Genomic DNA, 56,327 nt, shown 5'->3' with positions numbered 1-56,327 from the left:
CTTTCGCGGCGCTGTGGGGACTCGGGGCGCACTGGCTCGGCTTCGGCCTGCTCGACGAGCGGTTGCCGGTCGCGCTCGGGGCGGCCTTCGCCGGCGGTGCGGTGGTGTACCGCGTGAGCCCGGGCGAGGTGCGCTGGTGGCCCGCCGCGCTCGTCGAACCCCGCCGCGGGGTGGAGCTGGCGGCCCGGATCACGGTCCCGCTGTGCGCGGCCTACGTGCTGATCCTCGCCCTCGGCGGCGCCCTGTCGGACCTCGCGGCCCGGCGGCGCTTCCGCCGGCACATGCTGTCGTAGCCGGATCAGGTCCCGATGCGCGTGACGTCGCCGTGCGGGGTGTTCTGCCACCACATGCAGTCGACCAGCCAGGCCGCGTTGCCGTGGGACGAGATGAACTGGACCACCAGCCGGGTCGGCTCGGTCTGCGACTGCGCCACCGAGTAGCCGTCGCGCGGGGTGGCGGTGACGACCGAGACGACGCCGCCGCGGATGCGGATCACCGCGTCGCCGCCGTCGGTGCGGAAGGACTTGAGGTACACGTCGACGCCGTCGGAGCCGGTGGTCACCGTCCAGCCGTCGACGTAGCGGGCGGGGGCGGCGCTGGTGGGCCGGGCGCCCGCCGTGGTCGGGGCGGCGCCGCTGGTGCGCGGGGCCGGCGGCGGGCTGGCGGGCGGGCTGAACGCCGAGCCGGGGTCGGAGATGATGGTCGGCGACGGGCCGGGCGGGTCGAGGCTCGGCGGCGGCAGGGTCTGGGTCACCACCTCGCGGCCGCCGGCCTGCTCATCGGTGGCGACGGGCACGGAGTCCTGGGGCACGGCGGTACGCAGCACGGGGCGCAGCGCCAGCGACGCCACCCCGATACTCGCGGTGGTGGCCAGGCACCACAGCAGTACCGGCACGGCGCCTCGACGAACCCGCATTCCGGCAGTCTCTCATGCGGGTCCGAACGGAGGAGCCGAGCTGCGACCGATAGCGTGTTGCCATGCCGCTCATCCTGCTCGTCGAGGACGACGTCGCCGTGTCCGGCGCCCTGTCCCGGGCATTGACCGACGCCGGTCACGTGGTGCGCCCGGTCGGCAACGCCGGGTCAGCGCTGCGGGTCATCGCCACCGACCCGCCGGACCTGGTCATCCTCGATCTCGGCCTGCCCGACATGGACGGCCTCGACGTGCTGCGGATGCTGCGCGGCATCTCCAACGCGCCGGTCATCGTGGCCACCGCCCGCCGCTCCGAGCGCGACATCATCCGGCTGCTCGACGCCGGCGCCGACGACTACGTCACCAAGCCGTTCTCCAGCGCCCAGATGTCGGCCCGGATCAACGCGGTGCTGCGCCGCGGGCAGGGCACGCCGGGCCCGGCCGCACCCCCGGCCGGCGTGACCGTCGGCGCGCTGCACGTGAACCCGCAGCAGCGCTCGGCCTCGATCAACGGCCGGCCGTTGCAGCTGACGAAGAAGGAGTTCGACCTCCTGGCGTACCTCGCCCAGCGCGCCGGCCGCGTGGTGAGCCGCCGGGAGCTGCTCACCGAGGTGTGGCAGCGCCCGGACAGCTCGGGCGAGGACCAGACGATCGACGTGCACGTGTCGTGGCTGCGCCGCAAGCTGGGCGAGAGCGCCACCCAGCCCCGCTACCTGCGCACGTTCCGCGGCGTCGGCGTGATGCTGGCGGACCCGGAACAGGCACCCGCATGAGATCCGCGCTGATGCGCCTGTCGTTCGCGATCACGTCGATGATCGCGCTGGCGTTTCTCGTGCCCCTGGCGTACGTCACCAAGCAGATCGCCCACGACCGCGCCCTGGCCGAGGCCCGCTACCAGGCCGACGCCATGGTCGCCGCGCTCGCCTCCGTCCCCGGCAACGGCTCGGGCTCCCTGGACCGCGCCGTGGCCACGGTGCCGGCGGGGCAGTCGGGGCGGCTCGCGGTACACCTGGTGGGCGAACCGACGGTCGGCACCAGCCACGCGTTGTCGGCGGACGTCGACCGGGCCGCCCGCCAGCGCCGGTCGCTCACCACCACCGCCCCCGGCGGCCTCGCCTACCTGCAGACCGTCGTCCTCGACGGCGACCGCACCGCGGTCGTGGAGGTGTACGTCTCCGACGGCGACCTGAGCCGCGGCGTCGGCGCCGCCTGGCTTGCCCTCGCCGGCCTGGCCGTGGTCCTGGTCGCCGGCTCGACCCTCGTCGCCGACCGGCTCGGCGCCCAGATCGTGCGGGCCACCCGCAAGCTCGCCGAGGGCGCCCGCGCGTTCGGCGACGGCGACCTCAAGGCCCGCGTCGAGCCGGACGGCCCGCCGGAGCTGCGCGACGCCGCCCGCAGCTTCAACCGCATGGCGGAGCAGATGGTCGCCTTCGCCGACGCCGAGCGCGAGCTGGCCGCCGACCTCTCCCACCGCCTGCGCACCCCGCTGACCGCCCTGCGCCTCGACGCCGACGCGATGCCCCCGGGCCCGATCGGCGAGCGCATGCGCCAGGCGTTCGACGCCCTGGACGACGAGATCGAGCAGATCATCACCGCCGCCCGCCGGTCCGCGGCCGACCGTACCCCCGAGACGACCGACCTCGTGGAGGTCGTCGCCGACCGCCTGGCCTTCTGGTCGGTGCTGGCCGAGGACCAGAACCGCCCGTGGCGCGTGACGGGCGGCCACGAGCCCGTGTACGTCCCGGTCTCCGAGTCGGATCTGGTGTCGGCCGTCGACTGCCTGCTCGGCAACGTCTTCCAGCACACCCAGGAGGGCACCGCCTTCGAGGTGCACGTCTCCGCCCGCGGCCTCATCGTCGACGACGCCGGCCCCGGCATCACCGACCCCGACAAGGCCCTCCGTCGGGGCGCCAGCGGCGCCGGCTCCACCGGCCTGGGCCTGGACATCGTCCGCCGCGTCGCCGAGACGGCCGGCGGCCGCCTGGTCATCGAACGCTCCCCCTTGCGCGGCGCGAGGATCGCCATCGAGCTCGACCCGTTCGCCCCGGAGGTCGCCAGCCACCGCCCGGCGAGAAAGATCGTCCGCTGACCCCCTTGGCCACGCTCCTCGAATCGACCCTGGGCGGCGCCCTGGAGGGGGCGTACCTGGTCGGCTCGGCGTCAGCGACCTGGACTTCGTCGCCGTGCTGCGCACCGCCCCCACCCCGGCCCAGCTGACCGCCCTGGCCTCCGTGCACCACGGCCTGCGCCGCACCCGCCCCCTGCTGGACGGCTGCTACCTGACCGGATCCGACCTGTCCGCGGGCCCGTCGGCCACCCCGCCCCGCCCGTGCGTCCACGCGCACCGCTTCAACCCGGCCGGCACCTTCGCCCACGACCCGGTCACGTGGCACACCCTGGCCGCCCACGGCGCCCCGCTGCCGGGCCCGCCACCGTCCACGCTGGACATCTGGCAGGACACCGCGGCCCTGCGCGCCTGAACCCGGGCGAACGCCGCCGGCTACTGGGCCCGCTGGCTGCGCACCCGCACCCCGCTGCTGCTGACCGACCGGGGCGTCGCGTGGGGCGTGCTGGGCCTGGCCCGGCTGCGGTACACCATGCAGACCGGCGCCATCACCTCGAAGACGGCCGCCGCCGGGCACGCGCTGCAGGTCTCCCCGGCGTCGCACCACCGCATCCTGGAGGAGGCCCTGCGCCTGCGCCGCGCCGACGGCCCGCCCCGCTCCCGCTCCCGCCCGGCCCGCGCCAGAGACGCGGCTGCATACATGCGCGCCGCCGCCACGGACCTGACCTGACCGAGCACAATCGATCCATGCCGAAGGGCCTCAGCTACGCCGACGCCGTGAAGCTCCTCACCGGTGGCGAGCCAGCCGCGATCCTCGATCTGGAGTCGCTGCTCGCGATGGCGGCGCCGCGGCCGGCGGCGTCCACTCTGGACCGGGTCCGCCGGCTCCAGGCCGCGAACGCCGTCCTCGTGATGACCGCGCTCGTCGAGGTCGTGCCAGCCGAGCTGCACGACATCGATCCCCCCGCCCTCGGGCCCGCGGTGCCGTTCGGGGAGTACCTCGCCCGCCTTCATCAGTGGTACGTCGTGTGGGCGACGATCCTGGCCGAATCCCGGAGCGACCCGGCGGCCGTCATGGCGGACCGGGCGGTCGGGCGTTACGAGGCAGGCTATCGGCGTCTCGCCGCGGCCTTCCCCGAGGTCGGGATGTGGGCCGGGCGGGTCGGCCCGGGCACCGGGGACGCCCCGCTCGCCGAGATCCTCGCCGCCCTCGACCCGGCCCGCGAGCGCGCCGAGTGGCGCCGGCTGCTCGACGCCGCGCACCAGGCGGACGTACGACGGCCGGTGGCCGGCGACGAGCAGGACACGACCGGCTGCGTCGTGCCGTCGCTCGACGCCAGCTACGTCACCGCGCGGTTCCGGGCCCGGGCCGGCGGCCGTGCCGACAACCCCGCCGACGAGGGCTGGTGGGAGAAGGCGCCGGTCCGCGCCGACCTGCTGTGGTTCGTCGCCGCGCACCTGAGCACGCCGGAGGCGGCCGCCGGGCCGCTGGTGGTGCTGGGCCAGCCGGGCTCCGGCAAATCGGCGCTGACCCGGATCCTCGCCGCCCGCCTCGGCGTCGGCGACTTCATGCCCATCCGGGTGCCGCTGCGGGATGTGCCGGCCGATGCGGATGTGCAGGAGCAGATCGAGCACGCCGTACGGCTGGCCGTCAACGAGCGCACCACCTGGCCCGAGCTGGCCCGGGCGGCCGCGGGGGCGCTGCCGGTCGTCCTGCTGGACGGGTTCGATGAGCTGCTGCAGGCGACCGGCGTCGGCCAGTCGGACTACCTGCTCAAGGTCGCCCGGTTCCAGCAGCAGCAGGAGGAGCTGGGGCGGCCGGTCGCCGTCGTGGTGACCAGCCGCATCGCCGTGGCGAACCGGTCGCCGCTGCCCGACGGGGCGATCGTCGTGCGCCTCGAACCCTTCGACGAGCCGCAGGTCGAGGCCTGGCTGTCGGTCTGGAACGGGATCAACGCGGAGGTCTTCGCGCGGCGCGGCGTCCGGCGCCTCGGCGCCGCCACCGCGCTGTGCTGGCCGGAGCTCGCCGTCCAGCCGCTGCTGCTTTTCATGCTGGCGCTGTATGACGCCCAGGACAACGCGCTGTCCAGCGGCGTCGACGACGGCCTGACCCGGGCGGCGCTCTACGAGCGGCTGGTGGTCAGTTTCGCCGAGCGTGAGGTGCGCAAGGACCGGCCCGGCCCGCTCGCCGCGGCGGTCGAGCGGGAGCTGCTCCTGCTGTCGGTGGTCGCCTTCGCGATGCTCAACCGGGACCGGCAGTGGGTCACGACCACCGAGCTGGACGCCGACCTGGCCCAGCTGGACCTGGCCGGGGCCGCGGCGGACACCGGCTTCGCCGATCCGCAGACCGCGGGTGAACGGGCGCTGGCCCGGTTCTTCTTCGTCCACCGGGCCCAGGCCGTGGTCCAGGAACGCAAGCGGTACACCTACGAGTTCCTGCACGCCACGTTCGGCGACTTCCTCGCGGCGCGGCTCGTCGCGCGGGTCGTCGGTGACGCGGTGGCCCGCGACGCGGCCGGCGCCTCGGCACTGCGGCCGGCGGCGCCGCACGACGACCTGCTCTACGCGCTGCTGAGCTTCGCGCCGCTGAGCGGGCAGGACGCGACGACGCTCGACACGCTGTCGGCGCTGCTCGGCCCGGACGCCTACGACTGGCTGTGCCGCGCGTTCCGGCTGGCGGTGACCCGGCCCGACGTGCCGGCACACCGGTATGCGCCCGCGCCGCTGCCCGCCGGGCACCGGCTGCTGCGCTACGGCCTGAACCTGGTGCTGCTCGCCTGCTGCGCCAAGGGCGAGGTCTCGGCGGCCGATCTCTTCCCCGACGACCCGGACCCTGCCGGCCGCCTCGGCCGCGCCGCGCACGGCTGGCAGTGCACCCTGACCCGGTGGCAGTGGTCGGGGATCGCCGACAACCTGCGGGTCGAGCGGCTCTGGCTCGCAGACCGGCGCGAGACCCGGCTGCGCTGGAACGCCGGCGCCGCCCCGGTCTTCGACGCCTACTGGAACCACGGGTTCGGCCCGGACTCCAACGTCTGGGAGTTCGACGCTGGCGGCGGGTTCAGCGGGCTCGCCAAGGCCAACCGGGCGGCGAACGCGATGGCGCTGCGGGCGGACCGGGACGAGGAGGTGCTCGCCCACGCCCTCGAACCACTGCGGCGGGTGCTGCAGCCGGCCATCATCAGCTTCGCCGTGCACGAGCGGCAGCAGGCGGAGTCCGTGGCGCACAGCCTGATCCGGGCGTGGGTGACGGCCGCGGGCTCGGCCGGGGCGCAGGAGCTGCACGCCGCTGGCGAGCGCCTGGTCCACGCCGTGACCAGCTACGCGTGGGGCCTGGAACGGTGCGAGGAGGGGGGACGGGCGATCGACTTCACGCTGGCGTGGCTGGCCGCGAACGCCAAGCTCCTGCCGCCCGCGGCCATGGAGTCATGGCTGACGGCGATCGTCCAGTGCATCCAGTTCACCCCGGCCCACAAGCCCGGCGTCCTCATGTGCGCGCACCGCCACAATCCCGGCGGATTCCCCGCGGTCTCCGCCGCGCTCCGGCACACCTAAGGGAGCAGGCGTTGGAGTAGGGCGTCCAGGGTGGACAGTTCGGCGGGGGTCAGGGCGGAGAAGGACTTCGTCAGGACCTGTTCCACCACGCGCTGGCCCTCCTCGCGCAGGGTGTCGCCCTTCTCCGTCAGGCGGTGGCGGATGGCGCGGCCCTTGGTGGGGACGCGTTCGATCAGGCCCCGGTCCAGCATTCTCGCGGCGAGGGTGCCGAAGGACTGGTCGGTCTGGAAGGTCAGCTGGGCCAGGTCGTGCAGGGAGGCGTCCGGGTTGCGGTGCAGGTGGCGCAGGGCGTCCCACTGGACCCCCGCAGATCGCGCAGCTGTGCTACTACGAGCCCGGCAAGTACCTCATCGATCCGTCCGCGATGTCCGAGGAGGCGCGGGCGGTCATGGCCGGGAACCGCGCCGCGCTCGCGGGCTATGCCGGGGACATGGTGGACCCGACGCTGGCGAAGCGGCTGCGCGACGTACAGGTGCCGGTCCTTGTGGTTTGGGGCGACAGCGACGGGATCGTCGATCCCGACTATGGGCGGGCGTATGCCGCCGCGATTCCGGGGGCGGAGTTCCTGCTGTTGGAGCGGACCGGGCACCTGCCGCAGATCGAGCGCCCGGACGCGCTCCTCGAGGCGGTTACCCGCGGCTAGACCGGCCGGCCCGGCGCTTGGCCCACACGTCGAAGGCCACGGCGGCGAGCAGGACGATGCCCTTGACGAGCATCACGCGCTCCGGGGGCTCGCCGTTGAGGGACATGCCGTTGTTGATGACGGCCATGATGAGGCCGCCGGTGATGGCGCCGACGACCTTGCCCACGCCGCCCTGCACCGCCGCGCCGCCGATGAACGAGGCGGCGATTGCGTCGAGCTCGAAGTTCTGCCCGGCGGTCGGGCCGGCCAGGTTGAGCCGGCCGGCGAAGATGATGCCGGCGATCGCCGACAGGATGCCCATGTTGACGAAGATCCAGAACGTGACCTGCTTGACCTTGACGCCGGAGAGGCTCGCGGCCTGCAGGTTCCCGCCGACGGCGTAGATGTGCCGGCCGAAGACGGTGCGCTGGGAGATGAGGGTGTACGCCAGCACGAGCACCGCCAGCAGGACGAGCACCCACGGCAGGTTCTTGAACCGGGCCAGCTGCACGATGACGAACATGAGCACGAGCGAGGCGCCGGCGAGCTTGGCCACGAAGACCAGCATCGAGTCGACCTGCTGGCCGTAGCCGATGCGGCCGCGGCGGGCGCGCCACTGCACCGCGGCGATGCCGGCGACCGCGGCGATGCCGACGAGCAGGGTGAACAGGTCGGCCCCGCCGAGCGGGCCGAGGCCGACGTTGTCGAGGAAGCCCGGGATGAAACCGTTCGACAGCGTGCGCACGTCCTCGGCGAAGGGGCCGATGCCCTGGTTGCCCAGGGTCGTCATGGTGAGGGCGCGGAAGATGAGCATGCCGGCGAGCGTGACGATGAAGGCCGGGATCCCGAAGTACGCGACCCAGAAACCCTGCCACGCACCGATCGCCGCGCCCGCCAGGAGGGTGACCACGATGGCCAGCGGCCACGGCATGTGCGACTTCACCATGAGCACCGCGGCGAACGCGCCGGTGGCGGCCACGACCGAGCCGGCGGACAGGTCGATGTGCCCGGCGATGATGATCAGGATCATCCCGATCGCGAGGATCAGGATGTACGAGTTCTGGATGACGATGTTGGAGATGTTCTGCGGCTCCAGCAGCGAGCCGTCGGTCAGGATCGCGAAGAACACGACGATCGCGGCGAAGGCGATGTAGATGCCGCTCTGGCGCAGGTTCACCGAGAACCGCGTCGGCGGCGTGACGGTCTGCTCGACCGCTGGTTCGACCACGGTGGTCATACGGAACTACTCCTTGATCCTGGTCATGAGATGCATCAGCCGCTCGGGCGAGAACTCGGCCCGCGGCACCTCGCCGGTGATGCGGCCGGCCGACAGGGCGTAGATCCGGTCGCAGATGCCGAGCAGCTCGGGCAGCTCGGAGGAGATGACGAGGACCGCCTTGCCCTGATCGGCGAGCTGGTTGATGATCGTGTAGATCTCGTACTTGGCGCCGACGTCGATGCCGCGGGTCGGCTCGTCGAGGATGAGCACGTCCGGATCGGCGAAGATCCATTTGGCCAGGACGACCTTCTGCTGGTTGCCGCCGCTGAGCGTGCCGGCGACGGTGCCGACGCCGGGCGCCTTGATGTTGAGGCTGCCGCGGAAGGTGTCGGCGACGTGGTACTCGCGGTTGTCGTCGACCCAGCCGCGCGTCGCCAGCTTGTCCAGCGCCGCGCCGGAGACGTTGCGCTGGATGTCCTCGATGAGGTTGAGGCCGTAGCGCTTGCGGTCCTCGGTGGCGTAGGCGATGCCGTGCCCGATCGCCTCCCCGACGCTGCGCAGGTGGATCGGCTCGCCCCGCTTGAACAACCGGCCGCTGATGCCGACGCCGTAGCTGCGCCCGAAGACGCTCATCGCCAGCTCCGTGCGCCCGGCCCCCATCAGCCCGGCCAGGCCGACGATCTCGCCGGCCCGCAGCGTCAGCGACGCGCCGGCCACGACCGTGCGGCCGTGCTGGGTCGGGGAGTGCACGGTCCAGTCCTCGATGCGCAGCACCTCCTCGCCGATGCGCGGGGTGTGCGGCGGGAAGCGGTGCTCGAGGTCGCGCCCGACCATGCCGGAGATGATCCGGTCCTCGCTCACCCCGCCGGGGGCGTGCATGTCGAGGGTCTCGATGGTCCGCCCGTCGCGCAGGATCGTGGTCGAGTCGGCGATCGCCTCGATCTCGTTGAGCTTGTGCGAGATGATCACGCAGGTGATGCCCTGGTCGCGCAGGCCGCGCAGCAGGTCGAGCAGGTGCGCGGAGTCCTCGTCGTTGAGCGCGGCGGTCGGCTCGTCGAGGATGAGCAGCCGCACCTCCTTGGACAGCGCCTTGGCGATCTCGACCAGCTGCTGCTTGCCGACGCCGATGTCCATCGCGGGGGTGACCGGGTTCTCCCGCAGGCCGACGCGGGCGAGCAGGGCGCCCGCGTCGGCGTTCGTGCGGTTCCAGTCGATCAGGCCGCGGTGCACCCGCTCGTTGCCGAGGAAGATGTTCTCGGCGATCGACAGGTGCGGGATGAGCGCGAGCTCCTGGTGGATGATGACGATCCCGCGCCGCTCCGAGTCGCGGACCCCGCCGAAGGCGCAGGGCTCGCCGTCGAAGAGGATTTCCCCGGTGTACGTCCCGTGCCCGTACACCCCGGAAAGGACCTTCATCAGCGTCGACTTACCGGCGCCGTTCTCGCCGCAGATCGCGTGGATCTCGCCGCGGCGGACGGTGAGGTTGACGTCGTCGAGCGCGGTGACGCCGGGGAACGTCTTGGTGATGCCCCGCATCTGCAGGAGCGAGTCGCTCATCGGGCGCGCCTACTTGAGCTTGTCTTCGGTGTAGTAGCCGGAGTCGACGAGCACGGACTTGTAGTTGGACTTGTAGACCACGACCGGCTCCAGGAGGTACGACGGCACGACCTTCTTGCCGTTGTCGTAGTCCTTCGTGTTGTTGACCTCGGGCTGGCCGCCCTTGAGCACGGCGTCGGTCATCTTCACGGTGACGTCGGCGAGCTTGCGGGTGTCCTTGTAGATCGTCGCGTACTGCTCCCCCGCGATGATCGACTTGACCGAGGCGACCTCGGCGTCCTGGCCGGTCACGATCGGGTACGCCTGGCCGGCGGTGCCGTAGCCGGCGGACTTGAGCGCGGAGAGGATGCCGATCGACAGCCCGTCGTACGGCGAGAGCACGCCCTGCACCTTCGTGCCGCCGTTGTACGTCTTCGTGATGAGGTCCTCCATGCGCTTCTGGGCCGTCGCCGGGTCCCAGCGCAGGATCGCCACCGTCTTGAAGTCGGTCTGGCCGCTCTTCACCACGAGCGTGCCCTTGTCGATGTACGGCTTGAGGGTGTCCATGGCGCCGTTGAAGAAGAACGTGGCGTTGTTGTCGTCCGGTGAGCCGGCGAACAGTTCGATGTTGAACGGTCCGGTGGCGGTGCCGTCGGAGCCGTCCTCCTTCTTCAGCCCCAGCCCGACCAGCAGCGAGGTCGCCTGCTGCACGCCGACCTTGTAGTTGTCGAAGGTGGCGTAGTAGTCGACGTTGGGCGAGTTGCGGATGAGCCGGTCGTAGGCGATGACCGGGATGTGCTTGTCGGCCGCCTCCTGCAGCTGGGTGGTGATGGCGGTGCCGTCGATGGAGGCGATGATGAGGACCTTCGCCCCCTTGGTGATCTGGTTCTCGATCTGGTTGACCTGCGTCGGGATGTCGTTCTCGGCGTACTGCAGGTCGACCTTGTAGCCGAGCTTCTCCAGCGCCGCCTTGACGTTGTTGCCGTCGGCGATCCAGCGCTCGGAGGACTTCGTCGGCATCGTGACGCCGATGAGGGAACCGGCGCCGCCGGAGGCGCCCGCCTCCTTGTCGGCGGTCTTCTCGCTCGAGCCGCAGGCGGTGACGCCGAAGGCCACCGCCAGGCCCACGGTCGCCGCGGCGATGCGTGCGAACTTCATCGTGCTCCCCTCGAAGACAGCGTGTTAGCGCTGCCACCGCTCTGTTTCTGGAAGGTTGCCGGGGTGTTGTGGGCACAGTGTTAACGCTCACAATGACGAGTGTCAAGACGTCCGGCGCGCGTGTGAGGATTGGGCCCATGCGACTGCTCGAGGGCCTGCTGACCCACTCACCGTCCGTGTCCGTCGCCGGTCGCGCGCTGTCGGCCGAGGCGTTACGCAACGCCGCCGGGGCGGTCGCCGCCGACGTGCGCGGGGCGGGCACCGTGGCCGTGGACGCCACGCCGTCGCTGGAGACGGTGGTGGCGGTGACCGGCGCGCTGCTGGCCGGCGCGGCGGTCGTGCCGGTGCCGGCCGACGCCGGGCCGGCCGAGCGGGAGCACATCCTGCGCGACAGCGGCGCTGCGCTGACGCTGGGCAACCGGCCCGACCGGTTCGCCGGCGCGGTGCCGGTCGACGTGACCCGCGCGGCCGACCCGTCGCTGCCGGCGCCGGGCGGGGACGACGTGGCGCTCGTGATGTACACCAGCGGTACCACCGGGGCCCCGAAAGGCGTCGAGCTCACCCACGCCGCCGTCGAGGCCGGCCTGGACGCCCTCGGCGAGGCGTGGGCCTGGACCGCGCAGGACACGCTGGTGCACGGCCTGCCGCTGTTCCACGTGCACGGCCTGATCCTCGGCGTGCTCGGCGCGCTGCGGCGCGGCTCGCCGCTGGTCCACACCGGACGGCCGACCCCCGCCGCCTACGCCGCCGCCCGCGGCACCCTCTACTTCGGGGTGCCGACGGTGTGGTCGCGGGTGTGCGGCGAGCCGGCCGCGGCCCGCGCGCTGCGCCCGGCCCGGCTGCTGGTCTCCGGCAGCGCGCCGCTGCCCGCGCCGGTCTTCGAGCGGCTCCACGCGCTCACCGGGCACCGCCCGGTCGAGCGCTACGGCATGACCGAAACGCTCATCACCATCAGCAGCCGGGCCGACGGGGACCGCCGCCCCGGGCAGGTCGGCCTGCCGGTGGCGGGCGTGCGGACCCGGCTGGTGGCCGAGGACGGCTCCGAGGCGCCCCGCGACGGCGAGGCCATCGGCGAGCTGTGGGTCGACGGGCCGATGCTGCTGCGGCGGTACCGCGGGCAGCCCGGCACCCCCGTGCGCACCGAGGACGGCTGGTTCCGCACCGGCGACCTGGCCCGCATCGGCCCCGACGGCTGGCACCGCATCGTCGGGCGGGCCTCCACCGACCTCATCAAGTGCGGCGGCTACCGCATCGGCGCCGGCGAGGTCGAGGACGCCCTGCTCGCCCACCCGGCCGTGCGGGAGGCCGCGGTGGTCGGGGTGCCGCACGCCGACCTCGGCGAGGCGGTCACGGCCTTCGTCGTGACGACGGAAGGCGGCGTCGAGGAACGCGAGCTCATCGATTTCGTGGCCGCCCACCTCTCCGTCCACAAACGGCCACGCACCGTGCACTTCGTGGAGGTGCTGCCACGCAACGCCATGGGCAAGGTGCAGAAGAAGCGGCTGGTGGGGCCTATGCTGTAGGGCAGTCTTCTTGGTTGGTTCTCCCTTTGTGGGTTGGTGGTCGCGGTGGAGACGGGCAGGATTCTGCGCTTCGACGAGGTTCGCGGGTACGGGTTCATCGCGCCGAACGCCGGCGGTGAGGACGTGTTCGTCCACGCCAACGACTTCGGCGAGCAGCGGCATCTCGTGCATCCGGGGATGCGGGTGGAGTACGAGGTCGAGGAGGGCGAGCGCGGGCTGAAGGTGTCCAGCGTGCGCATCCTCGACGCGCCGTCCTCCCGGCGCTCCGCCACCGCCTCGCCGTTCGCCCCCCAGGCCGGCTCCGGCACCGGCTCCCCCGACGACGACGGGCTGTGCGACGTGCTGTCCAGCCGCGAGTTCACCGCCGAGGTGACGGAGCTGCTCATCCAGCACGTGCCGTCGCTGACCGGCAGCCAGATCACGCAGGCGCGCCAGCACCTGGTGACGTTCGCACGTAGCCACGGTTGGGTGGAGAGCTGAGCATGAAGGTCCTGTTCATCGGCGGTAGCGGCATCATCTCCTCGGCCTGCTCCCGCCTCGCGGTCGAGCGCGGCATCGACCTCTACGTGCTCAACCGGGGCGAGTCGGCAACCCGCCCGCTGCCGTCGCAGGCGACGGTGCTGCGGGCCGACATCCGCGACAACGCCGCCGTCCGCGAGGCGATCGCCGGCCACACCTTCGACGCCGTCGTGGACTGGGTCGCGTTCACCACCGACCACGTGCACGCCGACATCGAGCTGTTCCGGGGCCGCACCGGCCAGTACGTCTTCATCAGCTCCGCCTCGGCCTACCAGACCCCGCCGGCCCGGCTGCCCGTGGTCGAGTCCTCGCCCCTGCGCAACCCCTTCTGGCAGTACAGCCGCGACAAGATCGCCTGCGAGGACCTCCTCGTGCAGGTGTACCGCGACAAGGGCTTCCCGGCCACGATCGTGCGCCCGTCGCACACCTACGACCGCACCCTCGTGCCCTTCGACGGCGGCTGGACGGTCCCGGCCCGGATGCGCGCCGGCAAGGAGATCGTGGTCCACGGCGACGGCACCTCGCTGTGGACCCTCACCCACCACGAGGACTTCGCCAAAGCCTTCGTCCCGCTGCTCGGCCACCCGCGCGCCATCGGCGACACCTTCCAGATCACCTCCGACGACGCGCTGACCTGGAACCAGATCGCCGAACACATGGCGGCCGCGCTGGGCGTGCCCCCGAAGATCGTGCACGTCCCGTCCGACGCGATCGCCGCCGCCGACCCGGAGTGGGGCGCCGGCCTGCTCGGCGACAAGGCCCACTCGATGGTCTTCGACAACTCCAAGGTGCGCGCGCTCGTGCCCGACTACGTGGCCACGATCCCCTTCCACCGCGGCGCGCGCGAGATCGTCGCCTGGTTCGACGAGGACCCGGCCCGGCAGGTCGTCGACGAGCGCCTCGACAAGGTGATGGACGACCTGGCCGACCGCTGGCGCGTGGGATGAGCGCCGGGCTCAAGACGGTCCTGAAGGACGCCCTGCAGGCCGGCCGCGAGAACCTCCTGTGGAAGCTCGACGGCCTCGCGGAGTACGACGTCCGCCGCCCCATGGTCGCGACCGGGACCAACCTCCTCGGGCTGGTGAAGCACCTGATCGGGGTCGAGGTCGGCTACTTCGGTGACACGTTCGGCCGGCCCTTCCCGGAGCCGCTGCCCTGGCTGGCCGACGGCGCCGAGCCCGACGCCGACATGTGGGCGACGGCGCAGGAGTCCCGGTCCGAGATCGTGGAGCGCTACCGGCGGGTGTGGGTGCACTCCGACTTTACGATCGACGCGCTCGAGCTCGACGCCGCCGGCCGGGTGCCGTGGTGGAAGCCGGAGCGGGCCGACGTGACCCTGCAGCTGGTGCTGGTCCGGGTCATCTCCGACACCGACCGGCACACCGGCCAGGCCGACATCATCCGCGAGCTCATCGACGGCGCCGCGGGCTGGCGCCCGTCGCAGAGCAACCTGCCGGACACCGACTTCGCCGTCCACCGCGCCCGCCTGGAGGAGATAGCCCTGCGCGCTACCGAGGGGTGACGCTGCGCAACCCTGTTCGACGTCCATGGATGGAATCTGGCCGGGATTTTTTGGCGTGGGCTAAGCTAAGGGACAAGAAAAAGGAAGCGCACCGGCCCGGCTGTACCGCATTTCTTTGCGTTGGCGGCCTCGGGCTCGAGCCGGGCGATCAGGGGGTTCTGCACCGTCTAGTGCGACCGGGACTGCTGCACCGCCCGCGCTTGCGACCGGGCTTCAGCGGGCCGGGGTTCTGCGCCGTCGCTCGCGGCCGGACTGGCTGCACCGCCCGCGCTTGCGACGGCGTTCCCGCGACCGGGGTTCTGCGCCGTCGCTCGCGACCGGGGCTGCGGCACCGCCCACGGGAGGTCGTCCGGTGCCGCCGCGGGCCTGCACCCGGCATGCGAATCGCGGCGCGTTCGGCGTGACGGGGTGGTGGTCGCAGCGGCTGCGCCGGGACGCGCTCGCACTGTTGAGGCGGGGCGCTGCTCGCTGGAGTCAGTCCGCGAGGGCGCCGTGGTCGACCGGCTTGCCGTCCTCGAAGAGCACACCGGTCGGCCCGCCGGCAGGCAGCATGGCCGCCCAGGCCACCCAGCGTGCGCTCTCCACCGTCGGCCGCCCGTCGTTGTCGTCGCCGAGCTCGGGATGGCTGGCGAACTGCCCGGGGTCGACGGAGTTGGCCAGGATCCCGGCGTCGCGCAGTTCGACGGCCAGCGAGGCGGTCAGGGCGTCGGCGGTGAACTTGGCCATGGAGTAGCCCGGTGCACCGACAGGGCGGGGCAGTGCGGTGCCGGCGCGGACCTGCATGGCGGCGCCGCTGGACACGGTGACGATCCGGGCCGCCGGCGCCGCCTCCAGCAGGGGCAGGCAGGCCTGGGTGAGTGCCCACGGGCCGAAGACGGTCACTTCGAAGGCGGCATGCACGGCGCCGGCATCGGCCTCCAGGAGCCGGAACGTGTCCCAGTCGGGCATCAGAGCGGCGTTGTGGATCAGCGCGTCGAGCCGGCCGAACTCGGCGTCAAGCCGTGCCGCGGCCTCGGTGAAGGTTGCCGGATCGCTCAGGTCGATGCGTACTGCGGTGGCCGCGAAGCCGTCGGCGGACATCTCCTCGGCCCGCCGCCGGGTCTCGTCGAGGTCGCGGCCGGCCAGCACGGCGTGAAAGCCGTGTGCCGCAAGCTCGCGGGCGACGGCGACCCCGAGGCCGTGCGGGCGGCTGGCCCCGGTGACGAGGGCTACCCTGCCGGCGGCGTAGGCGTCGGAGCTGGAGGCGGTGGGCATGGAGATCCTCTCCTGGTGCGGGCTGTCGCCTGACCTCTCGGCCGGCTGGAGCGCGCACGAGGCCCACGCCGGGTCCGCAGTTTGGCCTGGCTGATCGCACCGGCGACAACGAACACGTGTGGCACGACGTGGGCGACGCCAGCATACAGCGCGCGCCGACGACGATCGGTGCGAGCGTCTGCCCGGGGACGTCCAGCACCGCCGCAGGCCCGCGCCCGGGCACCGAACGGCCGGTCCAAGGACGCCCAGCGTGGGAAGGGCTAAGCGGCGAGCTGCACGATGTGGCCGGCCTGGGCGGTGCACAGGCGGATCTCCACCCGGCCCGATCGCGTCGGGTCGCTCGCACCGGCGTCGTAGGCGAAGCAGATCCGATCCGGCCGGTCCGCGGAGATCTCGATGTCCGCCCGGTCCGGATGGCTCAAGGGTACGTCGATGTGCTTCCGGCCGCCCGCCCACACCAGCAGCCGCGTGGCGGTGATGGCGATCGCGCCGTACGTGCCCTGCTTCCGCAACGAGCTGAACTGATGCGGCGTGCGGTAGTCGCGGTAGGTGACCGATCCGCGCAGCCCGTTCTCGAGCAGCACGGCCGGCTCACCGGCGAGCTCGGCGCGCAGCTGTTCGGGGACGCGGCCGGACCCGAACAACACCGCGCCCGGGAGCCGCCAACAAGGCCTCCACAAGGCCTTCAGATGCCGACCCGGGCGCGGATGACGGCGATGAGCGAATCCTGCACCGACTCCAGGCTGCGGTCGGGCTCGAAGACCAGCCAGTCGACGGCCACGACGAGGCACACGCCGAACAGCGCGGCGGAGGCCATCCGCACGTCGAGGTCCGCGTCGAAGTGCCCCTCGGCCACCCCGCGCTCGAGCACCTCGGCGATGACGCCCACGGCCTCGTCGCGCAGCAGGTGCAGGGTCTGGTGCCACTCCCGGTTGGTCCGCCACATCTCCGACAGCAGCAGCTGCGCGAACGAGCGGTGCCGCTGGATGTAGGCCAGCTCCGCCCGGATCAGCGCGACCGCCTGCTCCGGCGGTGTGCCCGCACCCGCCACCGCGGCCCGGAAGTCGGTGGTGAGCAGGCCGACCCCGTGCCGCAGCAGCGCCTCGAAGAGCGCGTTCTTCGACGGGAAGTTGTAGTAGACGGTCCCCTTCGCGACCCCGGCCGCGACCGCGATGTCGTCGACGGTGGTGCTGGAGAAGCCGTGCTCGGCGATCAGCTCCATCGCGGCGTCGTAGAGGCGCTGCTTGGTGTCGTCGCGCCGGCGGGTCCGGCCGTCAGTCACAGCGCTCCTCACATCACCAGGTCCGGGTGCAGCTTGGACGGGGTGAGGCGGCGGCCCCGCCACGCGGCGACGGTGGTGAGCGCGAACGCGGCGGCGGCGAAGCCGGCCAGCACGACCGCTCCGGTGAGCACCGTACCGCCCGGGCCGCCGTTGACGAGGTGCCGCAGGCCCGACACGACGTACGTCATCGGCAGGAACGGGTGGACGGCCTGCAGGAACCCCGGCGTGGTCTGGATCGGGTACGTCCCGCCCGACGACGTCAGCTGCAGCATCAGCACCGCGAGCGCGACGAGCCGCCCGGCGGGTCCGAGCCGCGCGCCGAGCCACTGCACGAGCGCGGTGAACGCGACCGCGGCGAGGCAGAGGTACCCGAACATCCCCAGCGGATGCGCCGGGCGCAGCCCCAGCGCGAAGCGCACGACCAGGAACAGCGCGGCCGCCTGGACGACGCCGATGAGCAGCGCCGGCAGCCAGCCCGCGAGCGCCGCCCGGTACGGCCGCGCGCCGGAGACCAGGTGGCGGCGGGCGAGCGGGCGCAGCACCATGTAGCTGATCATCGCGCCGACCCACAGTGCCAGGCCGAGGAAGTACGGCGCGAAGCCCGCCCCGTAGGTCGCGGCCGGGTGCTCGGTGTCGCGCTGCAGGGCCACCGGGTCGCCGAGGACGCCGGCCCGCGCGGCGCGGGTGTCGGGGTCGTAGCCCGGGATTCGCGCGGCGCCGTCGGTCAGGCCGTCGGCGAGCCGGTTGGCGCCGTCGCCGAGGTCGGCGAGGCCGGCCGCGAGCCGGTGCCCGCCGTCGGAGAGCGCCCCGAGGCCGTCGTCGAGCTGCCGCGCGCCGCTGGCCAGCCGGTAGATGCCGCCGTTGAGGTCGCGCGCCCCGCTGACCGCGTCCCCGGTCCCGGCGTGCAGCCGCGACGCCCCGCCGGCGAGGGCGTCGAGCCCGTCGGCCAGCGTGTCGACCTGCTTCCGCGCGGCGGCCACGTCGTCGGCGAGGTGCGGCGCCGCCTGGGCGACCTGCCGGGCGGTCGCGGCGACGGCGGCTATCTGCTCGCGCAGCGCGGAGAGGTCTCCGGTGTCGAGGCGGGCCTGCAGCTGCTGCGCCGCCTCGGCCGCCGACAGCGCCGCCTGGTACTCGGCGCTGGAGGTGATGTCCGGGTACCGCTTCCCCAGCGCGATCAGGTCCGCGTGTGCCTGAGCGGCCTGGCGGGCGAGGGCCGGCAGCGCGTCGAGGTGCTGGAGGATGAGGTCGGCCCCGTCGGCGATGGCGTTCGCGGCGGCCGCGATCTGCTCGGCGTTCTCGCGCAGCGCCGGCTCGGCCTTGTCCGCCGCGGCGTCGACCTTCCCGGCCAGCAGCCGCCCGCCGGCCGCGGCCTGGGCGGTGCCGTCGGCGAGCTGCGCGGCGCCCGCGTCGAGGGCGACGAGCCCGTCGTAGAGCTGCTTGGACCCCTGTGCCGCCTGCGCGAGCCCGTGGTCGAGCTGCCCGGCCCCGGCGTGGGCCTGGTCGGTGCCGGAGGCGAGGCTCCCGGCGCCGCCCTGCGCGTCGGCCGCCCCGCCGGCCAGCTGCGAGGCCCCGGCCGCGGCCTGCTGGGTCTGGGTCTTGAGGTCGGTGAACCCGATGAGCATGCGGTCGAAGTACCGCCGCGCCGCCGTGCTCGACGCCCCGGCCCGCACCTCGGTGAAGACGCTGCGGGACAGCTGCCCGGCGAGGTAGTTGGAGGCGTCGTCGCTGACCACGGTGAGCCGTCCCCGCTGCGGGTCCTTGCCCGGGTCGGGCGGGGTGACGAGCGAGGCCGAGAAGTCGGCCGGGATCTCGAAGACGAGCTGGTACCGCCCGTCCCGCAGCCCCTGCTTCGCCTGCTGCGCGGTGGCCGGCTGCCAGCCGAAGACGTCGCGGTGCTGCAGCTCGCCGGCGAGGTCCTTGCCGGCTTCGAGGGTGCCGCCGTCCGGGGCCTTGGCGGGCCGGTCCTCGTTGACGAGGGCGACGGGGATGTGGCGCATGTTGCCGTACGGATCCCAGAACGCCCACAGATAGAGCGCGCCGTAGAGCAGCGGGATGAGGGCCAGCACGACCAGCGCGGCGATGGTGATCGGCGCCCGGAAGAATCGGCGCAGCTCGAACAGGTTCACGCGGCCACCTCCTCGCGCGCGGTGACGACCACGGCCGCCCCGGAGTCCTTGAGCGCCTCGACGAGCGTGCGCTGCTCCACTTCGGGCAGTCCACTGTCGACGTCGTCGGCGAAGATGATGCCCGGCTCGCCGACCCGCGCGAGGGCCAGGCACAGCAGGTGCGCGCCGAGCGGGTCGAGGTCCCTGCCGAGGGTTTCGGGCTTCAGCGGTACGTCCACCAGCCGATCGAGCGCCTGCCGCCGACGCTTGCGAAGCGACCAGGAGGCCCGCCCGAGCAGCACGAGCCGCTCCTCGACGTGCTCGGCCACGGTGAGCCCCGGCTCGGGCTCGTTGACCCCGGCGACGAACCCGAGCGCCGAGGGCGCACTGCGCCGCACGCTCCCCGCGCTGGTCCTGAAGTGCCCGGCGAGGGCGAGCAGCAGCGAGGTACGCCCGCTGCCGGCCGCCCCGGACAGCGTCACGAACTCCCCCGCCTCCACGGCGAGGTCGACATCCCGGAACACCCACCCGCGCCGCGTGCGGGCCCCGAGCCCCTCGGCGACGAGCACCTGATCGGCCACAACAGCCTCCCACATTTGAACTGACCAGTCAGTCTAAAAACATGGGCGGCCGTCATGGCTATGGCTCAACCGCTGCTGTGTCCGGCCTCACGCCCGCCGCCTAGGACGGCGGGTCGCCCGCGGCCGCCGAGCGGTCCCGCTTCCGGTACGCCAGCACCAGGTACTCCGCCACGAGCGCCAGGGCGTCGAGCCCGAGGATGATCCCCAGCACGACGAGGTGACGCAGGGCCCGCCCGGCCCCGAACACGGCCCAGACGCAGCCGAAGAGGCCGATCGCCACCACGGACAGCGCGACGTGCCCCAGGCGACCGGGCCCCATCCACGGCGGCCGTCTCGGCACGCCGGCACGCACATCACTCATCAGAGGGGGCGGGGAACAAGGGCCGAACGATGATGAGCGACCCGATCACCGCAGCGACCAGGGCAGTGAAGGTGAACGGGCCACCGATCCAATCCGGCACGCCGAGCCACCGACGGACCGGAAGGGATCCCACCACGATCACCAGGCCAACCGCCAGCCAAGCAACGGCGGCCGCAATGCGAGTCCCCGGTCGTTCCAACCGTCGCCAGCGCCGCGACCCCTGATGGTTACCCAATACGACCCACCTACCACGTCAACACCGGGGGGCAGGCCGGCACGTCCGGCGGTGCCGGCCATGAATGATCGCCGAACAAAGAGTCCTACAACGTCTTGCGCCCATGCGGGACCAGGTCCTCCTTAATGCCCGAATCGGTCGCGCTCAGCACGACGTCGGCACCCGGCCGGGCGTCCGGATAGGTGACCGCTGCGCCGTCGACCGTCCCGCGCACCGAGGCGGCACCGTCGAGGCGGAAAGCCCACCCGCACGCCACCCAGATCGAGCATGGCCAACGCATCCGTGGCGGACGGCCCACCTGTCGCAGGCGCGGCAACCTGCGGCGCCAGGCGCCAGTCCGGCCGCACCTCGAGCGTGCCGTCCAAGGGCCGGCACTTGCCGTCACCCTGGCGCACGAAGGCCGGCTCGTCGTACGAGCGTAGGGTCTTCGTGCCGTTAGGACCGTGCTCAGGTCGACGCCCACCCGCGCAAGCCGCACACCCGCCTCGGCGACTGATATCGGCAGCCGCCGGTGGCGCCGGTCCGTCAAGATACAGACCGTGCACAACGGACCGTTCGACCGCGAGGAAGTGCTCGCCGGGCTCGCCGAGGGTGACGGGCTGGCGGTGTGGGCCTGGGTCGGGCCGCTGCGGGGCGGCCCCGAACCGCTGCGGGCGCTGCTGGCAGACGCGCCCAAGGACACCAGGCTGAAGCTGTACCGTGCGATCCGCCGCCGCGGGCGCGCCGACCTCGCCGACGCGTTCGTCGAGGAGGTCCGGGCACGCTACGGCGGCGACGAGGCCGCGACCCTGCTGCCCACCTGCGGCGCGGCCATGGTGGCCCGCCTGCTGCCGGACCTCGGCCACGCGCTCGGCGGCCTGACCGCGCTCGCCCGCCGCCATCCCGGCCTCGTGCTGGACCTGGCGGCGCGGGACCTGGCCGAGCTGTCCGGCGAGGAGCGCGCCCGGTGGTGGAGCCGCGGCGGCGCCGCCGTGCTAGCCGCCGCGCGGTGCCGGCCCGAACAGGCCCTGGACCTGCTGGAACGCTTCGCCCCCGACGACCGCCTGCCGCAGCCGATGAGCGCCTACTGGGTGCTCGCCGGCGCGGATCCGGCGCGGGTGGTGGCCCTGCTGAGCGCGCCCCGCCGGGCCGGCTGGGTGGCCGGCACGCGCCTGCCCGCGGCGCTGCTGGACCGGCTGGCCCGCGCGACGCCGCCCGGCCTGCCCGGGCTCGCCGACCTGGTCCGCCGGCTGAACCACAACGTCACGGAGCTGGCCCGGTTCCTGGACGCCGCGCCGCCGCGGCACCGCGGCGAGTGGTTCGCCCTCGCCACGGCCGGCGTGAACCGCTCCCTCGAGCGGACGAACGACGCGATCCTCGACGTGCTGCCGGTCGCCTCGCGCATCGCCGAGGCGCGGCGGGTGCTGGCGCTGGAGGAGGTGCGCCAGGACGAGCGGCTGACGCTGCACTACGTCGCCTACCTGCCGTGGGCGGAGGCGGAGCCGGTACTGCTGGCCGCGACCAGCGCCGCCGACGCCGGCGAGCGGGCCCGCGCCTGGCAGGAGCTCGTGCGATGCGCCGCCCGCGGCGGCGACCCGGCCGCGGTCCGCGCGGCCGTCGAGCACCTCCAGCGGCTGCGCAACGAGCGGGACCCGGTGCGTGGCGCCGCGTTCGCCGCGCTGCCGCGGGTGCCGGCCCGGCTGCTCGGCGACGACCTGGCCGGGCCGCTGGACCGCCTGGTCACCGACGCCGTGCAAGCCCGGGACAGCTCGAGCGCGACGCTGGCCCACCTGACCACGCTGGCCGCGACGGTGCTGCGGGAACGCTTCGACTCGCCGCCGCTGGCCGACTGGGCACAGCGCACCTTCCAGCGGGTCCTCGGCGACGACCGGGTCCCGGATCTCGGCCGGCTCGCACCCCGGCTGCGGCGAGGCCAGGAGGAGCAGGTCTTCGACGCGGTCCGCGGCTGGCTCGAGGACTCCGTCGACCGGGCGAAGTACGCGCCGCTGTTCGCGGTGACCAGGGCACTCGGCCGCCGGGCCGAGAACCTGCCGGGGCTGCAGGCGATGCTGGAGCGCGGCACCCGCCGGGACACCCTGCCCAGGGTCGCGCTGACCGCGATCGAGCTGTGGCTGGCCGACCGCCGCACGCGGGCCGAGCGGGTCGAGGCGGTGCTGCGCGAGGACCCGTCGGCGATCGCCCTGACGGTGGTGTGGGAGACCGTCTGCATCCACCGCCGGGACCTCCTCGAGCGCGTGCTGCGGGAGCCGTCGCCGGCCGGCCGGTTCGTGCCCGGCGGGGTCAGCTGGACGCCGGGGCCGCCGGTGCGCGCACGGCACTGGCAGGAGCGGCACCGGCGCGCCTACGTCGACCGCATGGCGGTGCTCGCCGCCGACACCGGGCGTGCCTGGCAGGAGCGGGCGACGGCGCTGCGGTGGGCGGCGCGGGTGCCGCAGGACGGCTGGCCGCTCGTGCGGCACTGGACCGGCGCCGACGACGTGAACATCGCCGAGTCGGCGCTGGCCGCCCTCGCCTGGACCGACCGGCCCGGCGACGCGCTGCCGATCCTGCTGTCCCACGCGGACGGTGACCGGGCCCGGGTCGCGGTCCACGCGGCGGCCCGGGCCGCCCGGTTCGTCCGGCCGTCGGCGTTGCGCGAGCGGCTCGACCCCCGACGGGGCAAGGTGACCGGCCGCAAGGAGGTGGTGCGGCTGCTGGTCCACCTGTCGGTGCCCGGCGCCGAGGACACCCTGTGGGCGCTGTGGCAGGACGAGAACCTGCACCCCGACGTGCGGGCCGCCGTCGTCGCCGCGGCCCGGCAGCGCACCGACCGGCCGTCGATGTGGCCGATCCTGCGCGCCGCGGCGACCGGCGGCACGCGGGAGACCGTGCTGCCGCTGCTCGCCGCCCCGCCGGACCTCGTCCGCCCGGACCTGCGCGCCGGGTACGCCGAGCTGGTGTCGACGGTGTGCGCGTCCGCGGACCGGCAGGTGGCCGTCGCGGCCTGGCGGGCGTTCCCCGGCTGGGCGCGCTGGCTGCCCGGCGCCGCCGGCCAGGTGCTCGCGCGGCTGTGCGACCTGCGGGACCGCACCGTGTGGCCGGCCGTCGCCGACGCGCTGGTCGCGATCGTCGCCGCGGGGCACGACGACGGCCTGCTCGCCGAGGCCGTCGGGGCGCTCGCCGCGCTGGACGGCGCCCCACCCGGCGATCCGGACCGCCCGGCCCGCCGCCGGGCCGCGACGATCGTGGACCGGCTGACCGAACGGCCGTCGCTCACGGCATCGGCCCGCAACGCCCTCGGTACCGCCGCCGCGGCGCTGTCCACCGTGGACGGCTTCGTGCCGCAGGCCGCCCGGCTGCTCGCCGCCGCGATCGACCCGGCGGACGTCACCGACGTCGGCCGCCTGTGTGCCCTCGTCGCCGACCGGCCGATCCTCGCCGCCCGGATCGCCCGGGCACTGCCGCGGCGACTGGCGCAGTACGAACCGGAACCGCTGCGCCCGATCGCCGCGGAGCTCGCCGCCCGGCCCGGCGTCGCCGACGGGCTGTTCGCGCTGGCCTACGCTGAGCGGGGCGCGCAGCTGCGCTGGCCGGCGCCGTGGCGGGCGCTCGTCGAGGCGCTGCGCGGCCACCCGGCGGCCGAGGTCCGCGAGGCGGCGCTGGAGCTGTCCATGGATCGTTGAGGTGGTCCCGGTGATGCCGGCCCGCTGATGTGGGCTGCTGGGTCGGGATCCCCCAGGGCGTCGCGGCGCCGAGTTGCCTGGCGCCCGAGTGAGGCCCAGCGTTGTGCTGGGCCTCACTCGGGCGCTACCGGATCCGCGAGCCGCCGGGGCCCGCGCGCCTACCGGCGCAGCAGGGGGCGGCTCACCGCGACGGTCAGGGCCGTGATCGCGGCGGCGAAGCCCAGCAGCGCGACCGGGGCGCTCACCGTCTGCGTCAGGATGCCGAGGCCGAGCACGGGCACGGCCAGCCCGAGGTACCCGCCGAGGAAGAGCCCGGCCAGGGCCTCGCCCCGGATCGCCGCGGGCGCCAGGTCCACCACGGTGGAGATGGCGCCCTTGAGCAGGGCGCCCGCGCCGGCGCCGGCCAGGAGGCCGCCCACGAGGAACGCCGGGAAGGACTGCGCCCACACCGCGGCCGTGAGGGTGGCCAGGCCGAGCACGATCAGGGTCAGGCCCGCGGCGAGCTGGTCACGGGTGGGGCGGCGGCGCAGCAGTACCTGCGCGAGCGCCCCGCTGCCGAACACCATCGAGGCCACCGCGCCGGCCAGGGCCCGCGACGGGTGGTGCAGGGTGCCGGCGACGAAGGCCGGGGCCAGGGACGTGAAGAGGCCGAGCACCGACAGCGCGGCGAAGGCTCCGGTGGCCGCGGCGAAGTAGCGGGGGCGGGCCGCCGCCGGCACGTCCACCCGCTGCGGGCGGTAGCGGCGCGGCCGCGCGGCGACCGTCTCCGGCGCCAGCGACACGGCGAGCGCGGCCACCAGCAGCAGGACCAGGAAGACGGCGTACGGCGTGCGCAGCGGCCCGGAGACGTACTGGGCGAGCAGGCCGGACGTGATCGGGCCGAACGCGAAGCCGCCGAGGTTGGCCACGGTCGCCACCAGGTCGCCCCGCGCGCGGCCGGCGCCGGGGCGGGCGGCGGCGTGCAGCTCGGACAGGTGGGCGGTGGCAGTGGCGGTGATCATGCCGATGCCGAGGCCGGACAGCACCCGGGCCACGACCACCACGCCGAGGTCGGTCGAGACCAGGAAGAGCGCCGCCGCGACGGCCTCCAGGAGCACGGCGGGCAGCAGCACCCGGCGGCGGCCCAGCCAGTCCGAGACGTGCCCGGCGAGGAAGAGGCTGGCGATGACGCCGAACGCGTACGCGGCGAACGCCACCGTGACGGCGATCGTCGAGTAGCCGTCGTGGCGCTGGTACAGCGCCCAGAGCGGCGTCGGCACGACGGTGAACGCGAGCGACACGGCGAACGCGAGCGCGATCGCCCAGAAGCCCTGTTCGTGCGTGAGCCGGCGCCCGCGGCCGGAAGGCGCCTCCGGGCGGGTCAGCATGGTGGTCATGTCAACAATCTCCCTCGCCGGTATCAGCACCACCAACGAATGTTCGTGCTGGGGAGCATCACCAAATGCGATGATGCCGGACGTGGAGCTCCGGCATCTGGTGTACTTCGTGACGGTCGCCGAGGAACGCAACTTCACCCGGGCGGCGCAGCGCCTGCGGGTCGTGCAGTCCGGGGTCTCCGCCGCCGTGCGGGCGCTGGAGCGCGAGCTCGGCGCCCCGCTGTTCGAGCGCAACTCCCAGCGGGTCCTCCTCACCGACGCGGGCGCCGCCCTGCTGCCGGAGGCCCGCGCCACGATCGACGCCGCCCAGGCCGCCCGCGACGCCGTCGCCGAGGTCCGCGGCGGCCTGCGGGGCACGGTGCGCATCGGCACGCTGATCTCGGTGGGCTTCGTCGACCTGCCCGGCCTGCTGGGCCATTTCCGCGCCGCCCACCCGGCCGTCGACCTGCGCCTGCGGGCCGCCCCGACCGGCTCCGCGGGCCTGGCCGCCGACCTGCTGGACGGCGAGCTGGACGTCGCGTTCCTGTCGCTGTCCGGCCGCGCACCGGCCGGGCTGTCGGTGCGGACCCTCGCCGCCGAGCCCATCGTCGCCGTGCTGCCCGCCGCCCACCCGCTCGCCGCCCGCGACCGCCTGACCCTGGCCGACCTGGCTGACGAGCCGTTCGTGGACTCCCCGCCCGGCTACGGCAACCGCACGGAGATCGACCGTGGCTTCGCGGCGGCCGGGCTGCGGCGCCGGGTGGCCCTGGAGGTCGCGGACATCGCGACGGTTCGGCACTACGTCCGCGAAGGCCTCGGCGTCGCCCTGATCCCGCGGTTCTCGGTCCCCGACGAGCCGGCGCTGCGTATCCTGCCGGTGGACGCCCGCCTGCGCTGGACCTTCGCCGTGGCCACCGCCTCGGCCCGCCGCCCCAGCGCGGCCGTGCGCGCCCTGCTGGACCTGATCGATGCCCATCGCACCGGCGCGTGACGTGCCGTCGCGCGGGTGCGACCCCGGGATCACCACCGCGAGGTGAGGTGGTCTACTTGAGTTGCGCGGGTTGCGGGCGTTTGCCCCCTGCGCGATCCGCCCGTGGTGGTGCCGGCCGGGGTAGTCGGGGGCCGGGCTCAGGGGCGGGCCGGGGTCGGGCCCGGATGTGGCCGGGCGGGCCGGGATCGTACGGTCGGCTCGGGTGGACGTTGCAGGAGGTGCGAGATGCCCGACGTGTTGGCGGCGGCGCGCGCCGAGGCGCTGTTCGTGTCCAGCGTGCAGTCGTCGGAGGCGCCGGCGGAAGGGGACGTGCGGCGGGCCGTGGCGGAGGCGTTCGCCCGGCTCGGCAGCCGCGGCTGCGCGGCCTGCGTGGCCGGGGAGTTCGGGGACCATCCGGAGGTGGCGGTCGCGCGGATGCGGTGGGCGATCGCCACGGTCAGCGCCGTGTACGCCCGGCGCCGGCCCTCGCGGCGGCGCTCGACGGCCGGGGCCGCCTGCGCGCGCTGAGCCGCTACTTCGGCAGCTTGGCGCCGGCGTCGGTCCGGGTCTGGCGCACCTGCGTGGCGATGGTCTTCACCGTCGGGCTGGTGCCGTTGGCGAGCTCACTCGTGGCCAGCTGGGCGAGCTGGGCCAGGTGCTCGCGCAGGCAGTCGACGGCCTCGCGGTCGAAGGACGCCGCCGGGTCGGACTTCAGGGCGGCCAGCCGGTCCGCGTCGACCAGCCCCGGCATCTTGTGACCCTTGTGCGGGTTGTCCTTGGGCAGGCCGGCCTGGTCGGACAGGGCGCGCAGCCGGGGCAGCTCCCCGTTGTACACCCCCTGCAGCTCGCCGGCGAGGGCCACGAGCTGCTGGTCCGACGAGCGCTGGCGCACGAGGTCGAGCACCGGCAGCAGCTGCTCGTCCATCGGGATCATGAGCTCGACCCAGGCGAGGTCGGTGCCGCCGAACTCCGAAGGGGCGGGCGGCGCGGCGGGCGCGGGCGCCGCCGGGGCGGCGCAGGCGGCCAGGAGCAGCAGCGGGGCGAGGAACATTGGCAGGCGCATGGCGGTGGCCCTTCCAATACGTGGTGTCCGCGGTCGCGGCGGTCCTGGGCGCCCAGAGCCCGTTCGGTGGACCGCCGCGGCCCCGGCGGCGATGACCCCAACCCGGTCACCGCCACGACGGCACGCGCCCTGGCCGGGGGCGGGCGATTGTCCCCGCCCGGAGACATCGGCTCGCTCGGACAGCCCCCGCCTGGATGACCGACCCGAATCGACCGTTGCCCGTGCGCCACCGGCCGGGCGACTCAGTCAGTCCCCGTCGGGCCCGCTAGACCCGCTGCACTGGCCGCCCCGGAGGAGCACGCTCCGCCGGCACCCGATCCGTTGGAGAGCGCTCTCCGTACGCTCAAAGTCTCCCGCCTGAACAGGGCCGTGTCAACCGTTGTCAGATCTTGGGAGAGCGCTCTCCGATGCCTGTGCCAGGGCGTGCGCGCCGACGGCCGCCATCTCCGGCGTGCCGGACGCGTCCGCGACCAACGCGGCGCCGATGTTCAGGGCCCAGCCCCGGGCCCGCTGCCAGGTGTCCTCGTCGACCCGCGGGCCCAGGGCGGCGCGGAACAGCGCCCGGGCCGGGGCGTCGAAGACCAGCCACGCCGCGGCCAGGTCGGTGGCCGGGTCCCCCGCCGTGAGGTCCCCGAAGTCCAGCACCGCGGCCAGGGAGCCGTCGGGCGCGGCCAGGAGGTTGCCGGGGTGCGGGTCGCCGTGCACCCACACCGGCGGGCCGGCCCACCCGGGCACGGCCACCAGCTCGTCCCACAGCGGCCGCAGGGACAGCGGCACCCTGCCCGTGGCGAAGCGCTCGGCCATCGCCGCCGACCGGCCCGACAGCGGCACCCCGCGCACCGGGTTGGCCGGCGCCTCCGCCGGGGCGGGCACGTGCAGGGCGTTGAAGAACCCGGCGAGCCGCTGCGCGAGCGCCGCGCGCGGGCCGACGGGCCCGGCGGCCACGACGGTGCCGTCCAGCCACGGGGTGACGCTCCAGTGGTACGGGTACGCCTCCATCGGCACCCCGACGCGCACCGGCACGGGCACCGGCACCGGCAGCGACGGGGCCAGCAGCGGCAGCCAGCGCTGCTCGTTGCGGACCAGCGACGCGGCGACCGCGCGGCGGGGCAGCCGCACGGCCAGCGAGGAGCCGAGCCGGAAGATGGCGTTGTCCCAGCCGGACGTGGCCAGGGTCAGCGGGCCGTCGAGGTCGGGATGCTGGTGACGGAGCACGTGCCGGGCCAGTGCGGCATCAACGACGATGTCAGCGTCCACGAGCGCCAGTAAACCCCCTAGGCCGACTGGCGCACCACGAGCTTCGGGTCGAAGATGACCGACTCGACGCGCAGGGACGGGTCGTCGATGCGGGCCAGGACCAGGCGGGTGGTCTCGGCGGCCATGTCCTCGAGGGGGTGGCGCACGGTGGTCAGCTGCGGGCGGGCGTCCAGGGCCGCGCTGCTGTCGTCGAAGCCGACCACGGCCACCTCGTCGGGGACCCGCACGTTGCGGGTGCGCAGGGCCATCAGGGCGCCCTGGGCCATGAGGTCGTTGGCGACGAACACGCCGTCGAGGCCGGGGTGCTCGGCCATCAGGGCGAGCATCGCGGACTCGCCGGACTCGTAGGTGAAGCCGCCCTCGGCGATCGGGAACCAGGCGTGGCCGTGCCGGGCGAGGGCCTGCCGGAAGCCGGTCAGGCGGTCCTGGGAGGCCGGCACGTGGGCCGGTCCGGTGATCATGCCGAGGCGGGTGCAGCCGCGGCCCAGCAGGTGCTCGGCGGCCAGGGCGCCGCCGGCGTCGTTGGCGAGGTCGACGTACGAGATCGGCACCGGCTGCGCGGGACGGCCGACGAGGGCGGCGGCGATGCCGGCGTCGCACAGCTGCTGCGGGAGCGTGTCGTCGGGGTGCAGGGACAGCACCACGGCGCCGTCGGCCTGGCCCTGGCCGAGGTCGCCGACGAGGCGGGTGCGGGCCTCCTGCGTGCCGACGATCTGCAGGGCCAGCTGCACGCCCTTGGGGCGCAGGACGCTCATCACGCCGCCGACAATGCGGCCGAAGAACGGGTCGGCGAAGAAGCGGCGCATGAAGGGGTCGTCGTCGTGGGAGACGGCGTCGGAGACGACCAGCGCGACGGTGCCGCTGCGGCGCGTGACGAGCGAGCGCGCGGCCCGGTTGGGCACGTAGCCGGTGGCGTCGACCGCCTGCCACACGATCTCGTGCAGCTTCGGGTCGACGTTGCGCACGCCGTTGATGACCCGCGACACGGTGGCCCGGGACACCCCCGCGGCCTCCGCGACGTCCTCCAGGGTCGGTCGCCGTTTTTCGCTCATCACGCGCTTTTATAGCACGAACCCGGAAAGCGCTCTCCGGGGCAAATCCCCAGAGAGCGCTTTCGCGATGGAATGGTTACCGGTAGACGCCGAACTCCCAGAGGGAATACCCGTACGCCGTGGCCCGGACCAGCCCGTTCATCCGGACGTACCGCGCATTGCCGGCGACGTTGATGTCGTCGAACCCGCCGTCACCGGCGGTGGTCGAGTAGATCGTCGTCCAGTTCACGTTGTCGTCGGACGTCTGGATCTGGTAGCTCTTCGCGTAGGCGGCCTCCCAGGAGAGGAACACCTTGTTGAAGGTCTGCTTGCTGCCCAGGTCCACGGTGCACCAGGCGGTGTCGACCCACTCGCTGGCCCAGCGGGTGCCGTAGTTGCCGTCCGTGGCGTAGGAGGGCAGCTGCGGGCCGTTGGTGCCGGTCGGCTGGTAGGACGAGGCCGTCACCGTCTTGTTCAGCGCGATGTTGGTGCCCGGGATCGACGGCGCCGTGACCTTGAAGGAGCGGGTCTCGATGCCGACGTTGCCCTGGCCGTCGAACGCGTAGACGTAGATCTTCCACACGCCCATCGTCTCCGGCGCGGTCACCGTGAACGTGCTGCCGTTCTGCGTGAAGTTCACGTTGCGGAAGCCGGTGCCGCCGCTGATGTACTTGTCGCTGGCCATCATGTTGTAGCGGATCGCGTCGCCGTCGGGGTCGGTCACGGCCACGTTCACCGTGAACTGACTGCCCGCCGGCACCGCGGTCTGGTTGCTCACCGTCATCGAGGTGATCTGCGGGGCCGTGTTGGCCAGCGGGGAGCCCGTGTAGGCCTGCTTGAGCGCCCCGTAGCCCAGGCGCCGCCAGCCGCCGCCGTAGGTGTTGAGCCACACGCCGCCGAAGTCGTTCTCCAGGCCGTAGTGGAACTCGGTCGCGCCGAGGGCCACGCCCGGGTGCGACTTGATGGCGTTCCAGCTGGCCGTGTAGCCGTCGCGCTTCTGCAGGTCGGTCGGCTCGGTGGGGACCCCGTTGACGTCGTTGGGGACCTCCCACTCGCCGGACGGGCCGCCCTCGGTGACGACGTACGGCTTGGTGTACCCGCCGTTGATCCAGTCCTGCTTGACGTTGCCGATCGCGCCGTAGGAGTTCACGGCCAGCAGGTCCAGGTGCGGGGAGTTCGCCTTGTAGTAGGGCCAGGCGCCGGTGTAGGCGTCGGTCGAGGTGACCGGGTGGTTCGGGTCGGCGGCGTGGATGGCCACGGCGAGCTCGTCGACGTACTTGGCGTACGCGACGCGGCGCGCCTCGACGTCCGCGGCGGACAGGCCGTGGTCCTGCATGGTGAGGATGACCTCGTTGCCGACGTCCCACATGAGCACGCCCGGGTTGTTCTTCAGGGCGTTGACCCGGTTCACGATCTCGGTCTTGGTGTTGTTCTTGTAGGTGGTGTCGTTGACGTAGTCGGCGCCCTGGTTGAGCCAGTGCCCGACGATCACCTTGATGCCCTGCTGGGCCGCCCGGTTGAGCAGCTCCGGGGTCTGCGCGTCGTCGACGCCCCAGGTGCGGATCGTGTTGACGCCCATGTTGTGCAGGTCGCGCATGTACCCGTCGGCGGCGCCCTGCGGCGGGCCGTAGGTCAGGCCGCGGACCTCCCACGGCTGGCCGCCGACCTGCAGCTGCCAGTTGCCCTGGCTGCCGGTCACCTTGACCACGCTCGGGCCGGCCGGCGTCGCCGGGTCGGTCATCGCGGCGGGCACGGTGCCGGTCGCCTTGGACACGGTGACCGAGTCGACGGACAGCACGCCGCCGGAGGTCGTGTTCGGCGTCGGGGTGGTGAAGCCGGCGATCGCGTTGGGCAGCGAGCCGCCGATGGACAGGTCGAAGCGCAGGTAGAAGCCGTGGTGCACGGCGGCGTTCCACGCGGTGACGCCGACCTGCGACTCGCGGACCACCCAGGACTGCTTGCCGTCGAGGTAGAAGCGGATCTCCTCGTCGGTCTTGGTCCGGTCGATGACCTGGGTGTACTCGTGGTAGCCGGTCTGGCAGCCGACGCAGCTGGCCAGGCCGGAGCTGCGGCCGTTGTACTCCCCGCAGGGCCCGTCCGGCGCGGTGCCGCAGTGCAGGGTCTGGGAGAGCTGGCTGCGGCCGTTGACGTCGGTCATGATGTCGGTCTCGCCGACGCCGGGCCAGTTGTTGAAGTTGCCGCGGTAGGCGGCGCCGGTGGCCCGGAAGCCCGGCCAGTAGCCGGCGCCGTTGGCGACGTCGGGCTGCTTGATCAGGGCGGTGAACTTGACCTGCTCGCCCGGGTTGGCCTGGAAGTCGGTGCGCTGGGTCTCCAGCCGGCCCGAGGTCCAGTTGCCGGCCCCGTCGCGGATGGCCTTGATGTTGAGCTTGCCGGCCCCGTCGAGGTACACGTTGGCCGTGCTGTTGCTGGCGGTCTCGACCTCACCGGTGCCCCAGTTGGCCGCACCGCCCGGGAACTGGGTGCCGGTGCGCATGAGCCAGTTCGTGGCCGACGGCGAGGTGTTGGCCGCGCCGTCGAAGGTGTCGCTCCACACCGTGGTCCAGCCGGGGTCCGGCGTCGGCGACGTGGAGGTGCTCGGGCTCGGGCTCGGCGAGGCCGACTGGGTCGGGCCGGTGCCGCCGGTGAAGACCTTGAACTCCCACAGCGAGTAGCCGTAGCCGCCGGGGCGGGCGGTGCCGTACATCCGCACGTAGCGGCCGCTGCCGGTCACCGGGATGGTCTGCGTGCCGCCGGTGCCGGTGCTGGTGGAGTACACGTCGGTCCAGCTCGTCCCGTTGGTCGAGGTCTGGATCTGGAAGGCCTTGGCGTAGGCCGCCTCCCACTGCAGCACCACCTGGCAGATGGACTGGGTCGAGCCGAGGTCGACCTGGATCCACTGCGGGTCGCTGAACTGGCTGCTCCAGCGGGTGCCGGCGTCGCCGTCGAAGGCGTACTGCGGGCCGTTGCCGGCGCCCTCGGACGACGACGCGGTGGCCGTCTTGCCCTGGGCCACGTTCGTCGTGCCGCACGCGCCCGAGGTCGGGTTGGTGCCGGTGAAGGAGCCGTAGACCTTGAACTCGTACAGCGAGTAGCCGTATCCGCTGCCCCGGGCCGTGCCGTACATGCGCACGTACCGGCCCGAGCCGCTGACGTTGAGCGTCTGCGTGCCGCCGGCGCCGGTGGTGGTGGAGTAGATGTCGGTCCAGTTCTGGTCGTCGGCCGACGTCTGGATCTGGAAGGCCTTGCCGTAGGCGCCCTCCCACTGCAGCGTGACCTGGCTGATCGTGGCGGTCGCGCCGAGGTCGATGCGGATCCACTGCGGGTCGCTCCACTGGCTGCCCCAGCGGGTCCCGTCGTTGCCGTCGTTGACGTAGCTGGCTGCCAGGTCGTCGGACTGCACCGACGAGGCCGTGACCGGTTTGCCTTGCGAGATCAGGCTGTCGGCGGCGCGCGCGAACGGCGCGACCACGACGGCGACGGCGGCGACGACGGCTGCCACAAGGGCAATGCGCCATCGCGAGGTCAGGAGTTTCCGCCAGGCTGGGGCGGACGTGTGCGCCGGATGCACGAGAGGCTCCTTGCTGGGGTGTGAGGAAGCGCCTGGTCTGGGTCGATCAGAGCGAAGCCTTATCGAGCCAGACCGGGCGGAGCGGTGGCGGTTTGGAGAGCGCTCTCCGGTAGGTCGCAGTGTTGCCCCGCCGTTTCCACCGTGTCAAGTGCTCGGCTGCGCCTTAGGACCGTTTTGGAGGTGTACGCCGGGATGCCGGCCCTGCCGGACCTTGACACCCGGCCACGGCACGTCGCAGTCTGGTCACGCAACTTGGAGAGCGCTCTCCAAGCCGAATACTCAGGACCCGGGGTGATACGTGTGAGCACGACGGCGGTGCAGGCCACGACGGGCCGGCTGGCCTTTCCCTCGAACTTCTGGTGGGGCGCTGCCACCGCCGCGTACCAGATCGAGGGCTCGGTGGACGCCGACGGCCGCACCCCGTCGATCTGGGACACGTTCTCGGCCCAGCCCGGCCGGATCGACAACGGCGACACGGGCGCCACGTCGACCGGGCACTACCTGCGCTACCGCGAGGACGTCAAGCTGATGGCCGAGCTCGGGCTCTCGGCGTACCGCTTCTCCATCGCGTGGCCGCGGATCCGCCCGGCCGGGGGCACCGGCGTCAACGAGGCCGGCCTGGACTTCTACGACCGCCTGGTGGACGAGCTGCTGGCCACGGGCGTGCGCCCGGTGGCCACGCTGTACCACTGGGACCTCCCCCAGGAGCTCGAGGACGCCGGCGGGTGGACCAACCGCGAGACCGCCCTGCGCTTCGGCGACTACGCCGCCGCGGTGGCGGCCCGCCTTGGCGACCGCGTCGCGCTGTGGAACACGCTCAACGAGCCGTGGTGCTCGGCCTTCCTCGGCTACGGCACCGGCGGGCACGCCCCGGGCCGCCGCGGCCACGTCGGCGCGCTGACCGCCACCCACCACCTGCTGCTCGCCCACGGCCTGGGCGTGGCCGCCCTGCGCGGCGCCGGCGTGGCGGGCCAGGTGTCGGTCGCGCTGAACTGCGGGGCCGTGCGGCCGCTGACCCCGTCGCCGGAGGACGCCGACGCCGCCCGGCGCATCGACGGGCTGCTGAACCGGATCTTCTTCGACCCGATCCTGCGCGGCGAGTACCCGGCCGACACCATCGAGGACACCCGCGAGCTCACCGACTGGCACTTCGTGCGCCCGGGCGACCTGGCCGCGATCAGCGCCCCGGTCGACGCGATCTGCGTGAACTACTACCAGCCCGACCTGGTCAGCGCGGCGCCGGCGGGGCAGCTGGACCACGGGACGCCGTACCCGACCGCCCAGGCCGTGCAGTTCCACCCCACCCCGGGCCCGGTCACCCACATGGGCTGGTCGATCGACCCGACGGGCCTGCGCGACCTGCTGCTGCGGGTGCGCCGCGACTACGGCGACCGCCCGATCTACGTCACCGAGAACGGCGCCGCCTACGACGACCGGGTCGGCCCGGACGGCGGCATCGAGGACCCGGAGCGCATCGCCTACCTGCGCGCCCACCTGGCCGCCGTGCACGAGGCCATCGCGGCCGGCGTGGACCTGCGCGGCTACTTCGTGTGGTCGCTGCTGGACAACTTCGAGTGGGCCTTCGGCTTCAGCCGCCGCTTCGGCCTCATCCGCGTCGACTACGGGACCCTCGAGCGCACCATCAAGGCCAGCGGCCGCTGGTACTCCGAGGCGATCTCCCGCAACGCGATCGACTAGGCGGGCGTGGCCGCGCGCCGCACGCTGACGTGGAAGGCCTCGATGCGCCGCACGACGTGCATGAGGCCGGCGAAGTCGACCGGCTTGGCGATGTAGGTGTCGACCATCAGCCGGTGGCTTCGCAGGTAGTCCTCCTCGGCGGTCGACGCGGTGAGCACGACCACCGGGATGCGGGACAGGTCGGGGTCGGCGCGCACCTCGGCCAGCACCGTGCGCCCGTCGACGCCGGGCAGGTTCAGGTCGAGCAGGATGATGTCGGGGCGTGGGGCGGCGGCGTAGGGCCCCTCGCGCCGCAGCAGGCGCAGCGCGTCGGCACCGTCGCTGCAAACGGTGAGGCGGTTGCTGAGCTTGTGGTCGGCGAACGCCTCGCGCGTGATGAGCACGTCCCCGGGATCGTCCTCGACCAGGAGGATCTCGATCGGCACGGCCGGATCGTTGCGCATCGTGCCCCTTCCGATACAGGTTGCCTCACAGTAGCGCGCCAGGACCACCCCGCCCCGTCAGCGACGCGCGTCACCGCTACGGTCTACGCGTGGCGTTCACGATCGGGTCGACCGGCGGGCACGGCGTGGTGCGGGCCGAAGGGGAGCTCGACGTCGGCACCGCGGCCGAGCTGCGGGAGGCGGTCGGCACGGCCCTGGATCGGCACGCCACCCTGGTCATGGACCTGACCGCGGTCACGTTCATGGATTCGGTGACGCTGGGCGTGCTCATCGGGGCGTACAACCGGACCCGGGCGACCGGCGGCGGGCTGGCCGTGGCGTGCACCGACGACCGGGTCCGCCGCGTGTTCCGGATCACGGGCCTGGACAAGGTCTTCGCGCTCTACGACACCGTCGAGGCGGCCGCCGCCGCGCTGTGAACCGGCTCCGGCGCCGAGACGTGCAGCACCTCGTAGCGCTCCGTCGCCTCCGGGTCCTCCGGCTCGTCGCTCGCCCACAGCGCGATGCGGACCAGCTCCCAGCGGTGCGGGTCGAAGGCGACCGCCGCCGTGTGCAGGCCGGGCCGGGCCACCGGCGCGGACAGCTCCTGGCCCCACGCGAGCGGGGCGACCGTGCGGGTGGCCGAGCGCACCGGCGCACCCCGGGCCGGGCCCTCGATCGCCGCGACGCCGGTCCAGTGCCGCACCGGCGGGCGCCCGAAGTCGCGCACGATGTTGTGGAAGCCCCCGCCGCCGACGAGGAAGTGGGCCATCGCGTCCGCCGAGTTCCACAGGTAGAAGGGCGCGTACTGGTTGACCGGCGAGCCGCCGACGCCCTTGGTGCGGATCAGGTAGGCCTTGATCCCCAGGCCGGGGCGGTCGTCGAGCGCGTGGCCGCCGCGGCGCACCCGCTCGCGGATGATCCCCATGTCGTAGTCCGCGGGGAGGGTCAGCTCGTACTGCATCGCGATCATGGCGTACATACTAGTAGGTACAGAGGCTCAGACCCCACGTAGGATCGCGTCGATCTCCGCGATCTCCTCCTCGGTGTGCCGGCCCAGCATGAGGTCGAGCTCGAGGCGCTCGGCCGGCGTCTGGTAGGCCCCGATCTCACGGGCCAGCCGGACACGCGCGCGACGGGCAGCGACGGCGGCGCGGACTCTGCGGGCTGCGGTCTTCATGATTGCTCGCTCCTTCTGTATCGATTCAGCTGCCACCTACTGTATCGATCCAGAAAGATCATCTCCGCTCGATTCGATGTGACCGCCGGCACGCGGGTCCCGACCTGCGGGTGCAGGATGGGAATGTGCGCGACGTCACCCCCGCCCCGGGCACCCTGGACCCCATCGAGACCGCCTCGCGCGACGAGCTGACCGCCCTGCAGCTCGCCCGCCTGCGCGGCACGCTCGCCCACGCCTACGACAACGTGCCGCACTACCGCGAGGCGTTCGCGGCCCACGGCGTGCACCCGTCCGACCTGACGGACCTGTCCGACATCTCGCGGTTCCCCCTGACGACCAAGGACGACCTGCGGGCCAACTACCCGTTCGGGATGTTCGCGGTGCCGCGGGAGCGGGTGCTGCGGCTGCACGCCTCGTCCGGCACCACGGGCCGCCCGACCGTCGTGGGCTACACCGCGGCCGACCTCGACACGTGGGCGTCGCTCATGGCCCGCTCGATCCGCGCGTCGGGCGGCCGCCCCGGCGACATCGTGCACGTCGCCTACGGCTACGGCCTGTTCACCGGCGGCCTGGGCGCCCACTACGGCGCGGAGCGCCTGGGCTGCACGGTCGTGCCGGTGTCGGGCGGCATGACCGAGCGCCAGGCGATGCTGATCCGCGACTTCCGCCCCGACGTCATCATGGTGACGCCGTCGTACCTCCTGGCGATCGTCGACGAGATGGAGCGCCAGGGCCTGGACCCGCGCGCCAGCTCGCTGCAGGTCGGCATCCTCGGCGCCGAGCCGTGGACCGAGGACATGCGCCTGGAGATCGAGACCCGCCTCGACATGCACGCCGTCGACGTGTACGGCCTGTCCGAGGTCATGGGCCCCGGCGTGGCCAACGAGTGCGCCGAGACGAAGGACGGCCTGACCATCTGGGAGGACCACTTCTACCCGGAGATCGTCGACCCCGACACGGGCGAGGTCCTACCGGAGGGCGCCCGCGGCGAGCTCGTCATCACCTCGCTGACCAAGGAGGCCATGCCGGTCATCAGGTACCGCACCCGCGACCTGACCCGCCTGCTGCCCGGCACCGCCCGCACCATGCGCCGCCTGGAGAAGATCACCGGCCGCAGCGACGACATGATGATCGTGCGCGGCGTGAACGTCTTCCCGACCCAGATCGAGGAGCTCCTGCTGCGCGAGCCCGCCCTGTCCCCCCACTTCCAGTGCGTCCTGACCCGCCGCGACCGCCTCGACGCCCTCACGGTCCGCGTGGAGCACCGCCCGGACGCCACACCCTCCGCCGCCCGCGACGCGGCGGACGCCCTGCAGCGCGCGGTGAAGGGCGCCGTCGGCGTCACGATCGCGGTGGAGGTCCTCGCACCCGGCACGGTGGAGCGCTCGGCCGGCAAGATGCGCCGCGTCATCGACAATCGCTGACCGATTCGGGCCGATAAGTCGGGCGCTGGCGCGCCGCGACTTATCGGATTTATACCCTGACAGGCGGGATGTCGCTTATACCGGCCCCAACGGCGGGGGCGTGTAAAGAATTCTTGACACGATGTCCGGTGCGCTTTACCTTCGAGATGTCAAAGATGCTTTACATGGAGGCCAGATGTCCTACCTGGAGAAGCGGGCCTGGATCTACGGGATCGTGGCCCTCGTCGTGCCCGTCGCCTACGCCCTCGTGCTGCTCGCGCGGCGGCCGGCCGCGGGGCTGGCGGGCAGTCACTACGCCGGGCCGATGCTCGTGGCGGTCGGGGCCGCGATCGTGCTCAACATCGTGGCCGGGAGCCTCTTCGGCGGCCCGGCCCGCAGCGACGAGCGGGACAAGGCGATCGGGCGCCTCGGGGAGTACGCCGGGTTCTACGTCATGAGCATCGCCGCGCTGGTGCCGCTCGTGCTGGCGATCCGCGAGGCGCCGTACTTCTGGATCGCCAACTCGCTGTACCTGGCGTTCTCGCTGGCCGCGCTCGTCTCGTCGGCCGTGAAGATCGTGGCCTACCGGCGGGGGTTCTGAGCCGGTGGGCAAGCCGACCCGCGTCACCAACTCGATCCGGGCGCTGCGCTTCGCGCACGGGGAGATGACCCAGGCCGACCTCGCCGAGCGCATCGGCGTCACCCGGCAGACCGTCATCGCGATCGAGCAGGGGCGCTACTCGCCGACGCTGGAAACGGCGTTCCTGATCGCGCGCGTGTTCGCGGTAGGGCTCGAGGAAGTCTTTCAGTATTCGGATGAGCAGTCATGATGTCGCAACGCGGGCTGGCCCGGGTGGCCGGGTGGTTGTACCTCGTGGTCGCCGTCTGCGGCGGCTACGCCCAGATGTTCGTGCGCGGCCGGATCGTGGTGCCCGGCGACGCCGCCGCCACCGCGGCCCACATCCGCGAGCACACCGCGCTGTTCCGGGCCGCGCTGGTGCTCGACCTCGTCAACATCGGGTGCTTCCTGGGGGTCGCGCTCGTGTTGTACGCCCTGTTGTCCCCCGCCTCGCGCTGGCTCGCGACGTCGGCGCTGGTGTGCAACGCGGTCGCCGTCGCGGTGATGGCGGCCAACCTCCTCAACCACTACGCGGCCCTGGCGGCGGCCACCCGCGGGCCCGACGAGCGGCTCGCCGGGTTCTACATGGACGTGTTCGCGCAGGGGTACCTCGTCGCGCAGCTCTTCTTCGGCCTCTGGCTGCTGCCGCTGGGCCTGCTCATCTACCGCTCGGGCCTGATGCCGCGGGCGATCGGGGTGCTGTCGGTCGTCGGCTGCGCCGGCTACCTGGGCGACCTGCTGCGCACCCCGGCGTCGCCGGTGATGCTCGTCCTGGCCGCCGGCGGCGAGATCGCGGTCGTGGCCTGGCTGCTCGCGGGCCGCATCAGCAGGCCCGCCGCGGTCACCGCGTGACCAGCCGCGGCACTCCCTCGGCGCCCGACTCCACGAAGGCGACCAGGCCGGCGACGTCGACGCCGTGCGGCGGGGCGTCCCGGTAGGCCGCGATCCGCAGCGCCGCCCGCTCCAGCAGCCGGGCGGCGCCCGCCGCGTTCCCGCGCCTGGCGTGGGTCAGGCCGACAGCGAGCTGCGCCAGGCCGCGCCACAGCTCCCGCTCCGGCTCCGGCGCCGCCTTCCAGGCGGCCTCGAGCACCTCGTGCGCGTGGAAGGGCCGGCCCTCGTCCAGCAGCCGCTGGGCCTGATCGAGCGCCTCGGCCGCAGTGACGGACAGGTCGTCGGGCATCGTCGGCACGCCCTGCGCCCCGCGGGGCAGCGGCCGGCCGAGAGCATCCCGCGGACGCGCGTTGCGGGCCCGCCCGGTCTCGTCCCGATCCCTTTCCGCGCCCATGCCTCCGACGGTACTTCACGTAAATCCGTGACGGTGGAGAAGCTCGATGTCGGGCATGATGGACCGCGTGACGCAATGGGAATATGCGCGACTGGAGTACCGTGCCGCCGGGACGCTCGGCACCGACAAGTTCGAGGACTGGGACGCCGTCTTCCACCACCCCGGTGGCGTGCAGCGGTGGGGCACCGACGAGCGCTTCAACGACCTTCGCCACCTCAACCGCGCCGGCGCCGAGGGCTGGCAGGCCTACGACCGCGCGGCCATGGTCATCGGCCAGCCGCACCGCCTCCACGCCGTCACGTACTCGCTTCGCCGCCCAGTGGAGCGCTGAGCCGCCCGTAGAGCACTTCCCGGGGCGCTGAGCCGCCCCGGGCACCGAGCCCCCGCACGGGATATTGGGCACCACTCGCAGCCGGATCCCAGGCCGCTGCCACCGTCCGCGGAGCCGCCGTCCCAAGAATCGACGGCAACGGCTTCGAAGGAGGGCAAGGTGCATCGACCCAACGTGATCCGGCGCGCGACCGGCCTGACCGGCCTCCTCGCCGCCCTCGCCATCGCGGGCCCGCTGGCGGCGGCCGGCGCGGCACACGCGGCCCGCGCCGAGGAGACCATCGCCGTCGCGGCGGCCACGACAGCCACCGCGACGGCGAGCGGACCCGCCGGGCACCCCCGCACGACACTCCCGGGGTTACCGTAAGGAGTGTTTACAGATGCGTTGCCGCGGCATGAGCTGGAGGTGGCCGACCCGGCGCCGGTGGCCATCGCGGTGGGCGGGTTCGACTGGTTCGGGCCGATGGCCCAGGCCGCGTTCCCGCACCGGCACGCGTTCCACGAGATCGTGCTCGTGTCGGCGGGGACCGGCACGCACGTCATCGAGCTGGCCGAGCACCCGATCCGGGCACCGCAGCTGTTCGTCATCGGCCCGGGCCAGGTGCACCACTGGCGCGACGCGCGCGGCCTGGCCGGCCGGGTGCTGGTGTTCGGCGACGAGGCGCTGCTGGCGTACCCCGAGGATCGCGCCCTCCTGCTCGGCGCGCCCCGCGCGCGCCGGCTGCGACCGCGCGACGCCCGGGCCATCGGGGGCCTGTTCGCGGCGCTGACCCGCGAATACGCGGACCGCCCGCCCGGCTTCGACACCGTCCTGCCGGCCCTGCTGCACGTGCTCGTCGTGCGCACCCACCGCCTGGCCGCCGATCGCGAGGCCGAGCCGCGGGGGCGGCGGCGCGACCGCGAGCTGGCCACCGCCTTCGCGCAGCTGCTGGCGAGGCGCGCGGAGTCCGGGCCGAGCGTGGGTGCGTACGCGCAGCGGCTCGGGGTCAGCGCCAGCCGGCTCGCCGAGGCGGTCAAGGCGGCCACCGGCGAACCGCCCGGGCGGCTGATCCGCCGGGCCCAGGCCCTCGAGGCGCGCCGCCTGCTGGCCCGCACCGCGCTGACCGTCGCCCAGGTGGCCCGGGCGACCGGCTTCGCCGACCCCGCGTACTTCAGCCGGTTCTTCCGCCGCGAGGTCGGGCTGACGCCGGGGCGGTACCGCGAAATGCACCAGGATCGCGGTACCAAATCCATCGATTTTGACGAATGCGACTCCTAGTGTCGGTCCGGTCCCGGCGGGCCAACCCCGCCGGCACCCCCCACCACCGACCGGGCCCAGGAGGCCAAGGAGGCACCCGCACATGGCCATCACCCGTAAACAGCTGCTCAAGTCCGCGCTCGCCGCCGCACCGCTGCCGATCCTGTTGGCCGGCGGCCCGACGCTGGCCCGCGCGGCCGGCAGCGACGCCGCGCCGCTCGACCCGACCCCGATGTGCGACGACGGGGACGAGACGCACGAACAGATCGAGGGGCCGTACTTCAAGCCCAACTCCCCCGCCCGCACCGCGATCGCCGACGGCCTGCCCGGCACCCGCCTGACGCTCAGCGGGTTCGTCTTCGGCATCGCGTGCCAGCCGATCGCGAACGCACTGCTCGACTTCTGGCAGGCCGACAACTCCGGCGCGTACGACAACACCGGCTTCCGCCTGCGCGGGCACCAGTTCAGCGACGCCCGCGGCGCGTTCACGCTGTCCACGATCGTGCCGGGGCTCTACCCGGGCCGCACCCGGCACATCCACGTGAAGGTGCAGGCGCCCAACCATCCGGTGCTGACCACGCAGCTGTACTTCCCGGGCGAGCCCCGCAACAGCACCGACACGCTCTACGACCCGGCGCTGCTCATGACCGTGCGCACGGTGGGCAGCGGCCGCGAGGCGAGCTTCGACTTCGTCCTGAACGTGACGGGCACCCCGCCGACGAGCACCCCGCCGACGACCCCGACGACCCCGCCGAGCACGCCCGGCGGCACCACGTGGGCGGCCGGCCACACGTACGCGGCCGGCGACCGGGTCACGTACAACGGCGTCACGTACCGCTGTCTGCAGGGCCACACCGCGCAGGCCGGCTGGGAGCCGCCGAACGTGCCCGCGCTCTGGCAGCCGGCATAAGGACAGGCGCGGCGTCGGATCACGGACAGTTGCGCGCCAGGACAACCCGGACCCGGTAGGCCTAGCCGGTAACCGTCCGGACCCTGGAGGCTCCACCATGACCACACCCGCCGAACCGGCCGCGCCGCAGGCCAAGCCGGGTAAGCGCCGGCAGATCACGATCCTCGTCGGGCTCGTCGTCCTGCTCGGCGTGCTCCTCGGCGCCGCCTGGTTCTTCAACCGCGACGCGGCGCTCAACGCCAAGGTCGGCGACTGCCTGCACCAGGTCGGCTCCGACGAGCTGAAGATCGTCCAGTGCGACAGCACGGACGCCGACTTCTCCGTGCTGGGCAAGGTCGGCGACAAGGACCAGAGCGAGGCGACCAGCCCGTTCAGCACCGTGTGCCAGCAGTGGTCGGACACGACCAACACCTACTGGCAGGGCGAGAAGGGCAAGAAGGGCGACGTGCTCTGCCTGAAGACGACGAAGTAGCCGTCACGATCGGTACCGCGGGCCGCGGGTGCTGCCCGCGGTACCGATGCGGCAGTTAGTAACCCGGGAAGACCGCGCGCAGGTCATCGAGGGAGATCGGGCCCGACACGGCGACGTCGGCCGGGGTGTAGCGCGCCTTGAGCCGCCCCGCGGCCAGGCGCAGCCAGGCCTCCAGCGTCAGCGACAGCTCGCCGTCGGGGTTGCCCGGCGCGGCGGTGATGGCGACCGGCTCGGCCAGGTGCAGCCCGAGCGTCTCGCCGGTGTCGGTGAGCCGGACCAGCAGGTCGGCCGTGCGCCCGTCGATGTTGGCCGGCTTGGCGATCCAGCCGAAGAGGCCCTCGACCCGGTCGCTGATCAGCGCGGCCGCCTCCGGGGCGAGCGCCGCCGACGGGTCGAACGAGGCCCGCACGTCCCAGTCGTGGTAGCCGAACTCGGTGAGGCGCAGCAGCGCGGACGTGGCCACGTCCACCGGCTCCGGCATCCAGCCCACGTCGATGCGGTGCTCCGTCCGCTGCTCGGGCGTGAACGCCTCGTAGGCCTCGACCAGCCGCGCGTTGGCCCCGGGGAACGCGGCCTGGCGCTCCTGCGGGGTCATGCCGTCCCAGCGGGCCCAGACGCCCTTGTTGAACTCGAACTCGGGGGCGGGCCGGCCCTCGAGGGAGGCCCGGAGGGCCTCCAGGTTGATCTCGGCGCCGCTGCCCAGGTGGCTGACGACCTGCGAGACGTCCCACTCCTCGGCCGCCGACGGGGCGGTCAGCTGGTCCGCGCTCAGGCCGGCGACCAGGGCCGACAGGTTGTCGTGCCCGGTGCGCAGGGCGGCGATCGCGAGATCTGCCCGGTTGCTCATGAAACCCCCTAAAAATTTGAAGCATAAACAAACTCGTGACGCACGACACGCATTGGGTGCTCGATCGGCAATATTGCGCCGACCGCAACATCAGGTAGCTTCAGCTGATGAACACGGGGCTCGGACCAGGTGAACGGCAGCGTTCCACACGGTTACGGCCCCGCGCATGGACCGAGCTGTTGCTGGTCCTCGGGCTGTTCCTGGCCTACAAGGTCGGCCGCCTGGCAGTGGACGGCCGGGTCGGCGCGGCCTACGACGACGCCCACCTGGTCTGGCACCTCGAACGGGCGCTGCGCCTGCCCGACGAGGTGGACCTGCAGCACATGCTGCTGCAGGCCGAGGCCCTCGTGCGGACCGCGAACATCTACTACGCCGTCGTGCACTTCCCCGCCACGATCGCGTTCCTCGTCTTCATGTACTGCTTCCGGCCCGAACACTACATCCGATTCCGGCGGATCCTCGCCTGGCTGACCGCCGTAGGGCTCGGCATCCACTTCGTGTTCCCCCTCGCCCCGCCGCGCATGCTCGGCGGCCTCGGCCTCATCGACACCGCCGCCGTCTACGGCCCGTCGGTCTACGGCCCGCCCCAGACCGACACGCTGAGCAACCAGTACGCGGCCATGCCGTCGCTGCACGTCGGCTGGGCCCTCGTCATCGCGGCCGGGCTCATCCACGCCACCCGCACCCCCTGGCGCTGGCTGTGGCTGGCCCACCCGGTCCTGACCATGCTCGTGGTGGCCGGCACCGCCAACCACTACTGGCTGGACGGCATCGTGGCCGCCGTCCTCGTCGGCGTGCTCCTCGTCGCCACCAGCCGGCACGAGCACCCCTCGCCGGCCGTGCCGGTCCAGGTGCGCCGGACCGCGCGGCGGGATGCGATCGCCGGCACCCTCGCCGCGGTCGGCACCGCCCTGGGCGCGGCCGGCGTGCCGATGGCGCCGCCGGGCGCCCCGCCTCAGTCGTGAAGCAGGCGCTACCACCCCAAAAGTGGTGCGGATGCGGTATCAAGGTCGCGTGGACTGGAACCTACGCACCTGCGCGCGCCGCGGGCACGTGACCTACGCCCCCACCGAGGACGCGTTCCGCGAGAAGCTGCACGCCATCACCCCGGTCGGCGCGGCGTGGCGCTGCCTTCGGTGCGGGGACTTCGTCATCGGCGAGCCGCACCAGACCGGCCCCGCCGAGGGCGCGCCGATCGTGCTGCGCGGCCGGGCCCTGCGCGACGCGCTCATCCTGCGGCTGCTGTCGCTGGAGCGCTTCATCAAGGGCCTGCTGTCCCTCGCCGCCGCCTACGGCGTGTTCCACTTCCGCAGCCACCGCGACGGCGTCGAGCGGGCCTTCAACGAGGACCTGCCGCTGCTCAAGCCGTTCATGGACAAGGTCGGCTGGAAGTTCGAGGACTCCGCGATGATCCACACCATCCGGACCGTCATCGAGGCCGAGTCCAAGACGCTGCTGTGGGTCGCCGCCGGCCTGGGCCTCTACGGCGCCCTCCAGCTCATCGAGGGCGTCGGGCTGTGGATGCTCAAGCGCTGGGGCGAGTACTTCGCCGTCGTCGCCACCTCGCTCGGCCTGCCGATCGAGATCTACGAGCTGAGCGAGAAGATCACCTTCACCCGCATCGGTGCGCTGGTCATCAACATCGCCGCGGTGCTCTACATCCTGCTGTCCAAGCGGCTCTTCGGCCTGCGCGGCGGCCACGCCGCCCACGAGGCCGAGCGGCACGAGACCAGCTTCCTCGAGGTCGAGCTCGCGGCCAACGAGCCCACCCTGCCCAAGGGCCTGCGCATCCCGAAGGTCCCCGTCGGCACTCGGTGACCGGACTGTCGCACAACTGCCACTGGCGGACGACGACAGGGCGTCGTATAGTTGAACGCGAGACCGGCATCTTCCCCCGTGGATGCCGGTCTTCTTATTTTTCGGATCTTTCTACTGCTCAGACCCTACGTTCTTGCGAATCGTGCTGATCGCGTTCAGGTTGTGCTCGCGGGCACACGCCTCCAGGACGGTCGCGTCGTCCTCGCCCCGCTCCAGCCGGTCCAGCAGCGCGTCGTGCTCCTCCACCGCCGTCTTCAGCCGCAGCGCCGGATACAGGGTCGACAGCACCCGCGAGGCGTCGATGCGGTCCCAGATGCCGTCCAGGGACTCGATCACGTAGCGGTTGCCGCAGCAGCGGTACAGCGCCCGGTGGAACCTCCGGTGCAGCAGCATCACCTCGTCGTGGTCGATCTGCCCGGCCGACGCCGCCGCCCGCAGCGCCCCGTTGAACTCCCGGGCCTCGGCCAGGTCGGCCGCCGACACCCGCGGCGCCGCGGCCGCGAACGCGAACCCGTCCAGCAGCGCCAGCATCTCGACGAGCTGCTCCCACTCGTCGTCCTGCAGCGTGGCCACGCGCGCCCCGACGTTGCGCTCGAAATGCACCAGGCCCTCCGCCTCCAGCCGGCGGATCGCCTCCCGGACCGGAACCGGGCTGACGTCCAGCTCCCGGGCCAGGCTGCTGAGCACGAGACGGTGCCCCGGCCCGTATCGGCCGTCGATGATGCGGACACGGATCTCGCGGTACGCGAGCTCATGCTTGGAGGGCTCAGGCTGCACGTGCCACATCCACTCTTGACAGGGCCCCCAGGCCCCACAATCATATATGAAAATCGTATACGATCACCTCCGGGGCGCGTTCCGTCATCGGTGGCGCGGCTGATACGAACGGGGGCATCCGCACCACCGGTGACGGCCCGCGCATCGGTGATCGTCAGGCCGAGTGAGTCATCGTAGGCCAAGTTCCACGGCCGAGACCTCCCGCATCTCCACCTTGCGCACCTTGCCGGTCACGGTCATCGGGAAGGCGTCGACCACCCTGACGTACCGCGGGATCTTGTAGTGCGCCAGCCGCCCGGCGCAGAAGGCGCGCACCGCCTCGGCGGTCAGCGGAGCCGCTCCCTCGCGCAGGCGCACCCACGCCATCAGCTCCTCGCCGTAGCGCTCGTCGGGAACGCCGATCACCTGCACGTCGACGATGTCGGGGTGGCCGTAGAGGAACTCCTCCACCTCGCGCGGGTACACGTTCTCGCCGCCGCGGATCACGACGTCCTTGATGCGGCCGACGATGTTGACGTACCCCTCGGCGTCCATCGTGGCCAGGTCGCCGGTGTGCATCCAGCGGGCCGCGTCGATCGCCTCGGCGGTGGCCTCGGGCTGGCGCCAGTACCCCAGCATGACGCTGTAGCCGCGGGTGCACAGCTCCCCCGCCGTCCCGCGCGGCACCACCAGCCCGGTCTGCGGGTCGATGATCTTCACCTCGAGGTGCGGCCCGACCCGGCCGACCGTGGACACCCGCCGCTCGAGGTCGTCGTCCCGCCCGGTCTGCGTGGACACCGGGGACGTCTCGGTCATGCCGTAGCAGATCGTCACCTCGGTCATGCCCATCTCGGCGACGACCCGCTTCATCACGGCCACCGGGCACGGCGAGCCCGCCATCACGCCGGTCCGCAGGCTCGACAGGTCGTACGCCGCGAAGTCCGGCAGGGCCAGCTCGGCGATGAACATCGTCGGGACGCCGTAGAGGACCGTGCAGCGCTCCTGCTGTACCGCCGCCAGGGTCTCCGCCGGGTCGAAGGCCCGCGCCGGGATCACCATGCACGCGCCGTGGCTGGTCGCCCCGAGGTTGCCCATGACCATGCCGAAGCAGTGGTAGAACGGCACCGGCAGGCAGACCCGGTCCGCTTCCGTCCAGCCCTGCCCCTCGGCCACGAAATAGCCGTTGTTCAGGATGTTGTGGTGCGAGAGCACGGCTCCCTTGGGAAAGCCGGTCGTGCCCGAGGTGTACTGGATGTTGATCGGGTCGTCGAAGGCCAGCGTCGCCTCCCGGGCCCGCAGCTCGCGCTCGTCCGCCAGCCGGGTGCGCAGCGCCTCCCAGTCGGGCGTCCCGATGAACACCACGTCGCCCAGCCCCGGCCGCACCTCGGCGACCATCGCCCGGTAGTCGGAGGTCTTGAGCCGCTCGGCCGCGACGAGCAGCCCGACGCCGGCCTGATCGAGCACGTAGGCGAGCTCATGGGTGCGGTACGCCGGATTGATGTTCACCAGAATGGCGCCGATCTTGGCCGTGGCGTACTGCAGGATCGTCCACTCGGGACAGTTGGGCGCCCAGATCCCGACCCGGTCCCCCTTGGCGATCCCGCGGGCCAGCAGCCCCCGGGCCACGGCCTCGACCTCGGCGAGGAGCTCCCGGTACGTCCAGCGCCGCCCGCTGGGCCGGTCGACCAGCGCCTCGGCCTCGGGCACCCGGCCCGCCGTCCGGTCGAGGTTCGCCCCGATCGTCTCGCCCAGCATGGGCGCGCCGGCCGGCCCAACGGCATACGACAGCGTCGTCATGGCGCCTCCAGTGCAAGGCTGGGGTGTTGCTGCCACGATCCCACCGCGCCGCGCCCTTGACCAGGCCACCTACTCGTCACGGCCCGGACCTGCGTGGGGTGAGCCGCTCCCACCCGTGCCGGGCGAACCTTTTCGGGGCAGACGTCCCGATCTGCACCGTGTGGGATGTTGGGGCGGAACGATCAATCGTCTTCCGTGACGCCATCGAGGAAGCCCCGGGCACCGCTGAGGGAGGCCGTGATGAGCCGGCCAGCGCGGCCCTTGCCATCGGCGACCTCCCGATCGGCCGCGTCGTGGGGCCCGGGGACGTCGCCGCGCTCGCCGTCCACATCATGACCAACACCGCCCTCACCGGCGCGACCTTTGACATCGACGGCGGACAACAGTTCGTCTTCTGACCGGCACACGACGCGGAACGCAGGTCGACCGCATCGCCGGAACGCTACGACCGAAGGAACACTGAGATGAGTGTCGTCATTGTTGCCACGGCCCATCCCCTCCCCGAGCACCGTGCCGAGGTGATCGCGGCCTTCGAGGCGGCGATCGCCCGGGTGCACGACGAACCGGGCGTCGACCGCTACGCCCTCCACGAGGGCCCCGACCGGCTCGTCATGATCGAAAAGTATGAGTCGGAACCTGCGCTGTCGGCGCACGCCAAAGGTCCGGCCCTCGCCGACCTGCTCTCGGCGCTACAGGGCAAGCTCCATGGACAGCTCGACGTGCAGGTCCTCGCACCACACCCGGCCGGAAGCCCGGACAAGGGCACGCTCTGACGAACCGGTGGTCAGGAACCGGGGGTCTCGGCGATCAGGCGGATGGTGAAGCCGTCCGGGCCCGGGCGCAGGGACACGTACGCGCACAGCTGGTGGGCCAGCCACAGGCCGAGGCCGCCGGGGCCGTCGCCGGAGGGCATCAGGCCCGCGACCGGGTTGGCCGGGCCCCGGCCGTGGTCGGTGACCGTGACGACGATGCGGCCCGGCTCCGTCCACGCGTGCAGCCGCACCGGCGCGCGGCCGTGGACGATGGCGTTGGTGACGGCCTCGTTCACGCTCACCATCAGCCCGTCGAACTCGTCGCCGTCGAGGGCCGCGGTGAGCTGCAGGGGGGCGAGGGCGGCGCGGGCGTCGGCGGGGGTCGGGTCGGCCAGGAGCACGGCCGGCGGGGTCGCCTCGAGGGGGTCGGTCCAGGAGGGCACGGCGGTGGTGAGGAAGTCGCGCGGGGGAAGGTACGCCGGGCTCGGCACCCGGCGCCCGTCGTCCGCGACCACGTGCGTGTGCGTGCGCCGCACGTCGTCGAGCACCTCGGCAGGGGCGGTCCGCGTGTCGTACGGGCACAGCCCGTACATCGGGAACTCGTCGTACACCTCGTTGACGGCGGCCTCGTAGCGCGCCCACCACTCCCAGGGCACCCCGACACCGGGGTGGGGCACGTCACCGGTGATGCGGATCTGGGTCGCGCCGCCGGCGACGTAGGCCGCCAGCATCTCGCGGTGGCGGCGGATGGCGGCGGCGGGGCGCAGGTAGTGGTGCCCGCCGTCGATGAAGGTCACGCCGCTGTCGGGGCCCAGGGCGGCGCGGACCAGACGCTGGTTGCGCTCGCCGAAGATCGAGACGCTCGGCTCTCCGGCGGCCACGCCGTCGAGCAGGAACGGCAGCACAACCGCGAGGAACTCCTCGTCCGAGGAGTAGAAGGCGGCTTCATGGAACAGACCGTTGCAGGAAACCGCAGGGCCTGTTCTCACCACACCACCGTCCATAGGCCATGCCCGACCCACCGTAACACGGGCCGTACCAGGCCACCTGGCGGCGAAAGCGGTCCGCGTTCGCGCGGCTGCGTGAGCGGGATCGGGTGCATAAGCTGGAACGGATGGGCGAGACCGCGGCCGAACCGTTCTTCGGCGACACGGAGATCAGCCGCGACCTGGCAGCGGTCGACTGGGCGGCCACCCCGCTCGGGCCGCCCGCGGCGTGGCCGCAGAGCCTGCGCACCGTCGTGCGCATCCTGCTCGGCTCCCGCTTCTCGATGTGGATGGCGTGGGGGCCGGAGCTGACGTTCCTGTGCAACGACGCCTACCGGCGCGACACGCTCGGCAAGAAGTACCCGTGGGCGCTCGGGCGGCCAGCGCGCGAGGTGTGGGCCGAGATCTGGGACGAGATCGGGCCGCGCATCGGGCGGGTCATCGAGACCGGCGAGGCCACCTGGGACGAGGCGCTGCAGCTGTTCCTCAGCCGCAGCGGCTACACCGAGGAGACGTACCACACGTTCTCCTACAGCCCGCTGACCGACGACGCCGGGCGGATCTCCGGGATGCTGTGCGTGGTCACCGAGGACACCGACCGGGTGGTCGGCGAGCGGCGGCTGGGCACGCTGCGCGACCTCGGGGCGGCGCTGGACGCCACGCAGTCGGAGCCGGAGCTGTTCGCGGCGGTGGCCGGGCAGCTGGGGGCGCGCCCCGACGACCTGCCGTTCACGCTCACGTACCTCCACGACGCCGACACCCCCGTGCTGGCCTGCTCCACCGGCGTCCCGGACGGGCACCCCTGCGCCGACCCGGCGACCTGGCCGGCGGTCGACGGCGCGGCGCTCACCGTCGGCGGGCTGACCGGGCTGCCGGCCGGCGCCTGGCCCGAGCCGCCGATCGAGGCCCGGGTGGTGGCGCTGCCGCGACCGGCCGGCGGCCGGCCGTACGGCTTCCTGGTGGTCGGCCTGAACCGGTACCGCCCCTTCGACGCCGCGTACGCCGGCTTCGTCGACCTCATCGCCGGGCAGATCGCGGGCCGGCTGGCCACCGCGCGCGCCTACGAGGCCGAGCGGCTGCGGGCCGAGAGCCTGGCCGAGCTGGACCGGGCCAAGACGGCGTTCTTCACCAACGTGAGCCACGAGTTCCGCACCCCGCTGACGCTGCTGCTCGGGCCGGCCGAGGACGCCCTGACCGACCTCGCCGACCCGCTGCGCGGCCCGCAGCGGGGCCGGATGGAGCTCGTGCAGCGCAACGCCGAGCGGCTGCTGAAGCTCGTCAACACGCTGCTGGACTTCTCCCAGCTGGAGTCCGGGCGGCTCGAGCCGCACCTGGAGCCGCTCGACCTGGCCCGGATCACCGCCGACCTGGCCGCCATGTTCGCGCCGGCGGCCGAGCGGGCCGGGCTGCGCCTGGTGGTGGACTGCCCGCCGCTGCGCCGGCCGGTGCCGGCCGACCGCGAGATGTGGGCCAAGATCGTGCTCAACCTGCTGTCCAACGCGCTGAAGTTCACCTTCGACGGCTCGATCACGATCCGGCTGGCCGTGGACGGCGACGCGGCGGTGCTGTCCGTGGCCGACACCGGCGTCGGCATCGACCCGGGCGACCAGGGGCGGCTGTTCGACCGGTTCCACCGGATCATGGGCGGGCGGGCCCGCACGCACGAGGGCTCCGGCATCGGCCTCGCGCTGGTCGCCGAGCTGGCCGCGCTGCACGGCGGCACGGCCGGGGTGCAGAGCCGCCCGGGCGAGGGCAGCACGTTCACCGTGCGGATGCCGCTGGGCGCGCCGGACGACGCGGTGACGGTGGACGCGGTGACCGTGGACCCGGTGGCGGTGGACACGACGGCGCCCGTGCGCGGCTACCTGGCCGAGGTGGACCGCTGGGTCGGGGGCACGCCCACGGCGAGCCCGCTCCCGACGCCCCGCCCGGGCGCGCCAAGGGTGCTGATCGTCGACGACAACCGGGACATGCGGGAGTACATCCGGCGCATCATCGGCGGCGACTACCGCGTCAGCGAGGCGGCCGACGGTGCCGAGGCGCTGCGGGCGGTCCGCGCCGACCCGCCGGACCTGGTGCTGACCGACGTGATGATGCCCAGCCTCGACGGCTTCGCGTTCGTCGCGGCGCTGCGGGCCGACGAGACGTCCGGGCACCTGCCGGTGATCATGCTCTCGGCCCGGGCCGGGGACGAGGCGACCGTCGAGGGCCTCGAGGCCGGCGCCGACGACTACCTGGTCAAGCCGTTCAGCCCGCGGGAGCTGCGCGCCCGGGTGCGGGCCAACCTGGAGTTCGACCGGATCCGGCGCACCCGCGACGAGCTGCAACGCAGCCGGGAGCTGCTGGACCAGGCGCAGCGGCTGGCCTCGGTCGGCTCGTGGGAGCTGGACCTCGCCACCGGCGACATCCACGGCTCCGAGGAGTTCCTGCGCCAGTTCGGGGTGGGCGCCGCCGAGCTGCTCGACGAGCACGGCCGGCACGTCATCAACGCCCGGGTGCACCCCGAGGACCGCGACCGGGTCGACGCCGCGATCGACGCCGCCGTGCAGGGCGCCCCGCTGGACTACGAGTCCCGGGTGGAGATGCCCGACGGGCACTACCGGGTCTTCCGCACCATCGGCGAGCTGGAGCGCGACGCCGCCGGCCACCCGGTCCGGCTGCGCGGCTCCAACCAGGACATCACCGAGCAGCGCCGGGCCGAGCAGGCCCTGGCCGCCGCGGCCGCCGCGCAGGAGGCCGCGGCCCGCGAGCACCACATCGCCGACCAGCTCCAGCGCAGCCTCATGCCGCCGGTGACGCTCGACCCGGAGCACCTCGAGGTCGCCGCCTACTACCGGGCGGGCGTCGCCGGCACCCAGGTCGGCGGCGACTGGTACGACGTCATCGAGCTCGGCGCCGACCGCACCGCCCTCGTGGTGGGCGACGTCATGGGGCGCGGCGTGCCGGCGGCGGCGGTCATGGGGCAGCTGCGGGCGGCGGTGCGCGCCTACGCCCGGCTGGACCTGCCGCCGGCCGACGTGCTCGAGTACCTCGACGGCGTCGTGCGGGACCTGCGCGAGGACCAGATCGTCACCTGCGTCTACGCGGTGTACGACCCTGGGGAGCGCAGCCTGACGTACGCCAACGCCGGCCACCTGCCGCCCCTGCTCGTGCTGCCGGGCGCCCCGCCGCGTCCCCTGGACTCGTCCGGCCCGCCGCTGGGCACGGGCCCGCTGACCCTGACCGAGGAGCGCGTCGAGCTGCCCGTCGGCGCGCTGCTCACCCTCTACACCGACGGCCTGGTCGAGCACCGCGACCGCGACCTGGACACCGGCATCAACGCCCTGGCCGCGCTCGTCGGCGGGGTCTCGGGCCCGCTCGAGCACGTCGCCGACCGGCTCGTCGCCGACCTGCTGCCCGCCGGCCCGGACGACGACATCACGCTGCTGCTCACGCGGGTGGTCGGCGAGCCCGGCGAGGAGCAGTCGGTCATCCAGCACATCCCGGCCCACGAGCGGGCGGTCCGCGACGCCCGCCGCCTGGTCGACACCACGCTGCGCCGCTGGCAGGCCCCGGCGCGCATCGTCGACGACCTGGTGCTGGTGGTGAGCGAGCTGGCCGCCAACGCCGTGCTGCACGGCCGCCCGCCGATCCAGCTGCGGCTGCGGCGCACCCAGACCCACGTGGTGCTGGAGCTGCACGACACGGCGCCGTACCTGCCCCGCAAGCAGCGCCCCACCCCGGACGACGAGCACGGCCGCGGCCTGCAGCTGGTCTCCTCGCTGTGCGACCGCTGGGGCACCCGCCCGACCGCCGACGGCAAGGCGGTCTGGTGCGTGCGCTCGATCTGATCGTTTTCGAGAAGTCCGCGCCGCCGCGCCCTCCTACGATGGGGGCATGGCTAAGCAGGCATTCACCGCAGAAGAGCGCGCCGCGATGAAGGAGCGCGCCAAGGAACAGAAGGCCGCCGCGACGAAGGCGGAGGACGCCGCCGCGGTGCTGGAGAAGATCGCCGAGTTCGACCCGGACGACCGCGAGCTGGCCACCCGCGTGCACGAGATCGTCACGACCGCCGCGCCGCAGCTGGACCCGAAGCTCTGGTACGGCCAGCCCGCCTACGCCAGGGACGGCAAGGTGGTGTGCTTCTTCCAGCCCGCGGGGAAGTTCAAGACGCGGTACTCCACGTTCGGCTTCCAGGACCCGGCCGCGCTCGACGACGGCGGCATGTGGCCGGTCGCCTTCGCGCTGACCGACGACGTCAGCCCCGACGACGAGGCCCGGCTGGCCGGCCTCGTCAAGCGCGCGGCCGGCTAAGGTCTGTGTCGAAGTCCGGTTGTGGTGCCGGGCTTGGTCGACAGTCCGGGGTGTGCGTCTCGTCGTTCCGGTGTGGTCCTGGCCACTGGTGTGGTTGCGGGGCTCATCCGGGGTTGTCGAGGGCTCGTCCCGAAGGTTCGCCGAGCGCCCTGGCACCGGTTGGTGGCGGGCTGCGGCCGCCGCGGCCGTCCACCGTGTTGGTGGGGGTCGGGGTGATGGGTTCCGGTTGACTCGGTCAGGGCTCCTTGCAGCCCTCCGTTGATGGCCTCGATCCCATACCGGTCGAGGGTGGCCTGTGCCGCGTCCCAGTCCACCCGCGCCGTACCCGGCTCGGCCGGGTCGGTGAGCACAGTGTGCGCGCCGACCAGCGCGGCAACCAGGTCGCGGTCGCCGGTCAGCCCGCAGCTCGGGCAGTGGTGGCGGCGATCCGCCAAGCCCTTCGGGACCCGCTGGCCGCACAGGCAGTGCTGGGTCCAGGCGGTGCGCCGGGTCCCCGCCCGCACCAGCCCAAGTCCGCGTCCGGCCTGGGCGGCGACGGCGGTGGTTTCGCAGCGCAGGGCGGCCAGGAGCATGCCCGGGGTGAAAGCATGGATGCCGCGGCCCCACCGCCGGGCCCAGACACGGATGTCGGCGTCCTCGACCACCAGCCCAGCGCCATGGACCGCGACCAGGGCCGCGGCGGTGATCCGGGCCCGGGTGTGCCCGGCCCGGGTACGGGCAGCACCGTCGGCCGCGGCCCGGCCTCGTAGCCGCTGGTAGGTGTTCGTCAGGGTGTCGCGCCGGTAAGCGCGGACCGGTATCCCGGCCGTGTTGGCGACCCGCGGGCCGCCGGGCATGGTGGTCTGCACCGGTGGCAGCCCGGCGGCGTGGCGGCGGTCGGCGCGGCGCTGCTGGCGTGGCGAGAGCCGGTACTGGCCGGGGTTGGCGGCGCGGCGGGACCGGTCCAGGGCCCGCTGCCGGCGCCGCTGCCGCAACCGTTCCGCGGCCAGGGCGGCGTCGTGCTCGCCGGTGCGGGCGATCCGGCTGGCCGCGAACCCGCCGTCCGGGCCGGTGGGGACGGACACGACGGTCAGGTTGGACACGTTGACGTCCACCCCGCCCCGCCGCAGCAGCTGCCCAGCCGCCTGGCGGCGCTGGGTGACGGCGGGGGAGGTGTAGCCGGGGCCGAGGATCATCAGGTGCGCCTCGTACCGCCACCCGCCCACCGCGCCCGGGTCGCGGTGCCGGACCAGGTCGATCTTGTGCCAGCGGTTCGGGTCGACGAGGTAGTGCTCCAGGACGGGGCGGCGGCCCGGGCCCTGTGGCAGCCGCACTGGCAGGACGAGGTCGTCTCCGCCGAGGCCGGTCAGGATCACCGCGAGGGGGCCGTCGTGATCCCACCATGACCGCACCGGCTCACTGGCGGCGGTGGCGGTGACGGCCGGCATCCGCCGCGGCTGCCACAACCGGCCGGCGCGCCCGAACGCGGCGCCATGCCCGGCCAGGCTCCCCACGAGCCGGAACGTCTCCCATTTCCGGGCGCGGGTGTGGGAGCGGGCCCGGCCCGGGATGGTGGCGAACTGCCACCAGCCGCCCGGGCGGGGCCGGCCGTGCCGGCGGCCGGTGGCGTCGGGGAACAGGTGCCGCTCGGTGGCTTCCCATACCCCGTCGGCCAGGTGCATGGCCAGGGCCTTGGTCAGGTACCGCCGCACATGTGGCGCACCGTCCAGATGCCGGTAGGCGGCGTGTTCCAGGCCGCTGCGGGACAGCCCGAGCCGGCCCCGGACCGCGTCGGGTCCGGCCGCTGCCCGCTCGCGGCAGGCGGCCCAGTAGGCGTTGACCCGGGCCCGGGCGTCGCGCTGGACGGCCCGCCGGATGGTGAACGCGGCCGCGAACACCCGCTCCAGCATCTGCCGTACCCGCGGTTCGTGGACGTCCAGCGGTAGGCGTAGCACCGACACCGGACCCTCGCACCGCCACGGCACCGCCCGGTTCGGCCCCCGACGCCGCGGTCCTGCCCCCGCCACACATCGACACTACCCAACGCCACCGACCAGCGGGAGCCGCGACGCCACCTACGGCGGACAGAAGCTTTGATGACACAGGCTTTGATACACGCCCTCGGCTAGGGTCCGTTTCATAAAGTTGGTCAGAGCCACTCGCTGATGACGGCGATGGTGACGATGGCTT

Annotated in this window: 55 protein-coding genes and 1 pseudogene (1 of these 56 running past the window's edge); 31 read left to right on the top strand and 25 right to left on the bottom strand. The window is 73.2% G+C overall.

All coding sequences use genetic code 11. The features are described 5' to 3' along the window. Positions 1-293: the 3' portion of a hypothetical protein gene (locus ABD352_RS43645; RefSeq protein WP_344618486.1), read on the top strand. 34 nt of this gene lie to the left of the window's left edge; only the last 293 of its 327 coding nucleotides appear in the window; the start codon falls outside the window, past its left edge; it ends in the stop codon at positions 291-293. Positions 294-298: 5 nt separating this feature from the next. On the opposite strand, the gene ABD352_RS43640 is transcribed toward ABD352_RS43645, so the two are convergent. Then, a complete protein-coding gene (locus ABD352_RS43640) occupies positions 299-916 on the bottom strand; it encodes a hypothetical protein (protein ID WP_344618485.1) in 618 nt (205 codons plus the stop codon). Positions 917-978: 62 nt separating this feature from the next. Here ABD352_RS43640 and ABD352_RS43635 point away from each other — a divergent pair, with 62 nt between their 5' ends. The 5 genes from ABD352_RS43635 to ABD352_RS43615 all read left to right on the top strand — a co-directional run bounded on the left by ABD352_RS43635 (position 979) and on the right by ABD352_RS43615 (position 6,530). Beyond that, positions 979-1,686: a response regulator transcription factor gene (locus ABD352_RS43635; RefSeq protein ID WP_344618484.1), complete on the top strand. Its 708-nt coding sequence runs from the start codon at positions 979-981 to the stop codon at positions 1,684-1,686. After that, positions 1,683-3,002, top strand: a complete 1,320-nt coding sequence (locus tag ABD352_RS43630) for a sensor histidine kinase (protein ID WP_344618483.1) — start codon at positions 1,683-1,685, stop codon at positions 3,000-3,002. Before ABD352_RS43635 ends, ABD352_RS43630 begins: the two co-directional genes overlap by 4 nt. A 94-nt stretch (positions 3,003-3,096) precedes the next feature. Further along, entirely contained in the window at positions 3,097-3,393 is a 297-nt protein-coding gene (locus tag ABD352_RS43625) for a hypothetical protein (RefSeq protein WP_344618482.1), read from the top strand. A gap of 87 nt (positions 3,394-3,480) precedes the next feature. Next, the gene (locus tag ABD352_RS43620; RefSeq protein WP_344618481.1) at positions 3,481-3,708 is read left to right on the top strand and encodes an aminoglycoside adenylyltransferase domain-containing protein; all 228 of its coding nucleotides are present in this window, start codon (positions 3,481-3,483) and stop codon (positions 3,706-3,708) included. 17 nt (positions 3,709-3,725) lie between these two features. After that, positions 3,726-6,530, top strand: coding sequence for an NACHT domain-containing protein (locus ABD352_RS43615; protein WP_344618480.1), 2,805 nt, complete (start codon positions 3,726-3,728; stop codon positions 6,528-6,530). Here ABD352_RS43615 and ABD352_RS43610 read toward each other — a convergent pair. Then, a pseudogene (locus ABD352_RS43610) lies at positions 6,527-6,820 on the bottom strand (MarR family winged helix-turn-helix transcriptional regulator); the annotation flags it as partial. The gene ABD352_RS43615 and the pseudogene ABD352_RS43610 overlap by 4 nt on opposite strands. A 74-nt stretch (positions 6,821-6,894) precedes the next feature. Here ABD352_RS43610 and ABD352_RS43605 point away from each other — a divergent pair. After that, complete coding sequence (locus ABD352_RS43605) at positions 6,895-7,173, top strand: alpha/beta fold hydrolase (RefSeq protein WP_344618479.1); 279 nt, start codon at positions 6,895-6,897, stop codon at positions 7,171-7,173. Here ABD352_RS43605 and mmsB read toward each other — a convergent pair. From mmsB to chvE, 3 genes are read right to left on the bottom strand one after another with little or no spacing between them, the layout of a single operon-like run. Next, on the bottom strand, positions 7,160-8,389 hold the full coding sequence (gene mmsB / locus ABD352_RS43600) for a multiple monosaccharide ABC transporter permease (protein WP_344618478.1): 1,230 nt from the start codon (positions 8,387-8,389) through the stop codon (positions 7,160-7,162). The genes ABD352_RS43605 and mmsB overlap by 14 nt on opposite strands. A gap of 6 nt (positions 8,390-8,395) precedes the next feature. After that, the gene (gene mmsA, locus ABD352_RS43595; RefSeq protein WP_344618477.1) at positions 8,396-9,928 is read right to left on the bottom strand and encodes a multiple monosaccharide ABC transporter ATP-binding protein; all 1,533 of its coding nucleotides are present in this window, start codon (positions 9,926-9,928) and stop codon (positions 8,396-8,398) included. 9 nt (positions 9,929-9,937) lie between these two features. Continuing rightward, a complete protein-coding gene (gene chvE / locus ABD352_RS43590; protein WP_344618476.1) occupies positions 9,938-11,065 on the bottom strand; it encodes a multiple monosaccharide ABC transporter substrate-binding protein in 1,128 nt (375 codons plus the stop codon). Between the two features lie 137 nt (positions 11,066-11,202). Between chvE and ABD352_RS43585 the strand changes: the two genes are divergently transcribed. The 4 genes from ABD352_RS43585 to ABD352_RS43570 are packed head-to-tail and all read left to right on the top strand — an operon-like array spanning position 11,203 to position 14,629. After that, the gene (locus tag ABD352_RS43585; RefSeq protein ID WP_344618475.1) at positions 11,203-12,588 is read left to right on the top strand and encodes an acyl-CoA synthetase; all 1,386 of its coding nucleotides are present in this window, start codon (positions 11,203-11,205) and stop codon (positions 12,586-12,588) included. A gap of 45 nt (positions 12,589-12,633) precedes the next feature. Next, positions 12,634-13,068 (top strand): cold-shock protein, encoded by a 435-nt coding sequence (locus ABD352_RS43580; protein ID WP_344618474.1) that lies wholly within the window; start codon positions 12,634-12,636, stop codon positions 13,066-13,068. 2 nt (positions 13,069-13,070) lie between these two features. Next, positions 13,071-14,054, top strand: a complete 984-nt coding sequence (locus tag ABD352_RS43575) for an NAD-dependent epimerase/dehydratase family protein (RefSeq protein ID WP_344618473.1) — start codon at positions 13,071-13,073, stop codon at positions 14,052-14,054. Then, a complete protein-coding gene (locus ABD352_RS43570) occupies positions 14,051-14,629 on the top strand; it encodes a DinB family protein (protein WP_344618472.1) in 579 nt (192 codons plus the stop codon). Before ABD352_RS43575 ends, ABD352_RS43570 begins: the two co-directional genes overlap by 4 nt. A 474-nt stretch (positions 14,630-15,103) precedes the next feature. Here ABD352_RS43570 and ABD352_RS43565 read toward each other — a convergent pair whose 3' ends face one another. The 6 genes from ABD352_RS43565 to ABD352_RS43540 all read right to left on the bottom strand — a co-directional run bounded on the left by ABD352_RS43565 (position 15,104) and on the right by ABD352_RS43540 (position 20,191). Then, complete coding sequence (locus tag ABD352_RS43565; RefSeq protein WP_344618471.1) at positions 15,104-15,883, bottom strand: SDR family NAD(P)-dependent oxidoreductase; 780 nt, start codon at positions 15,881-15,883, stop codon at positions 15,104-15,106. 260 nt (positions 15,884-16,143) lie between these two features. Beyond that, positions 16,144-16,530 (bottom strand): hypothetical protein, encoded by a 387-nt coding sequence (locus ABD352_RS43560; protein WP_344618470.1) that lies wholly within the window; start codon positions 16,528-16,530, stop codon positions 16,144-16,146. Between the two features lie 38 nt (positions 16,531-16,568). Beyond that, positions 16,569-17,165 (bottom strand): TetR/AcrR family transcriptional regulator, encoded by a 597-nt coding sequence (locus tag ABD352_RS43555; RefSeq protein WP_344618469.1) that lies wholly within the window; start codon positions 17,163-17,165, stop codon positions 16,569-16,571. Positions 17,166-17,173: 8 nt separating this feature from the next. Beyond that, positions 17,174-19,291, bottom strand: a complete 2,118-nt coding sequence (locus tag ABD352_RS43550; protein WP_344618468.1) for a YhgE/Pip family protein — start codon at positions 19,289-19,291, stop codon at positions 17,174-17,176. Beyond that, positions 19,288-19,851, bottom strand: coding sequence for an ATP-binding cassette domain-containing protein (locus tag ABD352_RS43545; protein WP_344618467.1), 564 nt, complete (start codon positions 19,849-19,851; stop codon positions 19,288-19,290). Before ABD352_RS43545 ends, ABD352_RS43550 begins: the two co-directional genes overlap by 4 nt. Positions 19,852-19,951: 100 nt before the next feature. Then, the gene (locus tag ABD352_RS43540; protein WP_344618466.1) at positions 19,952-20,191 is read right to left on the bottom strand and encodes a hypothetical protein; all 240 of its coding nucleotides are present in this window, start codon (positions 20,189-20,191) and stop codon (positions 19,952-19,954) included. A 795-nt stretch (positions 20,192-20,986) separates the two neighbouring features. On the opposite strand from ABD352_RS43540, the gene ABD352_RS43535 reads away from it, so the two are divergent. Next, positions 20,987-24,109, top strand: coding sequence for a hypothetical protein (locus ABD352_RS43535; RefSeq protein ID WP_344618465.1), 3,123 nt, complete (start codon positions 20,987-20,989; stop codon positions 24,107-24,109). Positions 24,110-24,267: 158 nt separating this feature from the next. Here the strand turns inward: ABD352_RS43535 and ABD352_RS43530 are convergent, their stop codons facing one another. Beyond that, complete coding sequence (locus ABD352_RS43530) at positions 24,268-25,485, bottom strand: MFS transporter (RefSeq protein ID WP_344618464.1); 1,218 nt, start codon at positions 25,483-25,485, stop codon at positions 24,268-24,270. 82 nt (positions 25,486-25,567) lie between these two features. Here ABD352_RS43530 and ABD352_RS43525 point away from each other — a divergent pair, with 82 nt between their 5' ends. Together ABD352_RS43525 and ABD352_RS43520 are read left to right on the top strand one after the other, a co-directional pair. After that, a complete protein-coding gene (locus ABD352_RS43525) occupies positions 25,568-26,455 on the top strand; it encodes a LysR family transcriptional regulator (protein WP_344618463.1) in 888 nt (295 codons plus the stop codon). A gap of 225 nt (positions 26,456-26,680) precedes the next feature. Continuing rightward, entirely contained in the window at positions 26,681-26,962 is a 282-nt protein-coding gene (locus tag ABD352_RS43520; protein ID WP_344618462.1) for a hypothetical protein, read from the top strand. Between the two features lie 4 nt (positions 26,963-26,966). Here ABD352_RS43520 and ABD352_RS43515 read toward each other — a convergent pair whose 3' ends face one another. From ABD352_RS43515 to ABD352_RS43500, 4 genes are all read right to left on the bottom strand, one after another. Next, positions 26,967-27,497 carry a DUF305 domain-containing protein gene (locus ABD352_RS43515; RefSeq protein WP_344618461.1) on the bottom strand — a complete coding sequence of 177 codons (531 nt, stop codon included), beginning with the start codon at positions 27,495-27,497 and terminating at the stop codon, positions 26,967-26,969. Positions 27,498-27,869: 372 nt separating this feature from the next. After that, positions 27,870-28,754 (bottom strand): aminoglycoside phosphotransferase family protein, encoded by an 885-nt coding sequence (locus tag ABD352_RS43510; protein ID WP_344618460.1) that lies wholly within the window; start codon positions 28,752-28,754, stop codon positions 27,870-27,872. A gap of 17 nt (positions 28,755-28,771) precedes the next feature. After that, positions 28,772-29,806: a LacI family DNA-binding transcriptional regulator gene (locus ABD352_RS43505; RefSeq protein WP_344618459.1), complete on the bottom strand. Its 1,035-nt coding sequence runs from the start codon at positions 29,804-29,806 to the stop codon at positions 28,772-28,774. 76 nt (positions 29,807-29,882) lie between these two features. Further along, a complete protein-coding gene (locus tag ABD352_RS43500; protein WP_344618458.1) occupies positions 29,883-33,284 on the bottom strand; it encodes a discoidin domain-containing protein in 3,402 nt (1,133 codons plus the stop codon). Positions 33,285-33,653: 369 nt separating this feature from the next. Here ABD352_RS43500 and ABD352_RS43495 point away from each other — a divergent pair, with 369 nt between their 5' ends. After that, positions 33,654-35,051 (top strand): GH1 family beta-glucosidase, encoded by a 1,398-nt coding sequence (locus tag ABD352_RS43495; protein ID WP_344618457.1) that lies wholly within the window; start codon positions 33,654-33,656, stop codon positions 35,049-35,051. Here ABD352_RS43495 and ABD352_RS43490 read toward each other — a convergent pair. Continuing rightward, on the bottom strand, positions 35,048-35,494 hold the full coding sequence (locus tag ABD352_RS43490) for a response regulator (RefSeq protein WP_344618456.1): 447 nt from the start codon (positions 35,492-35,494) through the stop codon (positions 35,048-35,050). The genes ABD352_RS43495 and ABD352_RS43490 overlap by 4 nt on opposite strands. A gap of 89 nt (positions 35,495-35,583) precedes the next feature. On the opposite strand from ABD352_RS43490, the gene ABD352_RS43485 reads away from it, so the two are divergent. Continuing rightward, the gene (locus ABD352_RS43485) at positions 35,584-35,913 is read left to right on the top strand and encodes an anti-sigma factor antagonist (protein ID WP_344618455.1); all 330 of its coding nucleotides are present in this window, start codon (positions 35,584-35,586) and stop codon (positions 35,911-35,913) included. On the opposite strand, the gene ABD352_RS43480 is transcribed toward ABD352_RS43485, so the two are convergent. Beyond that, positions 35,877-36,446, bottom strand: a complete 570-nt coding sequence (locus ABD352_RS43480) for a DUF4865 family protein (RefSeq protein ID WP_344618454.1) — start codon at positions 36,444-36,446, stop codon at positions 35,877-35,879. The genes ABD352_RS43485 and ABD352_RS43480 overlap by 37 nt on opposite strands. 27 nt (positions 36,447-36,473) lie before the next feature. Beyond that, positions 36,474-36,653, bottom strand: coding sequence for a hypothetical protein (locus ABD352_RS43475; RefSeq protein WP_344618453.1), 180 nt, complete (start codon positions 36,651-36,653; stop codon positions 36,474-36,476). 125 nt (positions 36,654-36,778) lie between these two features. Here ABD352_RS43475 and paaK point away from each other — a divergent pair, with 125 nt between their 5' ends. From paaK to ABD352_RS43455, 4 genes are all read left to right on the top strand, one after another. Continuing rightward, positions 36,779-38,077 carry a phenylacetate--CoA ligase PaaK gene (gene paaK / locus ABD352_RS43470; protein ID WP_344618452.1) on the top strand — a complete coding sequence of 433 codons (1,299 nt, stop codon included), beginning with the start codon at positions 36,779-36,781 and terminating at the stop codon, positions 38,075-38,077. Between the two features lie 175 nt (positions 38,078-38,252). Continuing rightward, positions 38,253-38,657, top strand: coding sequence for a hypothetical protein (locus ABD352_RS43465; RefSeq protein WP_344618451.1), 405 nt, complete (start codon positions 38,253-38,255; stop codon positions 38,655-38,657). A 4-nt stretch (positions 38,658-38,661) separates the two neighbouring features. Then, on the top strand, positions 38,662-38,886 hold the full coding sequence (locus ABD352_RS43460) for a helix-turn-helix transcriptional regulator (RefSeq protein WP_344618450.1): 225 nt from the start codon (positions 38,662-38,664) through the stop codon (positions 38,884-38,886). Beyond that, complete coding sequence (locus tag ABD352_RS43455; protein WP_344618449.1) at positions 38,883-39,527, top strand: DUF4386 domain-containing protein; 645 nt, start codon at positions 38,883-38,885, stop codon at positions 39,525-39,527. Before ABD352_RS43460 ends, ABD352_RS43455 begins: the two co-directional genes overlap by 4 nt. Here the strand turns inward: ABD352_RS43455 and ABD352_RS43450 are convergent. Next, on the bottom strand, positions 39,517-39,960 hold the full coding sequence (locus tag ABD352_RS43450) for a DUF309 domain-containing protein (RefSeq protein WP_344618448.1): 444 nt from the start codon (positions 39,958-39,960) through the stop codon (positions 39,517-39,519). The two genes, ABD352_RS43455 and ABD352_RS43450, sit on opposite strands and share 11 nt — an antisense overlap. Positions 39,961-40,027: 67 nt before the next feature. On the opposite strand from ABD352_RS43450, the gene ABD352_RS43445 reads away from it, so the two are divergent. The 5 genes from ABD352_RS43445 (at position 40,028) to ABD352_RS43425 (ending at position 42,909) form a co-directional block, all read left to right on the top strand. Beyond that, positions 40,028-40,291 carry a hypothetical protein gene (locus ABD352_RS43445; RefSeq protein WP_344618447.1) on the top strand — a complete coding sequence of 88 codons (264 nt, stop codon included), beginning with the start codon at positions 40,028-40,030 and terminating at the stop codon, positions 40,289-40,291. 159 nt (positions 40,292-40,450) lie between these two features. Then, positions 40,451-40,657: a hypothetical protein gene (locus ABD352_RS43440; protein WP_344618446.1), complete on the top strand. Its 207-nt coding sequence runs from the start codon at positions 40,451-40,453 to the stop codon at positions 40,655-40,657. An 18-nt stretch (positions 40,658-40,675) separates the two neighbouring features. Continuing rightward, the gene (locus ABD352_RS43435; RefSeq protein ID WP_344618445.1) at positions 40,676-41,548 is read left to right on the top strand and encodes a helix-turn-helix domain-containing protein; all 873 of its coding nucleotides are present in this window, start codon (positions 40,676-40,678) and stop codon (positions 41,546-41,548) included. A gap of 82 nt (positions 41,549-41,630) precedes the next feature. After that, the gene (locus ABD352_RS43430; RefSeq protein ID WP_344618444.1) at positions 41,631-42,437 is read left to right on the top strand and encodes a dioxygenase family protein; all 807 of its coding nucleotides are present in this window, start codon (positions 41,631-41,633) and stop codon (positions 42,435-42,437) included. A gap of 97 nt (positions 42,438-42,534) precedes the next feature. Beyond that, positions 42,535-42,909 carry an LppU/SCO3897 family protein gene (locus tag ABD352_RS43425; RefSeq protein WP_344618443.1) on the top strand — a complete coding sequence of 125 codons (375 nt, stop codon included), beginning with the start codon at positions 42,535-42,537 and terminating at the stop codon, positions 42,907-42,909. Between the two features lie 55 nt (positions 42,910-42,964). On the opposite strand, the gene ABD352_RS43420 is transcribed toward ABD352_RS43425, so the two are convergent. Then, complete coding sequence (locus tag ABD352_RS43420) at positions 42,965-43,756, bottom strand: maleylpyruvate isomerase family mycothiol-dependent enzyme (protein ID WP_344618442.1); 792 nt, start codon at positions 43,754-43,756, stop codon at positions 42,965-42,967. Positions 43,757-43,863: 107 nt separating this feature from the next. Here ABD352_RS43420 and ABD352_RS43415 point away from each other — a divergent pair, with 107 nt between their 5' ends. Further along, complete coding sequence (locus tag ABD352_RS43415; RefSeq protein WP_344618441.1) at positions 43,864-44,721, top strand: phosphatase PAP2 family protein; 858 nt, start codon at positions 43,864-43,866, stop codon at positions 44,719-44,721. Between the two features lie 49 nt (positions 44,722-44,770). Beyond that, on the top strand, positions 44,771-45,574 hold the full coding sequence (locus tag ABD352_RS43410) for a DUF2127 domain-containing protein (RefSeq protein WP_344618440.1): 804 nt from the start codon (positions 44,771-44,773) through the stop codon (positions 45,572-45,574). Positions 45,575-45,685: 111 nt separating this feature from the next. Here ABD352_RS43410 and ABD352_RS43405 read toward each other — a convergent pair whose 3' ends face one another. Both ABD352_RS43405 and ABD352_RS43400 read right to left on the bottom strand, forming a co-directional pair. Further along, complete coding sequence (locus ABD352_RS43405; protein ID WP_344618439.1) at positions 45,686-46,351, bottom strand: GntR family transcriptional regulator; 666 nt, start codon at positions 46,349-46,351, stop codon at positions 45,686-45,688. A gap of 168 nt (positions 46,352-46,519) precedes the next feature. Further along, the gene (locus ABD352_RS43400; protein ID WP_344618438.1) at positions 46,520-48,127 is read right to left on the bottom strand and encodes an AMP-binding protein; all 1,608 of its coding nucleotides are present in this window, start codon (positions 48,125-48,127) and stop codon (positions 46,520-46,522) included. 98 nt (positions 48,128-48,225) lie between these two features. On the opposite strand from ABD352_RS43400, the gene ABD352_RS43395 reads away from it, so the two are divergent. Both ABD352_RS43395 and ABD352_RS43390 read left to right on the top strand, forming a co-directional pair. After that, entirely contained in the window at positions 48,226-48,525 is a 300-nt protein-coding gene (locus ABD352_RS43395; protein ID WP_344618437.1) for an SDR family oxidoreductase, read from the top strand. A 66-nt stretch (positions 48,526-48,591) separates the two neighbouring features. Then, entirely contained in the window at positions 48,592-48,900 is a 309-nt protein-coding gene (locus ABD352_RS43390) for a putative quinol monooxygenase (protein WP_344618436.1), read from the top strand. An 11-nt stretch (positions 48,901-48,911) separates the two neighbouring features. Here the strand turns inward: ABD352_RS43390 and ABD352_RS43385 are convergent, their stop codons facing one another. Beyond that, positions 48,912-49,868, bottom strand: a complete 957-nt coding sequence (locus tag ABD352_RS43385; RefSeq protein WP_344618435.1) for an anti-sigma factor RsbA family regulatory protein — start codon at positions 49,866-49,868, stop codon at positions 48,912-48,914. Positions 49,869-49,993: 125 nt separating this feature from the next. Between ABD352_RS43385 and ABD352_RS43380 the strand changes: the two genes are divergently transcribed. After that, positions 49,994-53,695: a SpoIIE family protein phosphatase gene (locus tag ABD352_RS43380; RefSeq protein ID WP_344618434.1), complete on the top strand. Its 3,702-nt coding sequence runs from the start codon at positions 49,994-49,996 to the stop codon at positions 53,693-53,695. A gap of 46 nt (positions 53,696-53,741) precedes the next feature. Further along, positions 53,742-54,158 carry an iron chaperone gene (locus ABD352_RS43375; protein WP_344618433.1) on the top strand — a complete coding sequence of 139 codons (417 nt, stop codon included), beginning with the start codon at positions 53,742-53,744 and terminating at the stop codon, positions 54,156-54,158. Here ABD352_RS43375 and ABD352_RS43370 read toward each other — a convergent pair. After that, entirely contained in the window at positions 54,155-56,098 is a 1,944-nt protein-coding gene (locus ABD352_RS43370; protein ID WP_344618432.1) for a zinc ribbon domain-containing protein, read from the bottom strand. The genes ABD352_RS43375 and ABD352_RS43370 overlap by 4 nt on opposite strands. Between the last annotated feature and the right edge of the window lie 229 nt (positions 56,099-56,327).

The sequence above is a fragment of the Dactylosporangium salmoneum genome (assembly GCF_039532525.1).
Classification (GTDB): domain Bacteria; phylum Actinomycetota; class Actinomycetes; order Mycobacteriales; family Micromonosporaceae; genus Dactylosporangium; species Dactylosporangium salmoneum.
Note: the sequence above shows the minus strand (reverse complement) of the source record. Positions and strands in the feature narration are given on the sequence as shown.

Excerpts from the sequence above, each read along its gene's own strand:
- ABD352_RS43640 (WP_344618485.1), bottom strand. The coding sequence starts at position 916 with ATGCGGGTTCGTCGAGGCGCCGTGCCGGTACTGCTGTGGTGCCTGGCC.
- ABD352_RS43635 (WP_344618484.1), top strand. The coding sequence starts at position 979 with ATGCCGCTCATCCTGCTCGTCGAGGACGACGTCGCCGTGTCCGGCGCC.
- ABD352_RS43630 (WP_344618483.1), top strand. The coding sequence starts at position 1,683 with ATGAGATCCGCGCTGATGCGCCTGTCGTTCGCGATCACGTCGATGATC.
- ABD352_RS43615 (WP_344618480.1), top strand. The coding sequence starts at position 3,726 with ATGCCGAAGGGCCTCAGCTACGCCGACGCCGTGAAGCTCCTCACCGGT.
- ABD352_RS43605 (WP_344618479.1), top strand. The coding sequence starts at position 6,895 with ATGTCCGAGGAGGCGCGGGCGGTCATGGCCGGGAACCGCGCCGCGCTC.
- mmsB (WP_344618478.1), bottom strand. The coding sequence starts at position 8,389 with ATGACCACCGTGGTCGAACCAGCGGTCGAGCAGACCGTCACGCCGCCG.
- mmsA (WP_344618477.1), bottom strand. The coding sequence starts at position 9,928 with ATGAGCGACTCGCTCCTGCAGATGCGGGGCATCACCAAGACGTTCCCC.
- chvE (WP_344618476.1), bottom strand. The coding sequence starts at position 11,065 with ATGAAGTTCGCACGCATCGCCGCGGCGACCGTGGGCCTGGCGGTGGCC.
- ABD352_RS43585 (WP_344618475.1), top strand. The coding sequence starts at position 11,203 with ATGCGACTGCTCGAGGGCCTGCTGACCCACTCACCGTCCGTGTCCGTC.
- ABD352_RS43575 (WP_344618473.1), top strand. The coding sequence starts at position 13,071 with ATGAAGGTCCTGTTCATCGGCGGTAGCGGCATCATCTCCTCGGCCTGC.
- ABD352_RS43570 (WP_344618472.1), top strand. The coding sequence starts at position 14,051 with ATGAGCGCCGGGCTCAAGACGGTCCTGAAGGACGCCCTGCAGGCCGGC.
- ABD352_RS43565 (WP_344618471.1), bottom strand. The coding sequence starts at position 15,883 with ATGCCCACCGCCTCCAGCTCCGACGCCTACGCCGCCGGCAGGGTAGCC.
- ABD352_RS43530 (WP_344618464.1), bottom strand. The coding sequence starts at position 25,485 with ATGACCACCATGCTGACCCGCCCGGAGGCGCCTTCCGGCCGCGGGCGC.
- ABD352_RS43520 (WP_344618462.1), top strand. The coding sequence starts at position 26,681 with ATGCCCGACGTGTTGGCGGCGGCGCGCGCCGAGGCGCTGTTCGTGTCC.
- ABD352_RS43515 (WP_344618461.1), bottom strand. The coding sequence starts at position 27,497 with ATGCGCCTGCCAATGTTCCTCGCCCCGCTGCTGCTCCTGGCCGCCTGC.
- ABD352_RS43505 (WP_344618459.1), bottom strand. The coding sequence starts at position 29,806 with ATGAGCGAAAAACGGCGACCGACCCTGGAGGACGTCGCGGAGGCCGCG.
- ABD352_RS43490 (WP_344618456.1), bottom strand. The coding sequence starts at position 35,494 with ATGCGCAACGATCCGGCCGTGCCGATCGAGATCCTCCTGGTCGAGGAC.
- ABD352_RS43480 (WP_344618454.1), bottom strand. The coding sequence starts at position 36,446 with ATGATCGCGATGCAGTACGAGCTGACCCTCCCCGCGGACTACGACATG.
- ABD352_RS43475 (WP_344618453.1), bottom strand. The coding sequence starts at position 36,653 with ATGAAGACCGCAGCCCGCAGAGTCCGCGCCGCCGTCGCTGCCCGTCGC.
- ABD352_RS43465 (WP_344618451.1), top strand. The coding sequence starts at position 38,253 with ATGTCCTACCTGGAGAAGCGGGCCTGGATCTACGGGATCGTGGCCCTC.
- ABD352_RS43455 (WP_344618449.1), top strand. The coding sequence starts at position 38,883 with ATGATGTCGCAACGCGGGCTGGCCCGGGTGGCCGGGTGGTTGTACCTC.
- ABD352_RS43450 (WP_344618448.1), bottom strand. The coding sequence starts at position 39,960 with ATGGGCGCGGAAAGGGATCGGGACGAGACCGGGCGGGCCCGCAACGCG.
- ABD352_RS43430 (WP_344618444.1), top strand. The coding sequence starts at position 41,631 with ATGGCCATCACCCGTAAACAGCTGCTCAAGTCCGCGCTCGCCGCCGCA.
- ABD352_RS43425 (WP_344618443.1), top strand. The coding sequence starts at position 42,535 with ATGACCACACCCGCCGAACCGGCCGCGCCGCAGGCCAAGCCGGGTAAG.
- ABD352_RS43420 (WP_344618442.1), bottom strand. The coding sequence starts at position 43,756 with ATGAGCAACCGGGCAGATCTCGCGATCGCCGCCCTGCGCACCGGGCAC.
- ABD352_RS43415 (WP_344618441.1), top strand. The coding sequence starts at position 43,864 with ATGAACACGGGGCTCGGACCAGGTGAACGGCAGCGTTCCACACGGTTA.
- ABD352_RS43400 (WP_344618438.1), bottom strand. The coding sequence starts at position 48,127 with ATGACGACGCTGTCGTATGCCGTTGGGCCGGCCGGCGCGCCCATGCTG.
- ABD352_RS43390 (WP_344618436.1), top strand. The coding sequence starts at position 48,592 with ATGAGTGTCGTCATTGTTGCCACGGCCCATCCCCTCCCCGAGCACCGT.
- ABD352_RS43380 (WP_344618434.1), top strand. The coding sequence starts at position 49,994 with ATGGGCGAGACCGCGGCCGAACCGTTCTTCGGCGACACGGAGATCAGC.
- ABD352_RS43375 (WP_344618433.1), top strand. The coding sequence starts at position 53,742 with ATGGCTAAGCAGGCATTCACCGCAGAAGAGCGCGCCGCGATGAAGGAG.